This is a genomic window from Floricoccus penangensis (genome assembly GCF_001832885.1).
GTDB classification, from domain to species: Bacteria; Bacillota; Bacilli; order Lactobacillales; family Streptococcaceae; genus Floricoccus; species Floricoccus penangensis.
The window spans coordinates 1-57,671 of record NZ_MKIQ01000028.1 but is presented as its reverse complement, the minus strand read 5'-3'; the positions used below and the strand labels follow the sequence as shown (position 1 = coordinate 57,671).

Here is a 57,671-nt window from a genome sequence, read left to right as displayed (position 1 = left end):
AAATATTTTTTTAAATTTATTTGTAAACGGTTGCAAATGGAAAATAAATAGTTTATAATTTTATTAACAACTTGTATGTACAGGTTAGAAAATTATTTAGGAGACTAAGATGGGAAAATTCGATCAAGAAGCTCGTGACCTACTCGTTGCTATAGGAGGCAAAGAGAACGTTGCAGCTGTAACTCATTGTGCAACTCGCATGCGTTTTGTTTTGAATGATGATTCAAAAGCAGATGTTAAAGCAATTGAAAAAATTCCAGTTGTTAAAGGAACTTTTACAAATGCAGGACAATTTCAAGTAATTATTGGTAATGATGTACCAATTTTTTATAAAGATTTTAGTCAAGTTTCAGGTATTGAAGGAGTTTCTAAGGAAGCAGCGAAAGCCCAAGCCAATAAAAAACAACCAATTATTCAGAGATTAATTGCAACATTGGCTGAAATTTTTACTCCATTATTACCAGCAATTATTGTAGGGGGACTAATTCTTGGTTTCCGTAATCTACTTGAAGGTGTTCCAATTGAAGCATTGGGACAAAAAATTATTGATGGAGTAGCAGCAACAAATGCTGATGGTTCAGCAATCTATAACTCAATAACGGATGTATCACCATTTTGGAATGGGGTAAATTCATTCTTATGGCTACCAGCAGAAGCGATTTTCCACTTCTTACCAGTTGGAGTTGTTTGGAGTGTTGTTCGTAAATTTGGTGGAACTGAGATTCTTGGTATCATATTAGGTATCACATTGGTAAGTCCGCAATTATTAAATGCCTATGCAGTTAATGCTGCACGTGCAGATGGTAGTATAAAAGAATGGGTTTGGAACTTCGGTTCATTCCAAATTGAAAAAATTGGTTACCAAGCTCAGATAATACCTGCAATATTCACTGGTTTGCTATTTGTTTTCTTAGAGAAACAGTTACGGAAAGTAATACCAGAAGCCATTGCAATGATTTTTGTTCCATTTTTCTCATTACTACCAGCTATTATCGCAGCACATACAATTATTGGTCCAATCGGTTGGAAAATCGGTCAAGGGCTTTCAACAATCGTTAACGCAGGACTTACAAGTTCAGTAAACTGGCTATTTGGTTTAGTATTTGGTGCACTATATGCCCCATTAGTAATTACTGGATTGCACCATACTTTACTTGCTATCGACTACCAATTGATTGCAGACCTTGGGTATACAAACCTATGGCCTATGATCTGTCTATCAAATATTGCTCAAGGTGCAGCAGTTGCAGGGGTTATCCTTTTACACAAACGTACAATGAAGAACCGCAAGGATGATCTTGAACGTGAAGAACAAATTTCAATTCCATCTCTCATCTCTGCTTGGCTAGGTGTTACAGAGCCAGCAATGTTTGGTATTAACCTTAAATATTTGTACCCATTTGTAGCAGGAATGATTGGTTCAGGTCTTGCAGGTATGTTCTCAATTTTAACTGGTGTTCGAGCTAACTCTGTTGGGGTTGGAGGACTTCCAGGAATCCTTGCTATTCAACCAAAATCATGGATGAATTTCTTTATTGCAATGGTCATTGCTGTTGTAGTTCCGTTATTCATGATATTCGTACTTCGTAAAATTCCAGCACTTAACAAAGTTGATGGTGTTGTTGAAGAAATCGATAGCAATATTGCGCGTGAAGAAGAAACAATCTCTACTATCCGTCAAACTGATGTATATCCACAAGAAACATCACTAGAAGTTAAGGTTCCATTATCTGGTAAATTACTTCCAATTACTGATACTCCTGACCCAATGTTTGCTGAACGCTTAATTGGCGATGGTGCATTAATCGATCCAGATGAAGGTGTACTAGTTGCTCCATTTGACGGAGTTGTACAAATGATTTTCCCAACTAATCATGCTATTGGTCTTATATCTAAAGAAGGTGTTGAATTATTAATTCATATTGGATTAGATACAGTAAAACTTGATGGTAAACATTTCCAAGGTTTTGTTAAAGAAGGTCAAGAAGTTAAGACAGGTGATGAGTTAATTCGTTTTGATGTTAAAGCTATTAAAGAAGCTGGGTATGTAACAATGACACCAATCATTGTTACTAATCAAGATGACTTCCAAGTAGACAATGTTAAAACAAGTGGAAAAGCAATTTTAGGTGAAGAACTCTTCACTGCAACATCTATAAAATAAAAAAATAGGGCTGAATCTAGCCCTACTTTTGTATTTAAGAGAAAGGAAATATAATGACGTTTAAAGACAAAGTAATTTATCAAATTTATCCGAAGTCGTATTTAGATACAACAGGTTCAGGTGTTGGTGATTTACAGGGTATCATCCAAAAACTAGATTATCTTCAAGACTTAGGTGTAGACATGCTTTGGCTCAATCCAATCTATCCGAGCCCTCAGTATGACAATGGTTACGACATAGCAGATTATGTAGCCATTAATCCAGATTTTGGAACAATGGATGATTTTGAAGAGTTGGTAGCAGAAGCTAAGAAAAGAAATATAGATATAATGCTTGATATGGTACTTAACCACGTATCAACTCACCATGAGTGGTTTAAAAAGGCACTTGCAGGAGATAAATACTATCAAGATTTCTTTATTTTAAGAGATGAACCTACAGACTGGGTTAGTAAATTTGGTGGGAATGCCTGGGCACCTTTCGGTGATACGGGAAAATACTATTTACATTTGTTTGATATTACACAAGCCGATCTTAATTGGCGTAATCCCAATGTACGAAAAGAATTGTATGATGTAGTTAATTTCTGGCGTGCAAAAGGTGTGCATGGATTCCGTTTTGATGTAATTAATTTAATTGGTAAAGACCAAGCATTAAAAAATAATTCAAATAATGATGGTAAACCAGAATATACTGATAAGCCAATTACTCATGAATATTTACGTGATCTAAATCTGACAACATTTGGTCAGGACCCAGAAAGTATTACTGTTGGTGAAATGTCTTCAACAACTATTGAAAACTGTATACTATATACTCGTCCAGATCGTCATGAATTATCTATGGCATTTAACTTCCATCATCTTAAAGTTGACTATGAAAATGGACAAAAGTGGACTACAAAATCATTTGACTTTGAAGAGCTGAAAAATCTTTTCCATACATGGGGAGAAGAGATGTCAGAAGGAGATGGTTGGAACGCACTATTTTGGAATAATCATGACCAACCTCGTGCACTTAATCGTTTTGTTGATGTAAAAAACTTCCGAGTTAAAGGTGCAACTATGCTTGCGGCAGCAATTCATTTAAGTCGTGGGACTCCTTATATCTACATGGGAGAAGAGATTGGAATGATTGACCCTGATTTTGATTCAATGGAAGATTATGTTGATGTTGAATCAATCAATGCATATCGTATTATGACTGAAGAAGATGGAAAATCAGCTACAGATGCCTTCAAGACAATTCAAGCCAAATCACGTGATAATTCTCGTACACCTATGCAATGGGATGAAACAGCAAATGCAGGTTTCTCAACTGGGACACCGTGGTTAGCAACTGGAAATCATGTTGATATCAATGTTGAGGCTGATAAAGAAGGCGAAATTCTTAACTTCTATAAGGATTTAATCAAGTTGAGAAAAGATAAAGCGATTATCTCTGAAGGAACTTATAAGGCCGCCTTAAAAGATAGTCCTAATGTATATGCCTTCATTAGAGAATATGGAGATAAAAAATTATTTGTTGCAAATTCATTTGCAAATGAAGAAGTTGAGATTGAGTTACCAGAAGAATTTGTAGGTGGAGAAATCTTAACTAACAATTATGATGAATATGAAGCAGGAAAACTTGCTCCCTATCAATCAATTGCTATTTTCAGTAAATAAAAAAATATTAATCACATTAAGTAATGCAACTTAGTGTGATTTTCTATGAAAAATATGTTATTATAAAGTGATAAATTTTGTACAGGAGAGTGTAATGGTAGAGCCAAAATATAAACGTGTTGTATTGAAACTTAGTGGAGAAGCATTAGCTGGTGAACAAGGATTTGGAATTAACCCAATCGTTGTAAAAGGAATTGCTCAAGAATTAAAAGAAGTTCATGACTTAGGTGTTGAAATTGCTATTGTTGTTGGTGGCGGAAATATCTGGCGAGGCCAAACTGGGGCTAGCCTTGGTATGGAACGTGCTCAAGCTGACTATATGGGGATGCTTGCAACAATCATGAATGCTTTAGCGCTTCAAGACACACTTGAAAATGAAGGTGTACCAACTCGAGTTCAGTCTTCAATCGATATGCGTCAAATCGCTGAGCCATATATCCGTCGTCGTGCCGAACGTCACTTGGAAAAAAATCGTGTTGTAATCTTTGCTGGTGGAACTGGTAACCCATACTTTTCAACAGATACAACAAGTGCGCTACGTGCTGCTGAAATTAATGCGGATGTAATCTTAATGGCTAAAAATGGTGTTGATGGTGTTTACAACGCAGATCCAAATAAAGATGAAAATGCAACTAAATTTGAGCACCTAACTCATATGGATGTAATCTCTAAAGGATTACAAGTTATGGATTCAACAGCAAGTACTTTATCTATGGATAATGATATTCCTTTAGTAGTATTTAATTTAAACGAAGAAGGAAATATTCGTCGCGCAGTTCTTGGTGAAAATATCGGAACAACTGTAGATTAAAATATATTAGTTAATATAGCTTTGAATAAAAAAAGCTAATTGACTTATTGATTCTAATTAAAAATAAATAATAAAATTTAACAGGAGAAATTTAATAAAAATGTCAAATGAAATTTTAACAACTGCTAAAGAAAGAATGGAGCAATCAGAAGCTAGTTTACTTCGTGAATTTGGAAGTATTCGTGCTGGTCGTGCAAATGCAAGTCTTTTAGATCGTATTCAAGTTGAATATTATGGAGCACCAACTCCATTAAATCAATTAGCTTCAATTTCAATTCCAGAAGCACGTGTACTTATCGTTACACCTTTTGACAAATCTTCAATCAAAGATGTAGAACATGCAATCAATGCATCTGATCTAGGTATTACTCCTCAATCAGATGGTACTATGATTCGTTTAGTTATTCCACAACTTACTGAAGAACGTCGTAAAGACTTAGCTAAAGAAGTTAAAAAAGTTGCTGAAGGTGCTAAGGTTGCAGTTCGTAACATTCGCCGTGATGCAATGGATACTGCTAAGAGACAAGAAAAAAATAAAGAAATCACTGAAGATGAACTTCGCGGATTAGAAAAAGATATTCAAAATCTTACTGATAAATCTGTTGAAAAAATCGATAAATTAACAAAAGATAAAGAAACAGAATTACTAGACGTATAGTCGAAATTAATTGAGAAGGCTGGGGCTTGCCCAGTCTTTTTTCCACAAAGGAGGAATGCTAATGAATGAATTACTAGCAACTCAGGTAACAGCAATTGTTACTGGAGAGAATGAACAAAGTTACTTTTTGCAAAAAAATGGACAAACTATATTACTCGATAAGTCAGAAGGTGAACATGGAATAGGTGATGCTGTTAAGGTCTTTATCTATACTGATAAGAAACAAAAACCAAAAGCTACAACAGTATTGCCAACTGCTAGTCGTGAGAATTACGGTTGGGGTACTGTTACTGACGTACGAAAAGACCTTGGTGTATTCGTAAATATTGGCTTACCTGATAAGGATGTAGTTATTTCATTAGATAATTTGCCAGAGTTAAAAAATCTATGGCCAAAAGTTGATGATAAATTATATGTTAAACTTGACGTAGATGCTAAAGATAGAATTTGGGCAACACTTGCTGATAATGAAGTATTTAGAGGAGTCGCAGGTAGAGCATATAACAATATGCAAGACCAGGACTTAAAAGCGATTGTTTATCGTTTGAAACTATCAGGTACATTTGTTTATCTTCCAGAGAATAATATGCTTGGTTTTATTCACCCATCAGAACGTTTCTCAGAGCCCCGTTTAGGTGAAGAACTAAATGTACGAGTTATTGGTTATCGTGACGTAGATAAGGCTTTAAACCTCAGTATTAAACCTCGTTCGCATGAGATGTTAGATAACGATGGACAAATGATTTTAGCTTACCTTGAAGGTGCTGGAGGATTCATGTCTCTAAATGATAAAAGTTCACCTGATGATATCAAGGCAACTTTTGGAATCAGTAAAGGTCAATTCAAGAAGGCACTAGGTGGTCTTATGAAGGCTAAAAAAATAAAACAAGATGAGTTTGGAACTGAACTAATTGCTAATCAACCAACTTCAGCTGAGTAATTATTAAAAGTTTTTGTTATTATATATCCATGCTTTAAATTTATAGGAGGAATATAGTATTATGAAAGAACGTGCAATATTTGCTGGTGGTTGCTTCTGGTGTATGGTTCAACCTTTTGAAGAACAAGATGGTATTATTAGTGTACTTTCAGGCTACACTGGAGGTACTACTGCCAATCCAACTTATGAAGATGTATTGACACATAAGACTGGGCATACTGAAGCAGTAGAAATAATTTTTGATAACGAAATTATTGACTATAAGGACTTAGTAGAACTATATTGGCAACAAACTGATCCAACTGATGCTTTTGGACAATTTCAAGATCGCGGTGATAACTACCGTCCGGTTATTTTCTATGAAAATGAGAGACAAAAAGAAATTGCAGAAGAAAGTAAGAAAGAATTACAAGAGTCTGGTCGTTTTGATAAACCAATTGTAACAACAATTGAGCCTGCTCAAACTTTCTATCCTGCTGAAGAATATCATCAAGCTTTTTATAAAAAAGATCCTTTACGATATGCCCTATCTAGTGGTCTAAGACATGATTTCTTAAAACAAAAATGGGGGTAATTAATGGGGAAAAGTTTTTATCAATTTTTGATGGCAAAAAAAGTTCACAAGGAAGTAGATGATGTCACAAAACTTGCGAACTTAGTTTTTAACGATATTGCATTTCCAAGACAGTCATCTAATTTTGAGGAAGTGAGCAATTATCTGGAGACCCATGCTGAATTTTCATTTAATTTAAGTAAATTTGATGAAATTTGGCAAGAGTATATAGAAAGTTAACAAAAAAACAGTTGGGGGACTGTTTTTTTGTTATATTTATAGCAATATTTTCTGACTAATGTATTCGTCAAAGTCATTACCATGGCTTATAATGAGAGAAGTCATTTGGTATTTTTGTAAGTATATATTTAATTGATAAATAAATTTTTGAGCAAGTTCTCGGTTAAGAGCACTTGTTGGTTCGTCAAGAATAATAAACTGTGGCTTGCGAATAAGTATACGCGCAAGTTCAATTCTTTGCTTTTGTCCACCACTAATATTATTTCCATTTTCTGACAAAATGAAATCTTCTCCCTTGTCCTCAATAAGTTCATCAAGCTGGCATACTTTTATAATTTCCTTAAGCTCATTGTCAGTGAAATTATCATCTAGTAAAATATTTTCCCTTATTGTTCCTTGAAAGATAAACGCATCTTGCTGAGATTTTAATATTTTTGAATAATAGTCTTGTTTATTGAATGAGAAAATTGAAGAATTATTCCATTCAATTTGTCCCGAGAAGCGCTTTTCATAAACATCAGTCATTAATAAATTTGCGAGTGTTGATTTTCCAACTCCGCTTTTTCCTTTGACTAAGATACTTTCTCCTTTTTTAATAATAAAATTTATATTTTTAAGTATTGGTTGATCATTTATAAAGGAAAAATAATCACTTGAAAAGTTAAGTTGTTTAAAATCATCGGGGGCTGTAGTTGAATCTATATTTTGTTCTTGATAATCATAAAATTCTTTGACCCTATTTTGCATTTTTATAGCAGTTTTTCTTTTATTTATGGAATCAGATATGACTCGAATTGGCGTATCAAGTTGACCAGTAAGACTGTAGACTGCCATAATTGATCCAACGGTCATTGTTCCATTAGCAACGTAAAGGCTAGCCATAATAACTGCAATGATTGGTAATATAAAAGCGATGATAATAGAAGTACCAACATACATGGCAAAATAAAAAGATATTTTCTTGTTGACTGGGATTTTTTCATTATCGATTCTTTTACTAATTTTATTAGAGAAAAAGTCTTCTTTTTTTAACTGCTTTATGTCATTTATACCCTGTAAACTCTCAAGTATATCTTGATTAAGTTGACCAGTAAGTTCCTGGTCTTTTACACTATATTGAGTCATTTTCTTACCCATTTTATTAACAATATAAAAACAAAAAAGTGACAGGAAAAGAATCACAAGAGCAATTGATAGGTTATAGTGAATCATCATAATAAAAGTACATATAAAGGTAGATAGTTGTACAAGAAAAAGTATAATACCTTGACCATTCCACTCACTTATTTTAGAACTATCATTCATTATTCTAGAAGATATATCACCATTTTTAACGCTGTTAAAATATATTTTTTCCTTATGAAGTATACTTGTGTAGAGAAATTTTATTAGTGAAAAATTTTCCATTTGAAATAATAGTCTCAGAAAATATTGAGACAGGAAAGTAACTGCTATATAGATAGTTAGAGAAAATAAAACCAATTTTAGATTTCCAAATAGTTTATCTTTATCTTGATTAACAAGAGCATCGATAATTATTTGTATTTGATAGATAAGATAGAGATTGAGAAGGGAGCGAGATACAACTGTGATAAAACTAATAAACTGAATTTTTTTAAGGTCTTTATAGGTCGTACGAATTTTACGGTCAAAACATTCCATGTTATACCTCTCTTTATTAAAAAATGATGAGTGAATAAAAAATAGCCTATTCCTTCATTATATACTTAAGTCTGAAAAAGTAACGTCTGTTTTTTCATTTTTTTTTGTGCTATAATATATGTAAAGAAAGATATATAGGGATACTTGCAAATATGCAAGTTTTTTTATTTTGGAGGGTATTATGAAATTAAAATTATATGATGATAGTGATTTTTTTAAAGTCAGTGATTATTTTTTAAAAGATGCATATTATACTGCCCATCCAATAGATACAATAAAAATATCTGTAGATAATAGAAAATATCACCCAGTTTTGTCTTTAGATAGTGATGATAACTTGGTATGCTTCTTTGTTTTAGACGAAGGTAGTGATAAATTTAAGTATACTGAAGAGAACGATTCACTTTTGCTTAGAGCTTTTTCAACAGACAGCAAATATTTGAGAAAAGGGTACGCGACTAAAACAATTGAATCACTTGCTGAATTTGTTAAGAAAGAGTTTCCTGAAGTTAAACAAGTAGTACTAGGTGTCAATGAAAAAAATCTCTCAGCAATAAGTCTTTATCTAAAAACAGAATTCAAAGACTCAGGTGTCAAATACCTTGGTAAAAAAGGATATCAGAAGGTCCTGTTAAAAGATGTAAATTGAGGTATTGAAATGAAATTAGTATTAACATCGGCACAGTTTCTAAATAATCAACTTTCCGTAAATGTTAAAAACTTGCAAGAAATATCTTCAAAGTACCATAATAAAAATATCGATTTTATATGTTTTGGTGAAGCATATCTTCAAGGCTTTGATGGACTTACTTGGAATATTAATGAGGATATAAATCGAGCCATATCAATAGAAGACAAGGTTATCACTGATTTACAAGAATATTCTAAGATATATAGTATTGGTCACGCTTTTGGATATATTGAAAAAGATAGTGGTAAACTTTATAGTTCATATATTGTAATTGATAAGAATGGAGAAATTTTGGCTAATTATCGCAGAATTTCGCAAAGCTGGAAAGTGCAAGAAGCATATCCAACTGTTTATTTACATAATTCATCAAAAACTGTCTTCTTTAATTACGAAGGTAAAAAAATTGGTTTGGGACTATGTGGAGATTTTTGGGAACATCCAGGAATATACGCAGATCTTGAAGCAGATTTGTATATTTGGCCAGTATTCATTGATTACACGAAAAAAGAGTGGGAAGAGGATGCTCAAAAAGAGTATGCTGATCAAACATTATTAGTAGGAAAAAATGTTGCAATTATTAATTCAGCTCATCTAAATCAAGATTACGGTGGGTCAACATATTTTGTAGATGGAAATATTGAAGCATATTCACCAATGGAATCCTATGAAGATTTAATAATTGAATTTAAATAAATGAAACCTCCCACGGGTTTCATTTTGTTGTTTAAGGGAAATATTTCTAATATAATTACTTATAGAAATATATTAGAAGTTATAGTCATCAATCAAAATAAGAAAGAAGTTAATTAAATGAAAGATTTTAAATGGGCAACTTTAGGTACAGGAATTATTGCAAATCAATTGGCACAAGCATTGGAAGCGCGTGGTCAAAAAATATATTCAGTTGCTAATAGGACACATTCAAAAGGTATTGAATTTGCTGAAAAGTATGGTATTGAAAAAGTTTACGATAATATTGATGATGTATTTGAGGATGAAAATGTAGATATTATTTATATTTCAACACCACATAACACCCACATTGAATATTTGAGAAAGGCTTTAAAGGCAGGGAAACATGTTCTTTGTGAAAAATCAATTACCCTTAATTCAGATGAATTGGACGAAGCAATAGAATTAGCACGTGAAAACAATCTTATTCTGGCAGAGGCCATGACTATTTTCCATATGCCTATCTACAAAGAGTTAAACAAGATAATTGAATCAGGGTCATTAGGTAAACTTAGACTTATTCAAATGAACTTTGGAAGCTTTAAAGAATACGATATGACGAATAGGTTCTTTAACCGCAATCTTGCAGGTGGTGCCCTCCTTGATATCGGAGTATATGCATTATCATTCGTTCGTTGGTTCATGACATCTAAACCAAATGAAATTTTATCCCAAGTCAAATATGCAGAAACTGGGGTGGATGAGCAAGCTAGCATTTTATTGAAAAATGATGAAGAGGAGATGGCGACTGTTATTTTGTCTCTTCATGCAAAACAACCAAAACGTGCAACTATCTCTTTTGAAAAAGGATATGTTGAAATGTATGAATACCCTCGTGGTCAAGAAGCTGTCATCACTTATGTGGTTGACGATAGTAAGGAAATAATCAAAGCAGGTGATACGGAAAAAGCTTTGCAGTACGAAGTGGCTGATATGGAGGAAGCTGTGGCAGGTATCGAAAATAATATGCATCTTGATTATACAAAGGACGTGATGGATATAATGACAAAATTAAGAAATGACTGGGGAATGGTATATCCAGAAGAGGAAAAATAAAAAAATATGGTACAATGAAAAAAATACTGAAGTTGGTAACCATATGGATAAGTTGAGAATTAACCTTTAATTTTTAGATTAAAATTAAAGGAGAAGAAAATGATCGAATATAAGACGAGTGAAAATCTTGATACAAAACTGGTGTTGGATCTCTATGAAAATGTAGGTTGGATTTTATATACTAGATATCCAGAAAAACTAATGCAGGCATTGGAGCAATCACTTTTCATTCTTGAAGCTTGGGAAAATGAAAGACTAATTGGTTTAGTGCGAGTGGTAGGGGATAGTCTTACAATAATATATATTCAAGACTTATTGGTTTTAGAAGACTATCAGGGCCAAGGAATAGGTAGTCAGCTATTATTGAAAATTTTTGAGAAATATTCTAATGTTAGACAAAAAGTATTATTGACTGATGATACTATCAAAACGAGAAAATTCTATGAAAAACTTGGTATGCATTCAACAGATGATGGCTATACATTAGGTTTTTACAAGAGTAATTAGTAAAAAAATACAACTTATCTTTAAAAAAAGATAAGTTGTATTTTTTTATTGACCTTGGTCGATTAAATTCATAAATGATTGTGCATTATTCCCATAAGCGACACGTACTCTATTAAGAGTATAGAGTCCATTACTTGCACTTGCTAATCCAGGATTAGTAGTAATGCCTAATTTATAACCTGCATTTTTTGCAAGCTCAGGAGTAGAGTCGTTATACCTACCTGAAGGATAGCAGATTACACTTGTATCTTGTTTTAGTAACTCATCTAATCCTTTTTTTGAAGCTTCTAATTGATATTTAGCAGTATCAGGAGTCGCATATTGCAGATCAATATGATCCATTGTATGACTTTCAAGTGAAATAAGCTTATCCTTATTAATTTCTTGAAGCATATCATCAGTCATTTTATCAACACCATCTTTCATATTGAAAATGATGTTAATTGTTGCTTTCATATTTAATTTATCAAGTATTGGTTTGGCATTTTTCATATTGTCAACATAGCCATCATCTAATGTTACCCATACAATTTTTTCTGCCGGTTTTTCATTTTTTGTTAATACTCTATAAGCTTCCTCAGGGCTTAAAGTATAGTAACCAGCATCATGTAAAGATTTCATCTGTTCTTCAAATTCCTTTTGTGGTACAAAAAGTGTATTGCCATCAACAACTTCTGAAATATGATGGTACATTAAGATTGGAAACTTAATCTCATCATCATATTTTTTCCAAGTATCTTTATCTGTCTCTTTTTTCTTTTCTTTCTTATCTTTATTTTGCTGTTCTTTTGCTTCAAAAAAATTATTATCTGATGTTTGTTTATTTGAACTATAAAAAAACCTATATGCCAGAACGGCTATGAGCACAATAGATAAAACTGCAACCATAATTTTTAATATTTTCTCTTTATTCATATTGATATTATATCATTAAATAAATTCAAATGACTAATCAATTTTTGTAATTAATGGTAGAATATAAAAATATAAAGGTGAAGTAAATGAAAAATATTCTAATAAAATTTGTGAAATTTTATCAGAGAAGAATCTCTCCCTTAACACCAGCATCATGTCGCTATCACCCGACATGTTCAAACTACATGATTGATGCGATTAAAATTCATGGTGCATTTCTTGGGACAATAATGGGAGTAGCCCGAATTCTAAGATGTAATCCTTTTGTTAAAGGTGGGGTTGATTATGTACCTGCTAAATTTTCCCTTAGAAGGAATCCTGATAGAATTTACATTGAAAAAAAATAGTCTCATGTCTAAACATGAGACTATTTTTTAATTGAAATAAATTTGTGATTAAAACTCATCAGATGGAAGCATAAAACCACTTAGAATAGTTGCAATACCTTCAGATATTAGGAAAATTCCTACAAACCAAATAAATGAAGCTGCTGAAATACCCCAATTAAGAAGCATTGAAACGCCAGCAAAGATACCGAAGATACCTACTAAGACTAAGAGAATACGACTTAAACCACTGATTCCAAATCCTGAAAAGGCAAGACTTAAATTGGAAACAGAGAGGAAAATAATCCAAAAAGCAAACATAAGTGCTATTGTTCCAGCAGCTGTATCAGGTGAAAATAAGAAAATTAAACCGACAATTGCATTAAGAAACATATCAAGAATTTCTCTACTACGCAGCTCTTTAAATCTAGTTGTAAATGCAATATATCCAGCAATTATAGCATTTATAATACTAAATACTCCAACAATGATAATAATTGCTTCGAGTGAGTGAGCTGGGTGCACTAATGCAATAATTCCAAGAATAGCCATTACAATACCTGCAATGATTAATCCCCATTTTTCTTTTTTAAACATGATAATCTCCTTTAAATATTACTTTAGAAATATTTTTGTAACATTTCTTACAAAGTTAGAATAATATAAATTATTTTGTGTGTCAAAAATATGGTTTCTATTTTTATTTTATTGAATAAATAAAAAAAACCGCCAAATTAATGACGGTACAAACATAAAAAGTGTACAAAATTGATTATATCACAAATAATATTTTGTTAAAGAAAAAACTTATTATTTATAAAAAAAAACAAATAAAAACACAAAAAAATAATAACCTTTATTCTCATTATTACATATTGTGAAAAATATGGAAATTTTGTAACAAATATGTTATAATATTCGCAAACTAAATGGGATATTTAACTAAAGGTGTGTGAACGATGAGTAGAATGATGCCTGCTTACATTAGAGCAGAAGGAATAGAGTTATACGAACAAAATCAGATAGCGGATGTCTCAGTTGGAAAGATGATCCTATCTGCTAATGTTGCGGGTCAAAATGTAGCATATGATTTGGATGGTGAAAATGATTTTTGTAGTTGTGATTTTTTTGCAACTAAGAAGTATTGTCAACATATTGCTGCGATTGAAGAATATTTAAAGCAAGATAAAAAAGCAGATGATTCAAATCAAATTTTAGAAACAGCTGAAAAAACACAAAAACTCAATAAAGAGCTTCTTTTTGGTACGCAATTTTTGAAGAATATAAATGAAAGTGATGATGACTATGAAGATAGTTTGAGTCTTGAAGTAGAAGCATTTGAGACCTCTGCATCAAGTCAATTTTTCTATCACGGTGATTCAATCGCACTTACAATAAAGATAAAAGCAGCTAAAGCAAGTCGTTCATATGTAGTGAAAGATATACCTTTGTTTCTTAATGTAATTCAAAGAGGTGATATTTATCAGCTTGGTCGAGATTACCTAGTAAGACTTAATTTAGAAAACTTTGACGAAAGCTCACAGGATTTTATTAGATTATTAATCGAACTTTCTCCAAGTGATCTTCTAATGGAAAGCGACATGTATCAAAAAAATGGTCGTTTTCTTGTGCTTTCTTACAGCATGCTTGAATCTGTACTTGATTCTGCGTATCTTTTATCTGACTTCAGGATATCAGTTGCATCATCAGACCTTAATTTCTTTTCTTTTATAGATCTTGATAAAGACGCAGGATTATTTAAGTTTAAGGTTACACCAGGTGACAATAGTATAAGTTTAAGAATTGATAAAAAAGATTATAAGGAATTTTATTCAGGTAAGGTTCTTTATTATGAAAACTTCTTTTATAAACTAACAATTGAACAAGCAAAACTCATAAATCAATTAAAAAAACTTTATGAAGATTTTGAGTTTCAAGAAAATCCAGTGATTAATTTTGATTATAGTGATAAAGATGAGTTATCTTTAGGTCTTGAAAAGTTTGAGTCTATTGGTAGTGTGGAAGCTAACAAATCATTCAGAATTAGAAAATTTGAGCCAAAGTTCTATTTTGATTTAACAAATAGACTGGAATTATCATTAGTCTTTGACTATGGAAATTTTGAAGTTTCTTCAATTCAAGAGTTAGAAACATTAGATTTTTCAAGGGATCTTTTGAAAGAGAAAAAAATCTTCACTTGTATGGCAAACACTGGCTTTCCAAAAGGTTTTGAGTCATCGCAGCCAATTCCTTTAAATGAAGACCTGTACAATTTCTTTACTAAAACTGTTCCAAAATTTGAAAGGTTAGGTACGGTTGAATTTTCGCCTGCCTTAAAAAATATTAGAGTTGAAGCGAGTGAAGAGCTTGAAATCACGACAAGTGGTAATCTACTGGACATTCGATTTGATTTACCAGATATTGATGATTCTGAACTTGAAAAAGTTATAAAGAAACTACAAGCAAACGAGGATCACTACATTACTAAGTCAGGGAAAGTGTTACTTTTTGACAAAAAGAATTTTCAGCCCATTAGAAATGTTTTAAATGAGTTAGGGGACAGTATTCAGACTGAAGATGGGCGACTTACCTTACCTTCATATAGAACTTTCCAAATTGCTAAAATTTTTGAAAATGTTGAATCAGTTAAGTATTCAGATGAATTTAAAAATCTTTACACAGATTTAACACATCCAGAAGAGTTTCCACTTGAAATTCCTGACAATATAAATGCTAGTTTACGTAATTATCAGATTGATGGAGTTAAGTGGATGAAGATGCTTACCAGTCATCATATGGGTGGTATTTTAGCCGACGATATGGGATTAGGTAAAACACTACAAGCTATCACTTATTTGACATCAAGCATGCAAGATGGTGATAAGACACTAATAGTAGCACCATCGAGTTTGATTTATAACTGGGAAAGTGAGTTCCATAAATTTTCACCCGATATGGAAGTAGTGGTAGTTGAAGGAACTAAAAAATACCGTCAAGACATCATTAGTGAAGATCATCAAGTTTACATCACGAGCTATGGATCATTTCTTAAGGATTTAGATGATTATCAAGAAAAAAACCTAAAATTCTTACTTATGGATGAAGCACAAACGGTAAAAAATGCTCAAAGTAAGACAAATAAGGCGCTTTCTCGTTTGAAAGTTGAAACAGTCTTCGCCTTGAGTGGCACTCCGATAGAGAATCGTTTAGAAGAGATGTGGGCACTATTTAATATTGTTATGCCAGGGTTGTTTGGAAATAAGAAAAAGTTTACTAAATCAACACCTGAAAGTATTTCAAGAGCCATTAAACCATTTGTAATGAGACGTAAAAAAGATGATGTATTGAAAGAACTACCAGACAAACTTGAAATGATTCATTATAGTGAATTAGCTGATGACCAAAAAGTTATTTACATGGCTCAACTCCAATCAATGCAAGATAAAATCAGGTTGATGAATAAAGAAGAGTTTAATCGTAGTAAGATTGAAATCTTATCAGGAATCACTAGACTGCGTCAGATTTGTGATACCCCAGCGTTATTTATGCCAGATTATACAGGCAAGAGTGGTAAACTTGAAGTACTTACAAATCTTCTTGAACAAATTAAGGAAAGTGGACATCGTCCATTGATTTTCTCTCAGTTTACTAAGATGTTTGGTTTCATTGAAGAGGAGATGGAGAAAGTAGGTCTTTCAAGTTATAAACTAACAGGTTCAACGCCGGCTAAAGAGCGTTTAGATATGGTTAAAGCCTTTAATGCGGGAAGCCGTGATGCTTTCTTAATTTCCTTGAAGGCAGGAGGAATGGGACTCAATCTGACAAGTGCTGATGTTGTTATACTTGTAGACCTTTGGTGGAATCCATCAGTGGAGGAACAGGCAATCTCAAGAGCACATAGAATGGGACAAAAGAGTACAGTTGAAGTTATTAGACTTATTACTCGTGGTACTATTGAAGAAAAAATTAAAGAAATTCAAAGCAAAAAACAAGATTTAGTAACAACGGTATTAGATGGCGGTCTATCAAATCGTAACATCACTGAAGATGAAATTATGGAAATTCTCGGCTTATAACTTTAAAAGCAGTTATATTTAGGTTATAATTAAAAAATAAATGAAGGACGTGTTAGTTATGACAGAAAAAATTAGAAAAGTTCAGTTTCCATACATCGGTGATGATGAGCCTTTGGAGATTGATGATAAAGTACTCTACACAAATGATGATATATTAACCAAAATTCCTTCTGGAAAAGTAGAATATAAGTATTCAAATTCAAGAACAACAAATATTAGAAAAGTACCTACATCTTCTACAAAGACAGGTCAAAATTTCTATGGGACAAAAGATGTTTTTAAACAAACTGAAAACCCAAGAAGAAATGATTCTACAAAAAAAGAGAGCTCTTTACCGAAAGAGCCAAAGACTGAAATTAGGAAAATAAAATATGTAGCCCCAGAACGACCAAAGGGCTATGTGTATCCGACTGAAAGACAAGAGACGGTTTCGCCTAAAAAGGAACTTAAGCAACATCCACTTGGTGAAAGAAAAGCACAACAGGATGATACGCTCATTACTGTGGGCAAAAAGTTTGAGTCAAAAAGTGATTCAGAAGATGGTAGAAAATTAACTAGAACAAGAAAAGATTTTGATACGCTTGCTCAGGAATCAATTTCTGCTCAAGAAAGAAAAAATAAATTGGCAAATGCTGATAAAGCACAAGATGACTATTTTGAAAAAAAGAGACAGTTACTATCAATGCCAGAAAATAATGAGTAAAAGTAATTAAAAAGAAGGAAGAAAAATGTCAAAAAAATATCATTTTATTGGAATTAAAGGTGCAGGAATGAGTGCACTCGCATTGTTATTAAACCAAATGGGAGAAGAAGTTCAAGGAAGTGACAGTACTGACTACTACTTTACTCAACGTGGATTAGAACTTGTTAATATTCCAATATTACCTTTTGATGAAAAAAACATCACTGCTGACGTGGAGTTAATAGCAGGAAATGCATTTCATGCGTCTAATAATATTGAAATTGCTTATGCTGAGAAAAATGGTTTTAGATATAAACGCTACCATGAGTTTTTAGGAGAGTTTATGAAACGCTTCACAAGTATCGGAGTTGCAGGGGCTCATGGTAAGACAAGTACAACTGGACTTCTCTCTCATGTTCTTGACTTTGCGACTAACGCTAGTTACTTAATTGGTGATGGTACTGGAAAAGGTGATGCTGAAAGCGAATATTTTGTTTTTGAGAGTGATGAATATGAACGTCATTTCATGCCTTACCATCCTGAATATTCTATTATAACTAACGTTGATTTTGATCATCCAGACTATTTTACTGACGTTGAAGATGTGTATTCTGCCTTCTATGACTATGCAAATCAAGTTACTAAAGGTGTATTCGCATACGGAGAAGATGAACATTTAAGAAGACTTGAAACTAAAGCTCCACTTTATTTCTACGGTTTTGAAGACAATGATGATTATATTGCAAAAAATGTTGAGAGAACGACCGATGGATCAACTTTTGATGCATACTTCCATGATGAAAAACTTGGAACATTTAAAGTTCCGACTTTCGGTAAACATAATGTTCTGAATGCTCTTGCTGTTGTTGGAGTTGCTCATCAAATTGGATTTGATCTTGAGGACATTAAAGAGCATATGCTTACATTCCCAGGAGTAAAACGACGCTTTACAGAAAAGAAAATTAATGATGTTGTGATTATTGATGACTTTGCTCATCATCCAACAGAAATTGCAGCCACAATTGATGCAGCTAGACAAAAATATCCTGAAAGAGAAATTGTAGCAGTTTTCCAACCACATACATTTACAAGAACTATAGCTTTAATTGATGAATTTGCAGAAAGCTTAAATCTTGCTGATGCAGTTTATCTTGCTGAAATTTATGGTTCTGCTCGAGAAATTGATCATGGTGATGTGAAAATTTCAGATTTAGCTGAAAAAATTGAAAAACCTGCTCAAGTTATAACTGTTGATAATGTATCTCCGCTTTTAGACCATGCAAATGCAGTATATGTATTTATGGGTGCTGGAGATATTCAAAAATATGAATATGCCTTTGAAAAATTATTAGCACAATTAACTAATAATGTTCAATAATAAAAAAAGGTTCGCAAGATAGCGAACTTTTTTTATAAATTATAATAAAGGAATTAAATATTAAAAATACATCATAAGACTTATGAAAATGAAAAGTATTTTTGATAAAATTAAAGTATGAAAATCAGATTATTTATTATTACAGAGTTGATTTTGTTAGTATCAGCTTTGGTAAATCTATTGAAGGAGCCAGGATTTGTAATATGTTTAGCTCTTGCAATAGTAGTTGGCATGCTTTTATCTAAATGTCGCTGGTTTGTATTAAAAATGATTATGGCGATATTGTCACTCATAATGGCGGTATTTATTCTTGGTAACTTTTATATTTGGGCTGCAATAGTATTGGCAGTAGTAGCAGTTGTTATCTTTGTTAAAGTACCTCAAAAAGATCAAAATTTCGACATTATTGATACATATTATGATGAGAGTGAAGGAGTTGTTTTTGATAAGCAAAAGTTAAACTTTTCAGCTGCGTCTGCAGAAGAATACTATCGCTTTGATGATATAAATATAATAAAGTCAATAAGTGATGATGTTATTGATTTAGAGCACACAAATTTTAGAAAATTGGATAACGTTGTGATGATTAGAAAATTTGCTGGAAATACAAAAATTATTGTGCCAAATAATATGGCTGTATCTGTTGATTATTCGAGTATGAAAGGTCAAGCAAATTTCTTTGGTGAAAAAACTGTTTCAAATCGTGAACGTGTAAAATACTATTCTCATGATTTTTCTGAGGAGATTCCTCATTTGAGAATTTATGTAGATGTTGTTTATGGTGATTTAACGGTGATTAAACTATGAAAGAATCAGTATTTAAAACATTTTTCTATAGTTTCTTTACTAGTCTAATTTCAATTTTATTGGTGGTTTACACTTTATCCACAACTTCACATCAATTTTATGAAAACTTGACTTCTCATTGGCGATCATTGTGGATTATTTTTGCTGTAAGTGCCTTATTAGCTTTATCTTTTACAGTGTTTAACTATTTAGAGAATTGGCGAATTGAAAGACATTTTTCAAGAGACATCTCTAAAGCAATGAAGGGTTTAAAAGTTGAAAATCCCGATATTAACTCAGTAAGTCAAAGGATTCAAGAATTAACTAAACAATTACAAGATGCAACTAGGGAAGATACAGTTAAGCAAGTTGAAATTGTAACTGAAGAAAGAAAAAGAATTTCAAGAGAATTACATGACTCGGTTAGTCAGCAGCTTTTTGCGGCGACTATGATATTGTCAGGAGTAGTTGGAAATAAAAAGCTTTCAAGCGAACAAATGACTACACAAGTTAATTTGGTTCTAAAGATTCTACATGAAGCACAAAATGAAATGCGTGCTTTATTGCTTCATTTGCGTCCTGTAGAATTAAACGGTAAATCACTAATTGAAGGAATTGGTGGACTTGTTGATGAGCTGCAAGCTAAAATTTCAGGTAAAATATCTTGGGTGTATGATAACGATATAAATTTATCACGTACTGTTGAAGATAATATTTTTAGAATCATGCAAGAGCTTTTAAGCAACGCTCTTAGGCATTCTAAAGCAAGTAACATTAATATTTCCTTATTAAATTCGGGAAATAATGTTATATTAAAGGTAGAGGATGATGGGGTAGGGTTTGATACAAATCAGACGAAATCAGCCAGTTATGGATTGAAAAATATAAGAGAGAGGTCAGTGCTTCTTGGAGGAGATGCAAAGATTATAAGTGCACCTAATCAAGGTACAAGCATAGAGATAAGGATTCCTAAAAATGAGTATTAAGGTAGTTATTGTTGACGATCATGAAATGGTGCGTTTGGGACTGTCGAGTTTCCTGAACATTCAAGATGATATTGAAGTTGTTGCAGAAGCTTCAGATGGTAATATTGGAGTTGAGTATGCGAGAGAATATAATCCTGATGTGATTTTGATGGATTTGGTGATGAATGAAATGGGTGGAATTGAAGCTAGCCAAGAAATTTTAGCAGAAAATCCAGATGCAAAGATACTTATTTTAACTAGTTTTTTAGATGATGAAAAAGTCTTTCCAGCACTGGCTGCAGGAGCAAAAGGGTACATTTTAAAAACTTCACAAGCTGATGAAATCGCTGATTCTATCAGAAAAATATATAAGGGTGAAGATGTTTTAAGTGACAGTGTCCGTCAAAAAATACAAGAAAGAAATAATCGTGCTCCTGAATTACATGATGATTTAACGGCTCGTGAAATGGAAGTTTTAAGAGAACTAAGTAAGGGATTGAGTAATCAAGAAATTGCAGATGACTTATTTATAAGCTTAAAAACAGTAAAAACACATGTTTCAAATATTCTTTCAAAACTCGAGGTAGATGATAGAACACAGGCTGTTATCTATGCTTTACAACATAATATTGTTGAGCACTAGTTCTTTATTTTATGTAAAAATTTTTCTATAATGAAATAAGACATAAATTTTTAGAGAAGGTGCAGTTGTGAACTTAGAAGAATTAATTGGGAAGGCAAAAGATATTAAAATTGTATTTTTTGATATTGACGATACCTTACGTGTCAAAACTACAGGGTATATGCCTGAATCGATAAAAGAAGTTTTTTCAAAATTAAAAGAAAAAGGCATACTTACTGGAATTGCATCTGGTCGATGTTACTTTGGAGTAATTCCAGAAATTAAAGAATTAGAACCTGATTATTTTGTAACAATAAACGGTGCACATGTTCAGGATCGAAATCATAATATTATCTATAAAAATCCTTTACCTACTGAAATGGTAGAAGAGATAATTTCATGGGCGAATGATGAAAAAATTAACTATTCATTTGTTGCAAATGAGAATGTAATCGTTAATGGTTGGGATAAATTAGCTGAAGATGCTATTGGTCCAATTTACGGAAGATTAGCTGAAGATAAGGATTATTATAAAAAAGATGATATTTATCAGATGCTAACAATTACAGAACGTGATGTTGATGATACTTTACCTGAAAACTTGAAGGATAAAATTCGTCTGGTTAGATGGCATGAATACAGTAGTGATATTGTTCGCTTTTCCGGCAGTAAAGCTTATGGTGTTTCAAAAGTTTTAGAAAAGTTAGGTTTAACAGAAGATAATTTATTAGTCTTTGGTGATGAACTTAATGATCGTGAAATATTTGATTATGCTGGACTTTCTGTTGCTATGGGAGTATCACATCCTGAGATTAAAGAAAAAGCCAGTTTAATTACTGATACTGTTGAACAAGATGGAATTTACAAGGCTTTAGAAAAGCTAGAAATTATTTAGAAAGAAGATTTTATTAAAATGACAAATTCAAATTACCCACAAGCTGATTTAAAAAACGCAAGTGGACAAATCGCAATTATTAAAACAAACCATGGAGATTTAAAAGTTAAGCTTTTTAATGAATTAGCTCCTAGAACAGTAAAAAACTTTGTTGAGTTAGCTAGTGATGGCTACTATGATGGTGTTATTTTCCATCGTATTATTCCAGATTTCATGATTCAAGGTGGAGACCCAACTGGTACTGGTATGGGTGGAGAAAGTATCTATGGAAGTAAATTTGAAGATGAATTTTCAAATCAAGTCTTCAATATTCGTGGTGCTTTAAGTATGGCAAATGCTGGTCCAAATACAAATGGTAGTCAATTCTTTATTGTTCAAAATGAAAGTATTCCTTATACAAAAGATGTTCTTGTAAATGGTGGATGGCCTGAAGAAATTGCTGAACTATATGCTGGTGGAGGTACTCCTCATTTAGATGGACGTCATACTGTATTTGGTCATTTATATGATGAAGCTTCATATAAAGTTTTAGATGAAATTGCAAATGTTCCTACTGGCTTCCAAGATAAACCAGTTGATGATGTTGTAATTGAATCAATTGAATTAGTTGATGATAAAGATGGCGAATTTATTGATAGTTCAGATTTAAAAAAAAACTAAAAATTGGTGATGTTGTTGATGTAACTGTTACAGGTGTCCAAAATTATGGTGCATTTGTTAAGTTTAATGATGATTGTCATGGATTAATCCACATTTCGGAAATTAAGTCGGGTTATACCAAGAATATAATGGAAACCGTAGAAGTTGGTCAAAAAGCAAAAGCGCAAATTATTGATATTGATGAATATACTGGAAAAATCAGTCTTTCATTGAGAACGCTTGAAGATAAACCGCAAACTCATGTAACAAGAAGAAAAAGAAGATATAAATCAAAGAAAAATCAAATAGGTTTTGAAAGTCTTGCCAATCAGCTAGATAAGTGGGTTGAGGAGAATACTGAATATCTTAAAAGCCAATCAAAAAAAGGATAGTATAAGTTGTACTATTTAAATTACGCTCGGAGGATGTATATTGAAAAGTGAACAAACAAGACAAAGGATTGTGAATATTGTTACGGTTGTGGCTTTTCTTTCTTCCTTTGCATTAGCATTTTATTTATATAAACTTGGTATTTTTAACGATGATAACGTGTTAAAATCTACGGTTGAGGCCCATCCAGTCTTTGGCCCTCTTTTGATGATAGGTTTACAAATCATACAAGTAGTAGTTCCGGTCGTACCAGCAGGTATCCTATGTGCTTCTGCAGTATTAATCTTTGGTCCAATATGGGGCTTTATATATAACTATATCGGAATTGTATTAGGAAGTCTTATTCTTTTTCATATGGGAAGGCAATATGGGAAACCATTTGTAATGACTTTTGTTCCTGAAAAAACTTATAATAAATATCTTAGTAAGGTTGATAAAGGTAAAAAATTTGACTGGTTTTTCTTTTGGATGATTTTTGCACCTGTTGCGCCAGACGATGCCCTTGTATTAATTGCAAGTCAGACGAGAATGACTTATAAATTTTTTACCTTCTCAATTGTTATAGGTAAAATTTTTGGTGTTGGACTTTATAGTGTCGCTTGGACTTTCGGATTAGAATGGTTGAAAAAATTTCTTTAAAGGCTAGTTAGCCTTTTTATTTATGAAATAAATAGTGTATAATATTGTAACTGAAAGGATTTTGTTCTATGAAAAAATATAAAAGATCTTTAGATAGTAGACTAGATTATCCACTTATTTTACCAGTTCTACTTTTATTATTGATAGGTCTTGGCTCAATTTATATAGCGGTAAGCCACGACTATCCCCTCCAAGTGGGACGAACCATGTTGACACAATGTGTTTGGGCAATACTTGGAATAATATTTGCATTTATTGTTATGCACTTCAATTCAAAATATTTATGGAAACTAACACCTATATTTTATATATTAGGTATTTTATTAATGATTCTTCCACTAGTATTTTATGATAATCAGTTAGTTGCAGCGACAGGTGCAAAAAACTGGGTATCATATAACGGGAAAACATTCTTTCAACCATCAGAATTAATGAAAATTTCTTATATATTAATGATGGCAAAAGTGGTTACCTCTTATCAATCAGTTCAAAAAGCTACGGATTTAGCTGATGATTTTAAATTAATATTTAAGTTGTTTTTGGTAACATTACCGGTGATAGTTCTTTTAAAACTGCAAAATGACTTTGGTACTCTTTTAGTATTTATGGCAATTTTTGCAGGAATAGTCTTTGTTTCAGGTGTTTCTTGGAAAATAATCATTCCTATAGCATTAACAACTTTAATTGTAGGTGGTGGTATATTGTTTCTTACAACTGTTGATTGGGGAAGGAATTTTCTCATGTCAGTTGGTATTGAAAAATATCAAATTCAAAGAATAGATGCTTGGTTCCATCCCTTTGAAAATGCTCAAAATGTAACCTTTCAACAGGCACAAGGTCAGATTTCTGTAGGTATCGGGGGCCTAACAGGTTATGGATTCGATGTTGCAACTTTACCTGTTCCAGTTCGAGAAAGTGATATGATCTTTACGGTAATAGCAGAAAATTTTGGTTTTATCGGTAGTACATGTTTGATTTTAATTTATTTCTTTTTGATTTATCGAATGATAATGGCAACTTATAATTCAAATAATCAATTCTACATTTATATTTCAACTGGGATAATCATGATGATTCTTTTCCATGTATTTGAAAATATTGGAGCTACAATTGGTGTTTTACCTCTTACAGGTATTCCGTTACCTTTTATCTCTCAAGGTGGTTCAAGTTTAATTGGTAATTTGATAGGTGTTGGTTTAGTATTATCAATGAAATACAATCAACTAGAAGTAGATGACATTGATTTTCCAAACGAAAATGGGAAAGTCATTTACAGAAGAAGTTCTAATTAAAATTCACAAAGTTATATAACACAACCTGTGTTATATAACTTTTTTGTTTGATAACATATTCTCAAACTTTTAAAAAAGTAGTATTATATATCTATAAACAAAGGAAACGTTTTCAATAAAGGAAACGAAGAGGAGAAAAAGATGTCAACAGTTGTTAATTTGTTTTGTTCAGCGGGTATGAGTACTTCAATGTTTGCAAAAAAAATGCAAGAAGAAGCTAATTCTCGTGGTCTTGATTATGTTGTAACAGCATACGGACTTGCTGAAGTTGATGAAAAGGGTTCAGAAGCTGATGTAATTATGATTGGCCCTCAAGCTCGTTATATTGTAACAGAAGTTACAAATAAATTCCCTGATACTCCAGTAAAAGATATTCCAATGCAAATGTATGGACTTATGCAAGGTGATAAAGGTCTAGATTTAGCAATTGAACTATTAAACAGTAAATAGTTTAAATTTTATTTAAAAAGAATATAATGTAGTTGACTGACTATTATCTTATAGCCTAGCCTAAATCATAGAAAAGAGAAAAATAATATGTCAAAAGTAGCACTAGTAACAGGAGCAGCACAAGGTATTGGATTTGCAATTGCAGAACGTCTATTAAAAGATGGTTTCAAAGTAGCATTAGTTGATTATAATGAAGAAGTAGCAAAAGAAGCAGCGAAAAAATTAGCTGGTAAAGGCGAAACAATTTCAATTAAAGCAGATGTTTCTAAACGTGATGAAGTTTTTGCGGCAGTGAATGAAACTGTTGAAAAGCTTGGTGGCTTTGATGTAATTGTTAATAATGCAGGTGTAGGTCCTACAACACCAATTGATACTATTACTCCAGAACAATTTGAACAAGTTTATGGAATTAACGTTGGTGGAGTTCTTTGGGGAACACAAGCAGCAGTTGAAGCTTTCAAAAAATTAGGTCACGGTGGAAAAATTATTAATGCTACATCACAAGCAGGTGTGGTTGGTAATCCAAATCTTTCACTATACAGTGGTACAAAATTTGCAGTTCGTGGGATTACACAAGTTACTGCACGTGATTTAGCTGATGATGGTATTACTGTAAATGCGTTTGCACCTGGTATAGTTCGTACTCCTATGATGATGAATATTGCTCATGAAGTAGGTAAAAATGCTGGTAAAGATGATGAATGGGGTATGCAACAATTTGCAAAAGACATTACATTAAAACGCTTATCAGAAGCTGAAGATGTTGCAAATGTTGTTTCTTTCTTAGCTGGAAGCGATTCTGATTACATTACTGGTCAAACAATCATCGTTGATGGTGGAATGCAATTCCATTAAGATATTATTTGACAAACTAAAAGTTATTTGTTAAATTGTGTTTAACAAATATCGGAGGTGGGCAATGAAAAATTAATTCAAATTTAAAAAACTTAATTGATAATGTTTATAAATTTTGGATTGGTTTTTCGTTGCTTTTTTGTCGTCTTTTTAAGAATACAAATATTTGAAAGTTTATGCTTTTGAATGAGCACCTAATAATATTGATTAAAAAAATATAGGAATATATCGGATATATTTTTGTATACTTTAGTCATAAGAGTAGAAGGTAAGGTTTTACTATCTTGATACCGCCAATCCCTGAATTAATGAGGAGGTACGTATGATAGAGATAAAAAACCTTACTTTTTCTTATGCAGAAAATAATATATTTGAAGATATAAATTGTCGAATTGATAATTCTTGGCACCTTGCTTTAGTTGGTCGTAATGGTCGAGGCAAAACTACCTTACTTAATTTATTAAGAGGAAAATATGAATATTCAGGTAGAATAAAATCACCTCGACAATTCGTTTATTTCCCACAAAATGTTTTGAGTAAAAGCCAGTTGACTTACTATGTTTTACAAGAATTGATGGACTTTGAAGATTGGGAGTTGAAAAGAGAACTCAATCAATTAAGTTTTCCAGAAGATGGTCTTTGGAGGCCATTTGATAGTCTCTCAGGAGGGGAACAGACTAAAGCGCTACTTTCCCTCTTGTTCTTAGATGACAGCAGTTTTCCACTGATTGATGAGCCTACAAACCATTTGGACAAGGAGAGCCGCTCAAAGGTTGCGGAATATCTTAAGAAAAAGAGACAGGGCTACATAGTCGTTAGTCATGATCGTGCATTTTTAGATCAGGTATCGGATCATGTTTTAGCTATTGAAAAAAATCAATTGATAGCTTATCAAGGGAACTTTTCTACATATGAGCAGGAAAAGAAGATGAGAGATGAGTTTGAACTTGCACAAAATGAGAAATTGGTAGGGGAAATAAGTCGCCTCAAAAAGACTTCACGAGATAAAGAGGACTGGTCTAAAAGGCGTGAGGGAGATATTCATGGTAATCCCAATATCAAAGGAAGTGGTGGAACAGGTCATGATGGGAAGATAACTGCACGAGCTGCGCGTGTTATGAAAAAAGCTAAAGTTCTTGAAAGACGAATGAATAGTGAAATTGAAGATAAGGAAAAGCTTCTTAAAAATTTGGAGTTTATTGATAGTCTTTCAATGAATTATACTCAGTCAAGAAAAGAAAAGCTGTTAACTATTCAAGATATGACTGTGTCCTTTGATGAAGGAAAACCACTTTTTAAACCAGTATCATTTGAAGTTGATAGAGGTCAAGTTACTGCAATTGCAGGGCCAAATGGCATTGGTAAATCCCAATTACTTGATAGGTTACACACTTATGCTGAAAGCAAAAACTTGAAAATATCTTGTGTAAGACAGATTTATGATGATAATACAGGATATATAAAGGATTGGGCTAATGAGCAAAAACTTGACTATCAAGACTTGCTTAATAATTTAAAGAAGCTTGGTATGGAAAGAGATGTTTTCAAGCAGAAGATTGAAGATATGTCTATGGGCCAACAAAAGAAAGTCGAACTTGCTAGAAGTTTGTCAACACCGGCTGAACTTTATATTTGGGATGAACCGTTGAACTATCTTGATGTCTTTAATCATAAGCAAATTGAGGATTTAATTTCAAATATTAAGCCAACAATGTTGATTGTGGAGCATGATAAGTATTTTATAGATAAGATTGCTGATCAAAAAATAGAGTTACAAAAAACCGATAATTAGACACTTAAACTACTTAACAAATATATTTATTATGTTATAATTATCACATGAAATATGACGATTATATATGGGATTTAGGTGGTACGCTTCTCGATAACTATGAAAGTTCAGCACAAGCCTTTGAAGAATCCTTGAAAAAATTTAATATTGAAGTTAGCCATCTTGATATTTATAATGCTCTTAAGCACTCTACTGACTATGCCATTCAAAAATTTGCTTCAAATATACCAAATTTCTTGAAAATATATAAGGAAGTAGAGAGAGAATATCTTGCACAACCTGTATTATTTGCTGATGCTAAAAGAGTATTAAGTGAAATAGTTGATAATGGTGGTAGGAACTTTATGATTAGCCACAGAGATAATCATGTATTAGAAATTCTCGATGCAACTGATATTCACAAATATTTTACAGAAGTAGTTACTAGTGATAATGGCTTTGCAAGAAAACCTGATCCACAATCTGTTGATTACTTAATTAATAAATATCAAATGTCAAATGCAGTTATGATTGGTGACAGACTACTTGATATTAAAGCAGGTATCAATGCAGGAATTTCAACCATTTATTTTTCAAATGATGAATATCTTTTGCAAGCAGACCAAAATATCAAATCATTATCAGAAATCCTTGATTTATAAGGGTTTCTTTTTTATACCACTCTGTGAAAAGTAAAGATTTTTCGACAAAAATATGGTATAATAAGGCTAATGCAAATATGACAGGAGTAAGATAGATTGGCTGAAGATATAAAAACATTTAATGAAGAAGCTAACGAATATGACGCGAGTCAAATTCAAGTTTTAGAGGGTCTTGAAGCTGTAAGAATGCGTCCTGGGATGTATATTGGCTCAACAAGTAAGGAAGGATTACACCATTTAGTATGGGAGATCGTTGATAACTCGATTGACGAGGCATTAGCTGGTTTTGCAACGCATATTGAAGTTACAATTGAAGAAGATAATTCAATTACTGTTGTTGATGATGGTCGTGGTATACCAGTTGATATTCAAGAGAAAACAGGACGACCAGCCGTTGAGACTGTATTTACAATCCTTCATGCTGGAGGAAAATTTGGCGGTGGCGGATATAAAGTATCTGGAGGACTTCACGGTGTAGGTTCATCAGTAGTTAATGCTTTATCAACTCAATTAGATGTTACTGTTTATAAAAATGAAAAAATGTATTTCCAAGAGTACAAACGTGGTCTTGTTATTGATGATTTAAAAATCATTGGTGATACTGAACTTCATGGTACAAAGGTGCATTTTACACCAGATCCAGAGATTTTTACTGAGACTACTAACTTTGAATTTGAAAAACTTGCTACACGCGTCAGAGAGCTAGCTTTCTTGAATCGTGGCTTGAGAATTTCAATCACAGATAAACGTGGTAAAGAGGATAAGACATTAACATATCACTATGAAGGTGGTATCCAGTCTTATGTATCTTTTATCAATGAAAATAAGACAACTCTTTTTGATACACCAATCTTTACCGAAGGTGAGATGGAAGATATTAACGTAGAAGTCGCTATGCAATACACTGCTGATTACCATTCAACAGTTTTAAGTTTTGCTAATAATATTAATACTCATGAGGGTGGTACTCATGAACAAGGGTTCAGAACAGCTCTAACTCGTGTTGTTAATGATTATGCACGTAAAAACAAAATCATCAAAGAGAACGAAGAAAATTTAACTGGTGATGACATCCGTGAAGGATTGACTGCTGTTATTTCTATTAAGCACCCTAATCCACAGTTTGAGGGACAAACTAAAACTAAGCTTGGAAACAGTGAAGTTTCACGTATTGTAAATCGATTATTTAGTGATGCTTTCGAAAGATTCCTAATGGAGAATCCTCCTGTAGCTCGTAAAATTGTTGACAAAGGAATATTAGCTAGTAAGGCTCGTATTGCGGCAAAAAGAGCTCGTGAAGTTACCAGGAAAAAATCAGGTCTTGAAATCTCTAATCTTCCTGGAAAACTAGCTGATTGTTCATCTAATAATCCTTTGGAAACTGAGTTGTTCATAGTCGAAGGAGATTCAGCCGGAGGTTCAGCTAAATCAGGTAGAAATCGTGAGTTTCAAGCTATTTTACCAATTCGTGGTAAAATATTAAACGTTGAAAAAGCAAGTATGGATAAAATTCTTGCCAATGAAGAAATCCGTTCTTTATTTACTGCTATGGGTACAGGATTTGGTGCAGACTTTGATGTTTCAAAAGCACGCTACCATAAACTGGTAATTATGACTGATGCCGATGTTGATGGTGCTCATATTAGAACTTTGTTATTAACTCTCTTCTATAGATATATGAGACCAATTGTTGAGGCAGGCTATGTGTATATTGCACAGCCTCCAATTTATGGTGTGAAACTCGGTAAAGAAATTGTGTATATCCTTCCAGGTGCTAATCAAGAAGAAGAGTTGCAACGCGTGGTTCAAGAAATGTCAAATGGACGTTCTAAACCTATTGTCCAACGATACAAAGGTCTTGGAGAAATGGATGACCATCAACTTTGGGATACAACAATGGATCCAGAACATCGTATAATGGCACGTGTAACTGTTGATGATGCTGCTGAAGCAGACATGGTATTTGATATGCTAATGGGAGATCGTGTGGAGCCTCGTCGAGACTTCATCGAAGCAAATGCTCAGTACAGTACAATTGATATTTAATCATAGTAATATTTTTTCAAATATAATTTATTAAAAATCTGCAGTTCAGCTTTCATCCAGTGGAGTGCTACATATTACTTTAACAGCTCATAAGAGCTGTTTTTTTATATTCTAAGTGTATATTTATAATTTTAAAAAAATAAAAAAGTCCATTCGGACTTTTTTATTTTGGCTGTTCGCTAGAACTCGATGAGGAGCTGCCTGAACTATTCTCTTCATCTTTCTTTAGTTCGGGATGAAGATCTTTGTAGCTGAAGTTTTTAAATTTATCAACGGTCGATGTATTATTATTTTTACTGTAAATACTAGTTGATTTATCACCAAGTTCCTTTTCAATTTGAGTTGCTTTTTTATAGCCGTGGTTATAAGTATAACTATCAGGATCAACAGGCTTAAGGCCATCTTTATCATAAAACCTTAATAAATCTCCACGGGTTAATTTGTCGCTAATATTTAACTGTTCCTCAGTTTTTTCGTTGTAAGAATCGACTAAAGCTTTTGTTTCAGGAGTTGGATTAGTAATTTCTTCTCCAGTATCGGTCCTATAAATACGATCATTGTATACGGTATAGTCTTTTGCGACATAATTACCATTATTTCTAAAGGCAACTAGATTATCATGTTTTGGACTAAGCATATCTTGCCCAAGTTGAAGGAATTTACTTGAATCGATACCAAGTAGGTGTAACATTGTTGGTAGATTATCAACTTCACCTCCAAATGTGTGGTTTACGTATCCCTTGTCTTGTCCAGGTAAAACAATCATATAAGGTACTCTTTGAAGCATTGCATTATCGTAAGAGCTCCATGTTTCTTTTTGTTTACCAAGTAATGGAGCTAAATCAGGATTTCTAGAATTTGAAATACCATAGTGATCACCATATAGAACAATCATTGAATTCTGATAAACACCAGTTGCTTTCAAGTAGTCAAAGAATTCCTTAACTGCTTGATCAAGATAGTTTGCAGTAGCAAAGTATCCATTTATTGTATCATCATCTGTTTTAGCAATTGGGAAACCTTCATCATCATTCTTAAATTGAGTATATGGATAGTGGTTACTTACAGTTATGAATTTAGCGTAGAAAGGTTGTTGGATATGTTCTAGATACTCAATTGACTGATTAAAGAAATACTTATCATGTAATCCGTATTGGAACGAATTATCCTTATTAACATCATAATATGATTGGTCAAAGAAGTAATCATAACCTAGGTGTTTATATGTTTCATTACGATTCCAAAATGTTCCTGCATTTCCATGGAATACTGCACTTGTATAACCACCTTTTTGATCTAATATTGAAGGTGCAGCTTTAAAAGTGTTTTTACCTCCATTTTGAACAAATAGTGAACCTTGAGTTAAACCAAAGAATGAATTTTCCATTAATGTTTCAGCATCTGATGTTTTACCTGCCTTTACTTGGTGGAAAAAATTATCAAAGGCAAATGTTTCTTTGCTGTGGAAAAGAGAATTTAGGAAAGGTGTAACTTCGTGATCAACACCTTTTTCATCTTTTAATTTATAGTCAATCAAGAATTGTTGGAAGCTTTCTAAATGTATATAAATTACATTTCTACCTTTAGCTATTCCATAATATTTAGGATCAGGTTCAGCATAATGTTTTTGGACATAATTTTCAACAGTACTCAAATCTTCAGGAGTCGCAACATTTCTAACTTGATTTATTTTATACGTATTAATAGAATCGTTAACAATAAATGGTTGTAAACCTAAATATCTAACTATATAAGTATTTGAAAATCCACGAGTTAATAATTCTGGTCTATCAACTTCAGCTAGGAACAGGTTAATTGAGAAGAGCAGTACAGATAAACTAGTAATTGCAAAACTTGCTTTTTTTCTGAAAGGACGTGGGTCCATGGTAATTACTTTTTTCTTAAATAAAAATGCAAGAATAGGAATATCAATTATATAAATTAAATCCCAGGGTTTAAATAAGTTTATAGCTGCTTCTCCAAGCCCTGCAGATACCTTACTTGACCCTTTGATCGTATTAAGAGTCATGAAATCGGAAAATTCACGGAAGTAAACTGAATTCGCAAAGACCCAAAGCGATAGGGCAATAAAAATTATCCATTCCAAAGTATAAAACACTTTTTTATTCTTGAAATAAAGTGGAAGTCCCAAAAGCAGGAGTGCTGTAGGAATTGGATTGAAGATTGCCAGTAAAGTTTGGTATATATTTTCTATGTCAAGATCAAAGTCGACAAAATAAGCAAACATTGTTTTTGCCCATACTAGTATCAATAATAGTATGACAAAACCAAGTCGTGTGCTTACTATATTTTTAATTTTTTTTATCAAAATAAACACCTAAATTCTATATAAATATTGCTATCAACATGATAAATTGCCCCATAATAGGCGATTATCTTATTTTACTATTTTAGGTTATAAAAAGCAAAAAACTGGTTGATAGGATTTCTTAAACATAGTATAAAAAATTTCATAAATAAATCTTAAACGTAACTTAAGTAAATATACATTTGTAATGATTATTAATCACTAAATATTCAAAAAATACATAGTAGCTATTTGTTTTATGTTATAATTAGTGGTGACTAACTTGATGAATATAAATATATGATATTGAGCTAGGAGTTAAGGAGTAAAACCTCATATGATAAATTTACAAATAACACAAAAATTTCATCAAAAAATTAAATCTGGAGTGGATTTAATTGATGAAAAAGATATCAATACTATACCTGAGGATGGCTATGCTAGACTTGCTTGTAATGGAGATTTTGTAGCTATTTCCTATTTTTCACCCCAAAATAAAGGTATTGGTTGGATTGTAAATCGAGAAGACAGAGAGATTAATCAAAATTTTTGGGTTAATCTGTTCTCGCTTGCAAAGGAAAAAAGAAGTTCATATTTCAAAAGTCCTCTTACTAATGCATTTCGTGTCTTTAACCAAGATGGAGATGGATTTGGTGGACTGACGGTTGACTTATATAATGAATATGCTCTGTTTTCTTGGTACAACCCTTTTATTCTAAGCCAAAAAGAAATTATAGTTGAAGCATTTCAGACTGCTTATCCTGAAATTTTAGGGGCTTATGAAAAGATACGTTTCAAACCATCTGATTATGAGTCAGCTCATTTATTTGGAGAAAAAAAAGAGGAAAAATTTACGATTCTTGAAAATGGTATTAATTACTCAGTCTTCTTAAACGATGGGCTTATGACTGGTATCTTTTTAGATCAACATGAAGTTCGTGATTCTTTAATTGATGGATTAGCCCTCGGGAAAAATGTTTTAAATACTTTTTCATATACAGCAGCTTTTTCAGTTGCGGCCGCAGCAGGAGGTTCAATGTCAACAGTTAGTGTTGACCTTGCAAAAAGAAGTCGTGAGTTATCAACAGATAATTTTGATGCCAATGGATTTGACCTTGAAGCCAATAAATTTGTTGTCATGGATATCTTTGAATACTTTAAATATGCAGATAGACATGACCTGAAATTTGACCTTATAATTTTGGACCCACCAAGCTTTGCTCGGAACAAAAAGCAAACCTTTTCTGTAGCCAAAGATTATCATAAATTGATATCGGATTCCTTAAGTATTTTAAGTGAAAATGGAACGATAATTGCTAGTACAAATGCACAAAACCTAAGTCCTGCTAAATTTGAAGAACAAATTAAAAAAGGATTTGGACCTAAGAAGTATAAGATAAAAGAAAAGTTTTCTCTACCTGCTGATTTTGCGGTAAATATCCATGATAGGCAAAGTAATTATTTGAAAGTATATATAATTGAGGTATTAAAATGACGGAGATTGTAGTATCCATAAATCCCAAGTCCGCAGACGATGTTAGAAGCATCCAATTGCAGGCACTTGAAGGAGCTGATGTTATTGAATGGCGTGCAGACTACTTAAGTAATGCGGCAGAAATTTTTGAAGTAGCTCCAGTTGTTTTTGAAAAATTTACTGGATTAAATTTACTTTTTACCTTGAGGACAAAACGTGAAGGTGGGGAAATGGAAGTTAGTGATGAAGAATATATAGATGTTCTTAAAGGAATCACAGTTTATTCGCCTACTTTTTTAGATATCGAATACTTTTCATATCCGCATGCTTTAGAAGCCTTAAAAGATTTTAAGGATAAAATTGTTTTAAGTCATCATAATTTTTCAGAAATTCCATTGGATTTGTCAACAAAGTTAAAGGAAATGATTGAACAAAATGTTTATCTAGTTAAGTTTTCTGGTATGCCTCGTTCAGAACGTAATGTCTTAGAGCTTATGTATCTTACAAATGATATAACTGACCGTTTCCCTCATGCTAGGATTGCTACAATGGCTATGGGAAGTTTAGGGAAACTCTCAAGAATTGCAGGTCGCTGGACTAAAAGTGCTTGGACATTTGCTTCACTCGGTCGTGAAACAGCTCCTGGTCAATTACCACTTCCTGAATTAAGAAGAATTTTAGACCAACTAGATAGTTAGAAGGCAAATATGAATATTAATGGTTATACAAGATTGGCAGCAGTAGTTGCTAATCCTATAAAGCATAGTAATTCACCCTTTATTCATAATATGGCTTTTGAAATGACAGAGGTGAATGGTGTTTATTTGGCCTTTGAAATCGAAAATAATAATCTTGCTCAAATAATTGAAAATATAAAAACAATGGACATGTATGGGATTAACCTATCCATGCCTTTTAAAAAAGAAGCAGTAAAATATGTTGATGAATTGACTCCCGTTGCGGAGCTAATTGGAGCCATAAATACTATTGCTCTTAAAGAAGATGGCAGTTTGCTTGGACATTCAACAGATGGAAGTGGATTTTTTAACAGTTTAGAAAATTATCAGGTAGAAGATCAAACTATTTCCATTCTTGGTGGTGGTGGAGCTGCACTTGCGATAATTGCTGAGGCATGTGTACAAAAAGCTAATAAAGTTTTTGTCTTTAATCGTAAGTCGGCGAATTACCCTATTCTACAAGAAAAATTAAATAAGATATCAAAAGCTAGTGGAGTAGAAATTATTTTACAAGACTTAGCTGATGAAGAAAAAATACAAGATTCAGTAAATGAATCAAATCTTCTTATAAATGCTACAAGCATAGGTATGAAGGATAAATCAATGCCCGTTGATGCTAATTTGAGACTCTCAGGAGGTATTGTTGTTGCTGATATAATTTATCAACCAGCAGAAACTGAATTTTTAAAATGGGCAAAGTCTCAAAATGTAAGAACAATAAATGGTTTAGGTATGCTAGTCTATCAAGCTGCTGAAAGCTTTGAACTTTGGACTGAGAAAAAAATGCCTGCACAAACAATAAAAGAGGCTTTAGAAAGGAAGATTTATGAAACTAGAAGTTGATTTAAAAACACATCCATATGAAATTGTAATCGAACGTGGTTCTTTTAATCATTTGGGTGAATGGGTCAAGAGTTTATGGAAACCCCAACAAATCGTTATTATTACTGATAATAGAGTTGCTGAATTATATGCTGAAAGTGCAAAAAATCAGTTGATTGAGGCAGGTTTTGAAGTTGATGTCTTCCGCTTTCTTGAAGGTGAACAAAGTAAAAATCTTACAACAGTAAGTAAAGTATATGATTTCCTTGCTAACCGTGGAATGACCCGTTCAGATGGAATTATTGCCCTTGGTGGTGGAGTTGTCGGAGATTTAGCAGGTTTTGTAGCTAGTACATATATGCGTGGAATTCATTTCTTACAAGTTCCTACAACATTGTTAGCGCAAGTTGATTCTTCAGTTGGAGGAAAGACAGGGGTTAACACAAGTAAGGCTAAAAATCTTGTTGGTGCATTCGCTCAGCCTGACGGTGTTCTTATTGATCCAGATGTTCTTAATACACTAGATGATCGTCGCATTCGTGAAGGGATTGCTGAAATTGTTAAATCGGCATTGATTGCAGACGCTGATTTGTGGCAAGAACTTGGTAAGATGACTGATGAGCACGATCTTTTAGAAAATCATGCTGAAGAAGTAATATTAGCTACCTGTAATGTAAAGCGCAAGGTTGTAGTTGAAGATGAGTTTGATAATGGTCAACGCTTAATTCTCAATTTTGGACATACAATCGGACATGCTATCGAAGCTACTGCAGGTTATGGAATCGTGACCCACGGTGAAGGCGTAGCCCTTGGTATGTCTCAAATGAGTAAGATCGCCGAAGAAAAAGGTCTCATGCCTGCCGGTATCACACAAGAAATTACAGATATGCTTGAAAAGTTCCACCTTCCTATTGATCGTGAAAAGTGGGATGAAGAAGTATTATATCAAGCCCTCACCCTTGACAAAAAGGCACGCGGTAGTAAAATTAAAACAATCATCGTTCCAGAAATTGGACAAGCATCAATTAATGTAATTGAATTAACTGAGATGAAAGATTATTTGAAAAAATAGTCAATAAATTAGACAAGAGTGAAAAGGTTTTTTTAAATCTTTTCACACTTTTATTAATCAGAAAATTACAAAATTTTTCTGAGAAATCAAAGAAGTGGAGAATTATATGAGATACTTTACAGCTGGGGAATCCCATGGACCAGAGTTAACAGCAATTATTGAAGGACTTCCAGCAGGACTTAACCTGACCGATGAAGATATAAATAAAGAGCTGAAAAAACGCCAAGGTGGATATGGCCGTGGCGGACGTATGAAAATTGAAAGTGACCGCGTTCGTTTCACTAGTGGTATCCGTCATGGTAAAACTCTTGGAAGCCCACTTACAATGGTCGTGGAAAATAAGGATTTCAAAAATTGGAATGAAATAATGGCTCCTTATGATGTTGATGAAAAAATCAAGGAGAGAAGAAGAGTAACTAAACCTCGTCCAGGTCATGCAGACCTTGTAGGAGGAATGAAATATAAATTTGATGATCTTCGTAATGTCTTAGAACGTTCATCAGCTCGTGAAACTACAATGCGAGTTGCAATTGGAGCGGTTGCTAAGAAAATTTTATCGGAACTTGGAGTGAATCTAGCAGGACATATCGTAAACTTTGGTGGGATTGAAGTTGAAATTCCTGAAAAACTTACCGTAAGTCAAATCATTTCTGAGACTGAAAAGTCTCAAGTTAAGATTGTAAATCCTAATTTTGAAGATGAAATCAAATCTTACATTGACGAAATCAAGGAGAATGGCGACACAATTGGCGGTATAATTGAAGTCCGTGCTGAAAATCTTCCAGCAGGTCTTGGTTCATACGTTCATTGGGACCGCAAACTTGATGGAAAAATCGCTCAAGCAGTTGTATCAATCAATGCCTTTAAAGGTGTTGAATTTGGTTTAGGTTTTGAAACAGGTCGTCGTCCTGGAAGTCAAGTGATGGATGAAATTACTTGGTCAGAGGAAGATGGATACTCACGTTCAACTGATAAACTAGGTGGTTTTGAAGGTGGTATGACTAATGGTGAAGATATCATTGTTCGTGGTGTCATGAAACCAATTCCTACTCTTTACAAGCCTTTGATGAGTGTTGATATTGAAACTCATGAGGCGTACAAGGCTCAAGTTGAAAGAAGTGACCCTACGGCAGTTCCAGCAGCAGCACTTGTTATGGAAAATGTAGTAGCAACAGTTCTTGCAAACGAAATTTTAGATAAATTCCCAAGTGATACATTCGTTGAATTAAAAGAAGCCTTTGATAAATACAAGGCTGATTTGAAAGAATTCTAATATGACTAAAAAAGTTTTACTAGTGGGTCTTGGCTTGATTGGTGGTAGTTTAGCTCTAGCAATTAAAGAAGAACACCCAGAGTATGAAATTTCTGCTATCGATAGAAATGAAAAGTCACTTGAGACAGCATTAGAATTAGGGATAATTGATAAGACTTTATTAAATGATAATCTTATTAATCATGCTTCTGATTTTGACTACATTATTCTTGCCCTGCCTGTTCAGTATTCAATCGATTTTCTGGAAGAACTTAGTGGATATGAGCTAAAAGAAGGTCTTTTGCTAACAGATGCCTCATCGACAAAGGTTGAGATAGTGGAAAGAGCCGAGGAACTATTTAAGGATAAGAATGTAAGGTTCGTCGGTGGTCATCCTATGGCTGGTAGTCACAAGTCTGGCGTTCTGGCTGCAAATATCAATCTTTTTGAGAATGCTTATTATGTGCTAACGCCTTCAAGTATTTCAAGCCCTGAGGATTTGCTAGAAGCTAAGGAACTTTTAAAGGGTACAAGAGCTCAGTTTATCGAACTTGATGCGCATGAACATGATAAGGTTACTAGTCAACTTAGTCATTTCCCGCATATTCTTGCTGCTCTTTTAGTGGAACAGGCAAGTGACTATGCTAAAATTCATCCAGCAACTGGCTTTTTAGCAGCGGGAGGTTTCCGTGATATGACCCGTATTGCTTCAAGTGATGCTAATATGTGGACAGATATCATCATGACCAACCGAAAACAGCTTGTGGATAGATTGGATGATTTTACTGAATACATTCAAGGGATAAAACAAGAGATTATCGATGGAGATAGCCAAAAAATTTATAGCTTTTTTGATGACGCGCGTGAAAAAAGAGATTCGATGCAAATTCATAACGGAGCAATTCCAAGTTTCTATGATTTGTATGTCAATGTACCAGATAAGGTTGGGGTAATCCACGAGATATTGGGCTACCTAACTGAAGCTGGTATTTCAATCATTAACATTAGGATTATTGAAAACAGGGAAGAAATTATGGGTGGACTTAAACTTTCTTTTAGAAGTGGTAAGGACCAACATGATGCTCAGGAAATAATAGAGAAAAAGACAGGATACAAAGTTTATGAAGCTTAATATAAATAGCAAGGGACTTAATGGAACGATAAAGGTTCCTGGAGATAAATCAATATCACATAGGTCAATTATCTTTGGCTCTATTGCCCATGGACAAACCATTGTTCACGATATTTTACGTTCTGATGATGTACTTTCAACTATTGGAGTATTCAAAGATTTAGGTGTAAATATTGAAGATGACGGACAAACCATTAAGGTTGAAGGTAAGGGTTTTGAAGGTTTGAAAAAGCCTTTAAATGACCTAGATATGGGAAATTCTGGTACAAGTATTCGACTTATATCAGGTGTTTTAGCTGGTAATGATTTTGAGGTTAAGATGTTTGGTGATTCTTCACTATCAAAACGTCCTATGGACAGAGTTACTTTACCTTTAAGTCAAATGGGAGTGGATATTCATGGACAAAGCGAGAAAGCTTACCCACCGCTTACTGAGATTGGCTCTAAAAATCTTCAACCAATTGAATATAAATTACCAGTCGCAAGTGCACAGGTGAAATCAGCTTTGATTTTTGCTGCGCTTCAGGCGCAAGGTACATCAACTATCATTGAGAAGAAAATTACCCGTAACCACACTGAAGATATGATTGTTCAGTTTGGCGGAAAGATTGATGTTGATGGTAAAACTATAAAAGTTGAAGGTGGACAAAAGTTACAAGGACAGGAAATAACTGTTCCAGGTGATATTTCGAGTGCCGCATTTTTCCTTGTAGCAGGACTTACTGTGCCTAATAGTAAGATTGTGCTAGAAAATGTGGGAATTAATCCGACAAGAACTGGAATAATTGACGTTATTGAAGCTATGAATGGAAAAATCAAAGTTATTAACAATGAAGGTGACGCTAATCTTTCTGCCACAATTAAGGTTGAGACTAGTGATTTGGTAGCTACAGAAATTTCTGGTGACATTATTCCTCGTTTGATTGATGAACTTCCAATCATCGCCCTTCTTGCAACTCAAGCAAAAGGAAAAACTGTCATCAAGGATGCTTCTGAACTTAAGGTCAAAGAAACAAACCGCATTGACGCTGTGGCTAAAGAGCTCACTAAGCTTGGTGCTAATATTGAGCCAACCGAAGATGGCATGATTATAACTGGTCCAACAAAACTTAAGGGTGATGCAAATCTTGAAAGCTATCATGACCATCGAATCGGTATGATGGGAGCAGTAGCAGCCCTTCTTGTGGAAAACGGTACAGTCGAGCTTGAAGGAGCAGATGCAATTCCGGTCTCTTATCCACAATTCTTTGACCATCTTGAAAAACTTGAGGATAAATAGATGGCAGTGATCCTTTTAGGCTTCATGGCTAGTGGAAAATCAACTGTGGGGAAAAGACTTGCAGCTCATCTTGACTTACCTTTTATTGATTTAGATAAGGAAGTTGAGTCAGCTATTGCTATGCCCATATCAGATTTTTTTGCTAAATATGGTCAAGAAGCATTTAGACAGGTTGAGACAGAAACTCTGGCTAAACTCATTGATAGACAAGCGGTAATTTCTACTGGTGGTGGGGTTATCGAATCACCTGACAATAAATTATTACTCAAAAATAATCCCTTAAATATTTTTCTATCAGCTGATTTTAATCAGCTCTATCAGAGAATTGAAAGGGATAAGGAAAATATCAGACCATTATTTATTAACAATTCTAAGGAAGATTTACAGAGAATATTTGAAAGAAGACTTCCTCTTTACCTTGAATTAGCACATTCAGAAGTAAATGTGGACAAAACTGTTGATAAGATAATTGATGAGATTGTTGAATATTATCAGGCTTTAGGAATTGAGGAGGAAGAATGAAAGTTGGATTTTTAGGACCAATAGGGTCATTTACTTATACAGCCAGTCTGACTGCCTTTCCTCAAGCTGATTTAGTTCCTGTGGAAAGTATTACTGACCTGATAAAAGCTTACGAAAAGGGGCTTGTCGACTATGCTGTGGTACCAGTTGAAAATTCGATAGAGGGTAGTGTGCACCAGACTGTTGACTATCTTTTTCATCAAGGGAATATTACTGCTGTGGCAGAGCTTGTACTTCCAATCAAGCAACAACTGATGGCTACTGGTTTGAATAAAGAAATTGAACGTGTTTACTCTCATCCGCAGGCTTTAGCGCAAAGCAAGAAGTTTTTAGATGAAAACTATCCACATGCTGCCCTTGAAATAACTGAAAGTACAGCCTACGCCGCAAGATATGTGGCTGAAAACCCAGATGATAATATTGCTGCCATTGCGCCAAGTTTATCGGCTGAAACTTATGGTCTTGATATTATCGCAAATGATATTCAAGAAATTGAAGACAACAACACGCGCTTTTGGGTTTTGGGAACAAAAGTACCAAACCTAACTTTGACAAGCAAAGAAAAAAAGGTTTCAATAGCTTTGACCCTTGCCGACAATCAACCAGGAGCACTTTATCAAGCACTTAAAATTTTTGCTGAACGTAAACTTGATTTGACTAAGATTGAATCAAGACCACTTAAAACAGTACTTGGTGAGTATTTCTTCCTACTTGACTTTCTTGATAATGGAGGTGACCTTTCGTCAATATTCACAGATATAGAAGCAAATGGTACAACCGTTAAATTATTTGGAACATATGAAGTTTATTATCTTTGAGACTTTTTAACATAACCTTACATTTCTGTAAGATTTCTTGACTAACCTGTAAGTTTTCAGGTTAGTTTTTTTTATATAATGATATATGTAAGGTTGAGTTGTGAATAACCAATTTCAATCAAAGTAGATAGAAAGAGAAATATATACAAATGAAAAAATTTATTATTACACTAGTTTCCATTTTTGTTTTAGTTATTGGAGGAGGTATCTTCTGGTATAAGTCATCTTATGGCGGTCATACTTACTACGTTCAAATTACAGAAGAGGGTGAGAGAAAGACTGATAAGGACTCTCGCGGAAATGTTTATGGACATTATGAATACAAATTAGATGGTAAAGATAAAGATGGTAAAAAGCAAAATATGACTTTTGGAAATCTTGAAGATAGACCAATGAAACGTGATGCATGGATTAAAGTTACTTATAATAAAGTAAAAGGTGTGACATCTTGGGAGGAAGTAGAGCCAAGTAAAGTACCTGATAAAGCCAAATAAAAGTATAATAAATAAAGATTAAGAAAGAGGAAAATTATGTTATTAGAAGTTAGTCATTTACAAAAAATATTTAAAACTCGTTTTTCAAAAGAAGAAACTATTGCCCTTAGAGATGTAAACTTTACGGTTGAAGAAGGTGAATATATCGCAATTATGGGTGAGTCAGGTTCTGGGAAAACTACTTTGTTAAATATTCTAGCAACCCTTGAAAAACCAAGTAATGGTTATGTTGCTCTTAATGGGGAAGATATTACTAAGATTAAGGAACAAAACTTAGCAGAGTTTAGACGTCAACATTTAGGATTTGTATTCCAAGATTTTAACTTGCTTGATACTTTATCAGTACGTGATAACATCTTCTTACCACTTGTTTTATCAAGAGCTAAGGTAAGTGATATGGAAGAAAGACTAAATATTTTAGCTCCTAAACTTAACATATCTGATTTATTGAACAAACAACCTTTCGAATTATCAGGTGGGCAAAAACAACGTGTTGCAATTGCGCGTGCTTTGATTACAAGTCCAGAACTTGTACTTGCGGATGAACCTACAGCAGCTCTTGACTTTAAAAATTCAGAAGACCTATTAGACTTATTTGAAGAGATTAATGATGAAGGTCAAACTATCGTTATGGTTACTCACTCAAGTCTTGCTGCAAGCCATGCTAAAAGAGTTCTATTTATTAAAGATGGACAAATTTTCCACCAACTTTATCGTTCAGGAAAAACATCTACTGAATTTAATAAGGAGATTAACCTTACAATGAGCGCGCTTCTAGGAGGTGAGTAAATGTTTTATTTAAAACTTGCCATAAATAATATTAGAAAATCATTTTCTAATTTTGCACCATTTATCCTAGCTTCAACAGTAATGTTTGTAATGGACTTAATTATTGCATCGATTTTATTTAGTCCATCACTTGCAAAAATGAAACATGGAGCAACTACCACTGGAACTTTAATGGGAATGGGACTATTCATTATTTCAGCTTTTGCAGTCATAATCTTGGTTTATAGTTATCGTTTTCTGATTAAGCAAAGGACAAAAGAATTTGGGCTCTATGAAATTTTAGGGCTTTCCAAATCACAAATTGCTCGAGTTTCTATTGATGAATTATTAATTCTTTTTCTTGCTACTGTTCTTATTGGAACAATAGTTGGTACTATTCTTGCTAAATTCCTATATTTGATTTTAGCAACATTAATCGGAAGTGATTACTTTGGTCTTGATTTTTCATTAATAGCCGTTGGAGTAGTAACGTTTGTATTTCTTGCTATCTATTTCTTACTTATTCTTATTTCAAGTATTACCATCCAAAGAAATTCTTCACTTTCTCTTCTAAAAGAGGAAAGCCGTGGGGAAAAAGAACCAAAAGCAAACTTTGTTTTTGCATTATTAAGCCTTGTTCTTATTGGTGCTGGATACTATATGGCAGTAACTGTTCAAAATCCTATTGAAGCATTAACAAAATTCTTCATTGCAGTAATTTTAGTAATTATTGGTACTTACCTTTTCTACTTAAGCTTTACTATTTGGCTCTTGAAACGTCAAAAAGCTAACAAAAAATATTATTATCAACCAAAACATTTCATCACAGTAAGCTCAATGCTTTATCGTATGAAGCAAAATGCAGTGGGTCTTGCTAATATCACAGTACTTGTTGCCATGACTTTTGTAACCCTAGCTATTACGGTTGCTCTACATACTGGTGTAAAGGATGTTACAAACCAAGCTTTCCCGGATAATACAACGGTTTCGACAACACTTTATGGAATTACTAGGGATAAAGCTGAATCAGTAATCGCTACTACAAGCATGAATCCTAAAATTGATATTGATTACAGCAATGCTAACACAATTGCGACGATTGCTCCTGAAGATTCTGAAATCAAGATGGATAGTCAATCAAGCAATCAAATGGGTAAAAATTATGCCAATGTTAAAATTCTTAATCGAGAAGATCTAGTTAAGATTGGAAATGATTCTCTTGCAAATATTTCTGGTAATGAAGTGATTGTTGGTTCATTTAACGGAAAAACAACTGCCAAGACTGTTAATTGGATGGGTCAAAAACTTGTGGTTAAGGATATAATTACAAATCTTAAAAATGTAAATAATGAGATTTCGGGAATGAAGTCTTTCTATATCATTTTTCCTAATCAAGCTACAATGGAAAAATATATCAACGATTACAATTCTGTGGATAAGGCAGAGGATAATGGGTCTGCCTTCAATATGTCAATTTCAACAAATGTATATTTAAAACTCGATGAAAAACAAATTGATGAGTTCAAGGATCAACTTGATGCCAAAGTTTCAAAAATGGTTTCTAATAAAGAATTATCTGAAAGTACATATGTAAATACAATGTCCCGTAAGGAAATGCAATCTGTAATGAATGAGTTCACAGGAAGCTTCTTATTTATCGGATTTACTATGGGTCTGACATTTATCTTAGGTGCTGGCTTAATCATCTACTATAAACAAGTATCAGAAGGTGCACAAGACAAGCGTAATTATAAGATTCTACAAGAAGTTGGGCTTTCTAAGAAAGAAGTTGCTCAAACTATTAAGAGTCAAGTTATGATGGTATTCTTTATGCCAATAGCATTAGCAGTAATACATTTTTCCTTTGCCTACCTAATGATTAAGAAGTTATTGGAAATATTTGGAGTGACAAATGGTGGTTTAATCCTAGGTGTCAGCGCAGCTACTATCTTAGGTGTTGCGGCAATATATTTCCTAATTTATAAATTAACTTCAAGAGTATACTACAATATTGTTGAGAGACCTTAATATGGTTTGAAAATTAGTCCATCAGTTGATGGGCTTTTTTCTTTCTTACTAAATTGTAAGAATAGGTGTTAATAGTGTAAGAAATATGAGCTTTGGGAGTTGTATACTTTTATTAATGAATTAATTAAGGAGACAAAGAATGTTTTACCTAAAACTCGCAATAAATAATGTTAGAAAATCATTTTCTAATTTTGCACCATTTATTTTGGCATCAACAGTAATGTTTGTAATGGATTTAATACTTGCTTCAATTGTTTTTAGTCCGTCAATTGATAAATTAAAACAAGGAGCTGGCACTACAAAAGTTTTTATGGCAATTGGATTTTTCATCATATCTCTATTTGCTGTAGTAATTTTAGTTTATAGTTACCGATTCTTACTCAAGCAAAGAACTAAAGAATTTGGTCTTTATGAGATTCTTGGACTATCAAAATCGCAGATTGCTCGTATATCATTTTATGAGTTAATAATCTTATTACTCGCTACAATAGCAATAGGCACAGTAGTAGGATTTGCCTTATCTAAATTTCTATATTTAATACTTGTGAAGTTAATAGGTGGTAATTATTTTGGTCTTGAATTTTCACTTCAGCCAATTCTCGTAGTTTCAATCTTTTTCTTAATAATTTTTATTCTACTCATAATCATGAGCAATAACACCATAAGAAGAAACTCATCTTTAAGTCTTCTTAAAGAAGAAAGTCAAGGTGAACGAGAACCGAAAGCTAATATTATTTTTGCTATTTTAAGTGTTCTCTTGCTTGGTCTTGGTTATTACATTGCAGTGACTGTCCAAAACCCTATTGATGCTTTGACAAAATTCTTCCTAGCAGTAGCTTTAGTAATAGTTGGTACTTATCTTTTTTACATCAGCTTTACTATTTGGCTCTTAAAGCACCAAAAAGCTAACAAAAAATATTATTATCAACCAAAGCACTTTATCACTATAAGCTCAATGCTCTATCGGATGAAGCAAAATGCAGTGGGTCTTGCTAATATTACCGTCTTGGTCTCAATGACTTTTGTAACCCTTGCAGTAACTGTAGCCCTCCACACGGGTGTCAAGGATGTTATCAAGCAAACCTTCCCGGATAACACTACAGTCTCAGCCACACTCTCAGGTGTTTCTAAAGAAAAGGCTGAGTCGCTTATTTTTGATACAGCAGCAAATCCTAAAATCGACATAATTTACAGTTCAGCAAATAAAATTGCAAGAATTAATCCTTCTGATGAGGAAATTAAGATTGAACGCTCAGATGCTAAGGACTTTAAAATGGATTATTCTGGGGTCAAAATTCTTAACCGAGAAGACCTAGTTAAGATTGGGAATGATTCTCTTGCTGATATTTCTGGTGATGAAGTGATAATTGGTTCACCAAATGGGAAAACCTCTGCCAAGTCTGTAAATTGGATGGGGCAAAAACTTGTGGTTAAGGATGTAATAAAAGACCTGAAAAACGTAACTAATGAACTTTCGGGAATTAAAATTTTCTATATTATTTTTCCTAATAAAACTGAAATGGAAAAATATGTTAGCATATATAATCAAGCAGGGAAAAAGGATGGAAATCAATCTAATTCTGATATGACAATCAATACGAACGCCTACTTTAATCTTGATGATATGGAACTTGAAAATTTCAGTAAGCAGCTTGATGAAAATCTTTCTCTTTCAATAAAAAATAATGAAGTTTCAAATAGTGCATATGAAAATACAGTTTCAAAAGCAGAAATGACTTCAGTAATGAAGGAATTTACTGGAAGCTTCCTCTTTATTGGCTTCACTATGGGGTTAACATTTATTTTGGGTGCTGGTTTAATTATCTATTACAAGCAAGTCTCAGAAGGTGCACAAGATAAACGTAGTTATAAAATTCTACAAGAAGTTGGACTATCTAAAAATGAAGTAGCACAAACAATCAAGAGCCAAGTTATGATGGTATTCTTTATGCCAATAATGATGGCAGTAGTCCACTTCGCCTTTGCCTTCATCCTGATAAAAAAATTACTTCTGATATTTAGTATTTCTAATGGTGGACAAATTTTTATAGTTAGTGTTTTAACAATTTTTGTCATAACTGGAATTTACTTCTTGATTTATAAGCTTACTTCAAAGGTTTATTATAATATTGTTGAGAGATAGGGAATCAATATTTCATGATTGAAATTATTATCTCAGTAACTTAAATTTATCCAGCTTCCGATGTCCATGAAACTAGAACAAGCTCAGCTTGTAAGTTTCAATGGCACTTCGCCTTTGCCTTCATCCTGATAAAAAAATTACTTCTGATATTTAGTATTTCTAATGGTGGACAAATTTTTATAGTTAGTGTTTTAACAATTTTAGTCATAACTGGAATTTACTTCTTTATTTATAAGCTTACTTCAAAGGTTTATTATAATATTGTTGAGCGTTGATGACTTCAAAAACAAGTTAATATAAAAAGAGTTCTTATTCGTTTTCAGAATAAGAACTCTTTTTATATAAGTCTAAGTAGTGCGAGAGAAACCATACCGACTAAAACAATTACAAGAAGATTTTTAGTAATGGCAGCGCTTAGTACTGTGGGTGCTGACGCAATAAGATACTCATAATTTATATCTGGAAGGTGTCCAGTATTTGAAATGAAAAGATGACTGAACCAAAGTGCTGACATAATGACAATCGGTACAAATGATAAAAATTCATTGACTGTTTTTGGTAAATTAAACTTTTTCAAAAGAATAAAGGGGAGAACTCGAGAAAGCCATGTAACTACTGCACAGCCGATTATTGTAAGTATTACGTAATTAAAAGAAAGCATTTTTGACAAGTACCCCGATTCCACATGTTATTAGTGTTACTACAATTATTAATAAATTTATTGGTAGGAATATAAGTCCGAGATAGGTCAAAGCTAAAGTGATTGCAATAACGATTAACTGTAAAGCTTTATCTAACCCTTTGTCATATAAAACCTGTAAGTATAAAAGTCCTATGAACATAGCAACTAATGCAAAATCTAAGCCAAATTTTTTAGGATCACTAATAAAGTTTCCAAGAATCGCTCCTAAAATGCTCGAAATAACCCAGGTTAAGTAGGCTACAGTATTAGAAGCATTTAGCCAAGAAAATGACAACTTATCATTTGTAAAATTAAGCTTGTTTACAGCTAATCCAAAACTTTCATCAGTTAAGAGACTTCCGAGTAGAATATTTTTTCCAAGTGACTCGTCTTTGAAATATGGTGCCAGAGTCATGCTCATTAAAATCATTCTTGAATTTACAAGAAATGTTGACAAGATGATGGGAAGGATTGGACTCGCAGCAGCAAGCATACTAACTGTAATAAATTGAGCTGAACCAGCATAGACTAAGAGTGACATTAGGCCAACAAGTGCTGTTGAAAGACCTGCTGACTTGCCGATTACACCAAATGCCATGGCAATACCAATGAAGCCAAATACTGTGGGAAGTGTATCTTTAATACCTGTTTTATAATCCAAATTATTATTCATTTCTATGTAATAACTCCATTTCCAATACATCGTTTACTTTGTAAAAATTTATTTGATAATTGAACATTAAAAAATTATAATTAAGTGTATATGTATTTTTGTTCAATATATTGAACTTATCGTTTATTATATTTGAAATTAAAAAAATGTCAATGGTTTAGGGGAAAAAGTTTTGGATATTAATAAAGTAATTGGAGAAAATCTGAATAGAATTAGAAAAGAAAAAAAAATGTCTATGGCTAGACTTTCTGAACTTTCAGGAATAAGTAAAGGAATGCTTTCTCAAATTGAGAATGGTGAAACAAATCCTACCATAAATACTATTTGGAAGATTTGTAGTGGTCTTGATATTCCTTATACTGCATTATTTGAGGAAGAAGAAGCTGAAACAGTAACAATCATAAAGAAGGATCAGGTATCCCTTCAAAATTTAGATGATAATGCCTCGCTTTATTTATATTATGGTGATACAAACCAAAGAACTTTTGAGCTCTTTCAGATGGAAATCAAGGCTGGTCAAAAACATAAATCGGTAGGGCATTCTTTGAAATCTGAAGAATATATAATGGTCTTGGAAGGTAATTTGAAAATGGTTATCGATGGTAAGGAATATGATTTAGCAGCCGATGATGCAATTTCTTTTGATGCCAACCAAGAACATACTTACATAAATACTGGTAGTGATTTACTCAAATTTGTTTTAATTATTTATTATAAGTAGGTAAAAAATGAGAATTTATTTACAACCAATCCAGATGGGTGTCCTAATATTTTTTGCAGTCGCCTTTCTTATGATTCTGCCATACTTTATCATTCAGTATCGCAAGCGTGGAAGTGTGAGTACATGGCGACTTTTGGTTACATTTTCCTTCGTTTTATATATAATTTGTGCTTATGCCATGACTATCTTCCCTCTACCCAGTCGAGAAGAAGTAGAGCATATGACAGGACCTGTTCAAAATCTCAAGCCTTTTGAATTTGTAAGATATTTCAAAGAATATAGTCCCTTCGTGCTATCAGACAAATCAACATGGCTTCCAGCACTTAAGCATTGGACCTTTATCCAACCATTTTTCAATTTCCTTTTGACGTTGCCCTTCGGTGTTTACATGTCATATCTTTTCAAGAAAAAATTTAGCACAACACTGATATATAGCTTCCTTCTGACCCTATCATTTGAGCTCATTCAACGGTCAGCTCTCTTTGGTCTATATCCTAGACCATATCGCCTCTTTGATGTTGATGATCTTATGATAAATACAGCAGGTGCATTATTCGGTTATGGCTTGGGACAAATACTTAAGAATTTTTTACCAGACTTAGATAAAGTTCAGATAAAGTCATCTCAAGTATCATTTACAAGAAGATTAACTGGAATTGTAGTTGATCTTATATTACTTTCAATAATCACACCATTTGTAAGCCAATTTTATATAGGACCACTGATTGTATTTCTAATTCCGTCTATTATTTTTAAAAGAACGCTTGGACAATTTCTGGTTAAAATATATATAGAACCGGAAAATAGACTTTTGATTACTCTAAGAATGATTTTAATGGCTATTAATTTTATTCCTTTTATAATTGCAGGAAGATTACTTGATTTAACAGGTACTGCACCAGAAAGTGAACTATCAGGAATTTACATTGGACTAATGATTTGTGCAGCATTAATCTTGATAGAAGGACTTGATTTTCTTTTAGCAATCTTTAATAAAACAAAAAGACTGTGGTATGAGCGACTTAGCCATACTAGATTAGTAGGTAAATAATATGAAAAAAATTTTTATTGTTGAAGACGATGAATCAATCGTTAATAGCTTAAAAACAGCACTTAGCCAAGAATTTTCAGTTGCTAGTGTGCAAAATTTTAGAAGTGTAAGTCAAGAAATCTCAGAGTTTGAGCCAGATTTGGTTTTAATGGATATAACCTTGCCTTATTTCAATGGTTTTTATTGGACGACAGAAGTACGCAAAAAAAGCAAAGTACCAATCATTTTTATATCAAGTGCGACTGATGAGATGAATGCCATCATGGCAATGAATATGGGAGCAGATGATTTCATTTCAAAACCATTTTCTCTTGAAATACTTAAGGCAAAAATCAATGCTTTATTAAGAAGAACATCTGATTTTTCAAATTCTTCCTTGCAGTTTGGTGATTTTTCTCTTTCATTTGATGGTCAAGTGACAGGAACAAATGGAAATGTCCATTTAACCGCTACAGAAAACCGCATAATTCGAGCTTTATTTGAACAAGCTGGAACAGTATTAACTAAAGAAGCACTTCTTGCTAAACTTTGGGAGGGTGATGATTTCTTTGATGCAAATGCTTTGCAGGTTAATATTGCAAGACTTAGAAAAAAATTAGCAGAAATCGGATTTGAACATATCCACACAGTGCGTGGAGTCGGGTATGTATTAAAATGAAACAATATTTAAAAGAAAAATTTTTCCTAATTTGGACTTTGGCTCTTGTATTCGTTATTTACCTCTTAACATTTTCACTTTGGCATTTGAAACTTGAACCGCTGATAAATGCTACTCTATTAGGTGTGCTAATTGTCTTATTTTTCCTTTTTTTCGATTATCGAAAATGGTCTAATGATAGAAGAAAACTAACTCTCCTTGAAGATGAGCTGAAAAATGTTACTGAAAGGCTAGAAGCTGTAGTTCTTTTTGATAAAAATTTAACTGATATTGTAAGGATTTGGAGTCATCAGATGAAAGTTCCACTTGCATCAATCGATCTCATGGTTCAAACTAACGATGTAGATAACACTGTACTTAAAAACCAAGTATTTCAAGTTGATAATTACTTAAATATTTTGCTTGAATACCTTCGTTTAAACAATATTTCTACAGACTATCGTTTTGACAAATTTGATGCAAAAGATGTGGTCACTAGTCTAGTTAAAAAGTACGCTAGTCAGTTTATCGCCAAGGATTTAACTGTTGAAATTACGGGAAATTGGATTCTTGTGACTGACAAGAGATGGTTTTCAGTTGCTCTTGAACAAATTATCAACAATGCTGTAAAATATACAAATAGTGGAAGTGTAAAATTCATTTTAGAAGATAAATCTTTAACTATTGAAGACACAGGGATTGGTATTTTATCAGAAGATATTCCAAGACTTTTTGAACATGGCTTTACAGGCTACAATGGCCGCCTTGAGAAAAAATCAACAGGACTAGGACTTTATCTTTCAAAAACAATCTTAGATAAATTAGACTTTCAAATAACAGTAGAGTCGCAAGTTGATAAGGGAACTAAAGTTAGGATAAATAAAAAATAAATCGAAAAAGAAAGACTAATAGCTTTCTTTTTTTTTTACAGCTAGATTATGACAATATCTTTTACTTATGATAATCTATATTCAAGTTATGTTTTGATAAATTTTTGATTAGTGATTAGTATTTTTAATGGAGGATTAAAATGGTACTAACGCTTCTAAGAAGTTTTGGGGATTCTAAGATTATCATTATACCCAATAAAATGGTTAAAAAGTTAAATCTTCATATTGGTGATAGAGTTCGTATTAGAATTGAAAATAATGAATTATTTTTATCTAGACGAACTTCAGAAAGGAAAATCCTCACAGCAGTTGAACTTTTTGAGGATTATGAAGAAGAATATTTTGATTCTCAAGTTTTCACTTTTAAATCTGGAGGGAGAGAAGAATGGTAAAAAAAATATCTCAAGGGGATATTATAAAAATCAATCTTAATCCCAAAGAAGGTCATGAAGAGATGGGTTATCGTCCCTATATATGTTTAAGTAATAATCTGATTTCAAAGTATTCAAATGTTGCAGTTTTTGCAGCAATAAGTAATACCAAAAGAAAATATCCCTATTATATTTCATTGAAAAATCATAATACGATTACCAAGGGAAGTGTGTTACTTGATCAAATTGTAACTATTGATTTTAATTATAGAAAGCATGATTATATTGAAAGTGTCAATGAAATACTTTTAGAAGAATTGCTTTCAAAAGCTAGAACCGTATTTGATGAAATATAAAAAAATGAAAGCCAGATGACTTTCATTTTTCTTTTTGTCCTAACATATTTTTGAATTTAAAAAGATAGAGTAGAACAAGTAGTACTAGCACCACACAAAAGATAATAATTATATTTTTAATATCTCCATGGAGTAAAGCATCACCATCATATGCTAATAATATACTTTTTGGTGCTGAACCTATAACTAAGATAAGTATTACTTCTTTTAGTGATAAATCCAAAAGTGTAACGGTGTAATTTATGGCAAATTTTGGAATTATGGGCATCATATAAGCAAGACTTAGCTCAATTATTGGATGCTTACTATTTTTTAAAGCCTGAATAATTTTAAATGATTTAGCATTTGGAACTAAATGATTCACCTTATCAAAAATATATATGAAGAAAAGACTTCTAATTACTGCCCCCAAAATTGCAAATATACTAGTAAGAAATGCTCCGTAGGATAAGGCAGTAAATACCACTAGTACTGAGTATGGAACAAATGGTGTACATATTAGAAGAAGAAGTACAACTGCTGAAAGAGGTCCATGTGAGCGAAGCTCCTCTATGACAATCTTCCTGTCAATGCTTGAATCAAATATCATTAGTATATCTTGATAATAATTCTCATAAAGATAATAGAAAAGACAGGCAACAACGATTATTGCACACACAATAATTAATTTCTTTTTGAAACTTATATTTTTCATTTGTTGTACCTTTCTAAATCTTTTTCTACCCATTTTAGCACAAAAAAATAAAATAAAGAAAAGTGATGTCCAAATTCAAAAAACTAACTGCTTAATTTAACAGTTAGTTTTTTTGTTTTATTGTTTCCAAGTATCGTCAATTTCAATTGTTGCTTTTTTAATTAACTTTTCTCGGTCGCTTGCTGGACTAGATAAAATTTCTGTCATACTTGCATTTACTTGGGCATATGCAGCATCGGAATTTTTTGTATCTTTTGTGACTATTAAATTCTTAGTAGTCTCATTAATTACAGCAGGTACTTTTGATTCCTTAGAGTCTTGATATTTGTCTGAATTAAGCACCTCTTCAACAGTGGGCATATAGCCTGTTTTCTGACTCCAATAAAGTTGAACTTCTGGTTTAGAAAGATATTTCATGAAGAGAAAGGCTGCTGTTTTTTGCTCATCGCTTGCACTTGCAAAGGTATAAATATCTGTACCTTGTTGGATGTTGTGAACTGAGGGACGTGCTGCAACATTGTATTGGAACTTGCTAGCTGAATCCTTTTTAACAAAACTTTCACGAGAAATGCTTCCGATGAACATGGCAACTTTTTCGTTTACAAATGGGATTGTCATTGATTTATCAGAGCCTGCAATAGTAAAGTAACCTTGGTCAACTCCATCAGCGTAGAAATCGATTACCTGACGAGATTCTTTGCTATCAAATTTAGTATCTTCTGAGAAGGTAATTCCTTGGTCTTTTAAGCCAATTGTGTGATAGACAGAAAATGAATCAAAGCCTGCACCTTTTATTTGGCCATTGCTTTTTTCATAAATTACTTTTGAAACCTCACGGAGTTCATCTATCGTTTTTGGTATATTAAGGTTATATTCTTTCAATAAATCAGCATTGTAATAGAGAACTTCAGTTGATTTATTAAAAGGAATACCATATTGAATGCCTTCAATTTTGGCACCATCTAAAAACGACTGTTTGATTTTAGGTTGATTACCCCAACCAATAGTGTCATTTTCAAAGTAAGATTTTAAATTTTCTAGTTGGCCATCAACTGCTAAACTATAAATCCAGCCAGGATATGCTTGAGAGATAGTAGGGAAATTTTTTGGATTTTGAGCAGTTGTATTAATTTTTGCATGCAGTGCTGAATAATCACCCTGATTCTGTAGATTAACCTTGATATTAGGGTTTTCCTCCATGAAATCCTCTGTAATCTTAGTCAATGCTTCTTCAAGAGGACCATTCATAGCATGCCAAAAAGTAATTTCAGTATTACCAGTTAATTTAGTTATTATATCGGGCTTTGTATCATTTGCATTTACATTATCATTTTCTTTAGAACAAGCAGAAAGAGATAAAATAGAGAAGAAAGAAAAAATAAGTACATAAAGTCTTTTTAGTTTCATAAAACCACCCTTAAAAATTTATTTGATTTTTTCACAATATCACATATTATTATACATTATTTTTATGATTCTAGGACTAAAAAATATACTTATTTTTATTATTAATTCTTATTATTTTTTATAATACTCAATTTACTCTAGAGTAGAAGGTCGTATCATCAACCCATTTATTTGAATTATAGTTAAAGTTTTCAACATCGAACATTTCCATAGTATTATCATCTTTGAAAATGAATTTTGTATTGAAGAATACATCTGTAATTCCTTGACCAGCATTCGTAAGAATTACATTTTGACCATCATTAACAGCAGAAGAAGCATTAATCATCCAACTTCCAACCATCTGACCTTCTATCGAGGCAGAAAGGTTATTTCCATCCTGAGAAAGCTTGATTATCATATTTGCCCCACCATCTGACGGTTTCCAAGTTCCATCCAGTGATTTGATTCTCGCTACTGCATCAGCATCGCCTTTATTAAGTGCTTCTTCCATAGTCATGTCTTTATATTTAGAATTATTCACATAAGATTTTTGCCTATCAAAAGATTCAGAAGCAGATTCGGTATTTTGGGATTTTTCTACTCTAGTTGCTGCACCATCATAAAGGGATTTATTTGCAATATATTCATCATAAAGCTTTGCTTTAGAAACAGGGGTTGTATCTACTGGAGCATCGGCATATGTATTTGAACTTTCTCTTACAACACCATCAACTGGAATTACTGAGTTGTTATCTACCTTTAGTTTGTAAAAAGGATGGCCGACTCCCATGTTGGAAGTTGCATAAATGTAAGTGAATTCTCCCTCTGGAGTATAATAAAGGGTCAATCCTTCAAGGCCACTCTTAATCCTTTCGTCAACTGTTGTACCAATCATAAGGTATTTAAGATTATCAGATAAAGTATTAAAGTTGTCAATTTTTCCTTGCTCTTCTTGTTTGGCTTTGTCTTCACTTGATAAAGTTGAAGAGGAAATAGTTGATTCCTTTATAGCACTGTTTGAAGATTTATCTTCTTTTTTGGTTTCTACTTTACTATTAGTTGTTTTACTAGTTGAAGTATTTTCTTTGTTTCCAGAGCATGCTGACAATGCTAAAAGTGAAAGAATACTTGCTGAAATAATAAATGATTTTTTCATATAACTCCTATTTTTTATGATTTTCTAAAATTTCAAGAACTCTGTTATGAACTTTTTCAGTATTCCAATGTCCATTAGACATACTGTAATGAGGTAAGTAGTAAATATGATGCTTACCAATTTGGGAATGTCGTACCCCATTTTCTTTTTTAGACTCTTTATAGTTCTCAAATGCTTCATATGTTGAAATTCCAAGTGCAATTATGGTGGCATCAGAGTCGATATTTGCAATTTCAATTCTTTCAAGGAAGTCGTCTACATCTTCATCTGTTATTTCGATTTCACTTCCTTTACTTGAAATTTTTCTGCTTAAGTCTGTCATGTATGCTCCCCATAATTCGGTGTCATAAATTGCCGCTGCAAGTCTATAAGTACCACTATTTTTTATGCCATGAAAGTTCAAATACTTTACATTTTTATTATGTGTATCAATAGTGTCACCAGGATTCATGCCAACGATTACAAAATCGTGTCTTTTTTCTTTTTCGATTTCTTCTGCTGGAACATCAGCAGTTTTATAAACATTAGCAAATTCTTTAGTCAGTGTATTAAAATTTTTTTCTTCTATAAGCTGTTCTATATTTTCTGGTAAAGTCCATACAGCATAGCTTTCAAGATCTTTGGAATCAGAGTACTTATATTCTTTATTTGACATTTTTTCTCCTTTTTACAAAAAACTTTCAACCCATGAACCACAGGCCACAAGATTGAAAGTTTCTCTTTTCTATTAAAACGACTTATTTTTTCTTTTTCTATTTAAAACGACTTATCTTTTCTTTTTCAAAAATTTTTTATTTACGTGTTATTTATTTTTTTTACGATTTAAGAATGTTGCACCAGCAATGCTTGTAAGCCCTAGAGCAACTAATACACTTGTAATGAATGAATTTTCACCAGTTTTTGGTAGCTCCTTAGTTTCATCAGATTTTGCTGTTGCTTTAGAATTTGTATTGACTTTAGTATTGTTACCTTTTGCTCCATCTTTATTAGCAGATTCTTTAGGCTTAGCAGATTCTTGAGGCTTAGCAGATTCTTGAGGCTTAGCAGATTCTTGAGGTTTAGCAGACTCTTGAGGCTTAGCAGACTCTTGAGGTTTAGCAGATTCTTGAGGCTTAGCAGACTCTTGAGGCTT

General features: G+C 32.9%; 58 protein-coding genes. 47 read left to right on the top strand and 11 right to left on the bottom strand.

Annotated features, from left to right (window positions below; all coding sequences use genetic code 11):
- Window positions 1-109 precede the first annotated feature (109 nt).
- The 7 genes from treP to BG262_RS06840 all read left to right on the top strand — a co-directional run bounded on the left by treP (window position 110) and on the right by BG262_RS06840 (window position 7,033).
- Window positions 110-2,164, top strand: coding sequence for a PTS system trehalose-specific EIIBC component (treP, locus tag BG262_RS06870; RefSeq protein ID WP_070788153.1), 2,055 nt, complete (start codon window positions 110-112; stop codon window positions 2,162-2,164).
- Between the two features lie 53 nt (window positions 2,165-2,217).
- Window positions 2,218-3,831 (top strand): alpha,alpha-phosphotrehalase, encoded by a 1,614-nt coding sequence (treC, locus tag BG262_RS06865; protein WP_070788152.1) that lies wholly within the window; start codon window positions 2,218-2,220, stop codon window positions 3,829-3,831.
- 94 nt (window positions 3,832-3,925) lie between these two features.
- Window positions 3,926-4,642, top strand: coding sequence for a UMP kinase (gene pyrH, locus BG262_RS06860; protein ID WP_070788151.1), 717 nt, complete (start codon window positions 3,926-3,928; stop codon window positions 4,640-4,642).
- 100 nt (window positions 4,643-4,742) lie between these two features.
- Window positions 4,743-5,300 (top strand): ribosome recycling factor, encoded by a 558-nt coding sequence (gene frr / locus BG262_RS06855; protein ID WP_070788150.1) that lies wholly within the window; start codon window positions 4,743-4,745, stop codon window positions 5,298-5,300.
- A gap of 61 nt (window positions 5,301-5,361) precedes the next feature.
- Window positions 5,362-6,240: a CvfB family protein gene (locus tag BG262_RS06850; protein ID WP_070788149.1), complete on the top strand. Its 879-nt coding sequence runs from the start codon at window positions 5,362-5,364 to the stop codon at window positions 6,238-6,240.
- Between the two features lie 61 nt (window positions 6,241-6,301).
- Entirely contained in the window at window positions 6,302-6,814 is a 513-nt protein-coding gene (msrA, locus tag BG262_RS06845; protein ID WP_070788148.1) for a peptide-methionine (S)-S-oxide reductase MsrA, read from the top strand.
- Between the two features lie 3 nt (window positions 6,815-6,817).
- Window positions 6,818-7,033, top strand: coding sequence for a YozE family protein (locus BG262_RS06840; RefSeq protein ID WP_070788147.1), 216 nt, complete (start codon window positions 6,818-6,820; stop codon window positions 7,031-7,033).
- 36 nt (window positions 7,034-7,069) lie between these two features.
- Here the strand turns inward: BG262_RS06840 and BG262_RS06835 are convergent, their stop codons facing one another.
- Window positions 7,070-8,695, bottom strand: a complete 1,626-nt coding sequence (locus tag BG262_RS06835) for an ABC transporter transmembrane domain-containing protein (protein ID WP_070788146.1) — start codon at window positions 8,693-8,695, stop codon at window positions 7,070-7,072.
- A 181-nt stretch (window positions 8,696-8,876) separates the two neighbouring features.
- Between BG262_RS06835 and BG262_RS06830 the strand changes: the two genes are divergently transcribed.
- The 4 genes from BG262_RS06830 to BG262_RS06815 all read left to right on the top strand — a co-directional run bounded on the left by BG262_RS06830 (window position 8,877) and on the right by BG262_RS06815 (window position 11,681).
- The gene (locus BG262_RS06830; RefSeq protein ID WP_070788145.1) at window positions 8,877-9,344 is read left to right on the top strand and encodes a GNAT family N-acetyltransferase; all 468 of its coding nucleotides are present in this window, start codon (window positions 8,877-8,879) and stop codon (window positions 9,342-9,344) included.
- A 9-nt stretch (window positions 9,345-9,353) separates the two neighbouring features.
- On the top strand, window positions 9,354-10,079 hold the full coding sequence (locus BG262_RS06825; RefSeq protein ID WP_070788144.1) for a carbon-nitrogen hydrolase family protein: 726 nt from the start codon (window positions 9,354-9,356) through the stop codon (window positions 10,077-10,079).
- A 117-nt stretch (window positions 10,080-10,196) separates the two neighbouring features.
- The gene (locus BG262_RS06820; protein WP_070788143.1) at window positions 10,197-11,174 is read left to right on the top strand and encodes a Gfo/Idh/MocA family protein; all 978 of its coding nucleotides are present in this window, start codon (window positions 10,197-10,199) and stop codon (window positions 11,172-11,174) included.
- A gap of 99 nt (window positions 11,175-11,273) precedes the next feature.
- Window positions 11,274-11,681 (top strand): GNAT family N-acetyltransferase, encoded by a 408-nt coding sequence (locus BG262_RS06815; RefSeq protein ID WP_070788142.1) that lies wholly within the window; start codon window positions 11,274-11,276, stop codon window positions 11,679-11,681.
- 45 nt (window positions 11,682-11,726) lie between these two features.
- Here BG262_RS06815 and BG262_RS06810 read toward each other — a convergent pair whose 3' ends face one another.
- A complete protein-coding gene (locus BG262_RS06810) occupies window positions 11,727-12,596 on the bottom strand; it encodes a polysaccharide deacetylase family protein (protein ID WP_083312934.1) in 870 nt (289 codons plus the stop codon).
- Between the two features lie 86 nt (window positions 12,597-12,682).
- On the opposite strand from BG262_RS06810, the gene yidD reads away from it, so the two are divergent.
- A complete protein-coding gene (gene yidD / locus BG262_RS06805) occupies window positions 12,683-12,943 on the top strand; it encodes a membrane protein insertion efficiency factor YidD (RefSeq protein WP_070788140.1) in 261 nt (86 codons plus the stop codon).
- Between the two features lie 48 nt (window positions 12,944-12,991).
- Here the strand turns inward: yidD and BG262_RS06800 are convergent, their stop codons facing one another.
- On the bottom strand, window positions 12,992-13,519 hold the full coding sequence (locus BG262_RS06800) for an HdeD family acid-resistance protein (protein ID WP_070788139.1): 528 nt from the start codon (window positions 13,517-13,519) through the stop codon (window positions 12,992-12,994).
- A 362-nt stretch (window positions 13,520-13,881) separates the two neighbouring features.
- Between BG262_RS06800 and BG262_RS06795 the strand changes: the two genes are divergently transcribed.
- The 16 genes from BG262_RS06795 (at window position 13,882) to gyrB (ending at window position 31,070) form a co-directional block, all read left to right on the top strand.
- Entirely contained in the window at window positions 13,882-16,998 is a 3,117-nt protein-coding gene (locus BG262_RS06795) for a DEAD/DEAH box helicase (protein WP_070788138.1), read from the top strand.
- A 58-nt stretch (window positions 16,999-17,056) separates the two neighbouring features.
- Complete coding sequence (locus BG262_RS06790) at window positions 17,057-17,701, top strand: hypothetical protein (protein WP_070788137.1); 645 nt, start codon at window positions 17,057-17,059, stop codon at window positions 17,699-17,701.
- A gap of 25 nt (window positions 17,702-17,726) precedes the next feature.
- Window positions 17,727-19,058, top strand: a complete 1,332-nt coding sequence (gene murC / locus BG262_RS06785; RefSeq protein WP_070788136.1) for a UDP-N-acetylmuramate--L-alanine ligase — start codon at window positions 17,727-17,729, stop codon at window positions 19,056-19,058.
- Between the two features lie 117 nt (window positions 19,059-19,175).
- Complete coding sequence (gene liaF / locus BG262_RS06780) at window positions 19,176-19,865, top strand: cell wall-active antibiotics response protein LiaF (protein WP_070788135.1); 690 nt, start codon at window positions 19,176-19,178, stop codon at window positions 19,863-19,865.
- A gap of 239 nt (window positions 19,866-20,104) precedes the next feature.
- On the top strand, window positions 20,105-20,830 hold the full coding sequence (locus tag BG262_RS06775; RefSeq protein WP_158006657.1) for a sensor histidine kinase: 726 nt from the start codon (window positions 20,105-20,107) through the stop codon (window positions 20,828-20,830).
- Window positions 20,820-21,452 (top strand): response regulator transcription factor, encoded by a 633-nt coding sequence (locus BG262_RS06770; RefSeq protein ID WP_070788133.1) that lies wholly within the window; start codon window positions 20,820-20,822, stop codon window positions 21,450-21,452. The genes BG262_RS06775 and BG262_RS06770 overlap by 11 nt, the downstream gene beginning before the upstream one ends.
- A gap of 67 nt (window positions 21,453-21,519) precedes the next feature.
- The gene (locus BG262_RS10930; protein ID WP_070788132.1) at window positions 21,520-22,326 is read left to right on the top strand and encodes a Cof-type HAD-IIB family hydrolase; all 807 of its coding nucleotides are present in this window, start codon (window positions 21,520-21,522) and stop codon (window positions 22,324-22,326) included.
- 18 nt (window positions 22,327-22,344) lie between these two features.
- A complete protein-coding gene (locus tag BG262_RS10925; protein WP_070788131.1) occupies window positions 22,345-22,986 on the top strand; it encodes a peptidylprolyl isomerase in 642 nt (213 codons plus the stop codon).
- Window positions 22,987-22,988: 2 nt separating this feature from the next.
- Window positions 22,989-23,357 carry a CvfD/Ygs/GSP13 family RNA-binding post-transcriptional regulator gene (locus tag BG262_RS06755; protein ID WP_070788130.1) on the top strand — a complete coding sequence of 123 codons (369 nt, stop codon included), beginning with the start codon at window positions 22,989-22,991 and terminating at the stop codon, window positions 23,355-23,357.
- Window positions 23,358-23,397: 40 nt separating this feature from the next.
- The gene (locus tag BG262_RS06750) at window positions 23,398-23,994 is read left to right on the top strand and encodes a TVP38/TMEM64 family protein (protein WP_233278838.1); all 597 of its coding nucleotides are present in this window, start codon (window positions 23,398-23,400) and stop codon (window positions 23,992-23,994) included.
- 68 nt (window positions 23,995-24,062) lie between these two features.
- On the top strand, window positions 24,063-25,286 hold the full coding sequence (locus BG262_RS06745) for an FtsW/RodA/SpoVE family cell cycle protein (RefSeq protein ID WP_070788128.1): 1,224 nt from the start codon (window positions 24,063-24,065) through the stop codon (window positions 25,284-25,286).
- Between the two features lie 141 nt (window positions 25,287-25,427).
- Window positions 25,428-25,736, top strand: coding sequence for a PTS sugar transporter subunit IIB (locus BG262_RS06740; RefSeq protein WP_070788127.1), 309 nt, complete (start codon window positions 25,428-25,430; stop codon window positions 25,734-25,736).
- 87 nt (window positions 25,737-25,823) lie between these two features.
- Window positions 25,824-26,591, top strand: coding sequence for a (S)-acetoin forming diacetyl reductase (locus tag BG262_RS06735; RefSeq protein WP_070788126.1), 768 nt, complete (start codon window positions 25,824-25,826; stop codon window positions 26,589-26,591).
- A gap of 322 nt (window positions 26,592-26,913) precedes the next feature.
- Window positions 26,914-28,383, top strand: a complete 1,470-nt coding sequence (gene abc-f / locus BG262_RS06730; RefSeq protein ID WP_070788125.1) for a ribosomal protection-like ABC-F family protein — start codon at window positions 26,914-26,916, stop codon at window positions 28,381-28,383.
- 47 nt (window positions 28,384-28,430) lie between these two features.
- Window positions 28,431-29,024 (top strand): HAD-IA family hydrolase, encoded by a 594-nt coding sequence (locus BG262_RS06725; protein ID WP_070788124.1) that lies wholly within the window; start codon window positions 28,431-28,433, stop codon window positions 29,022-29,024.
- Between the two features lie 96 nt (window positions 29,025-29,120).
- Window positions 29,121-31,070, top strand: coding sequence for a DNA topoisomerase (ATP-hydrolyzing) subunit B (gene gyrB / locus BG262_RS06720; protein ID WP_070788123.1), 1,950 nt, complete (start codon window positions 29,121-29,123; stop codon window positions 31,068-31,070).
- Window positions 31,071-31,233: 163 nt separating this feature from the next.
- On the opposite strand, the gene BG262_RS06715 is transcribed toward gyrB, so the two are convergent.
- On the bottom strand, window positions 31,234-33,396 hold the full coding sequence (locus BG262_RS06715; RefSeq protein WP_070788437.1) for an LTA synthase family protein: 2,163 nt from the start codon (window positions 33,394-33,396) through the stop codon (window positions 31,234-31,236).
- Window positions 33,397-33,715: 319 nt separating this feature from the next.
- Between BG262_RS06715 and BG262_RS06710 the strand changes: the two genes are divergently transcribed.
- From BG262_RS06710 to BG262_RS06650, 13 genes are all read left to right on the top strand, one after another.
- Window positions 33,716-34,873, top strand: coding sequence for a class I SAM-dependent rRNA methyltransferase (locus BG262_RS06710; protein WP_070788122.1), 1,158 nt, complete (start codon window positions 33,716-33,718; stop codon window positions 34,871-34,873).
- On the top strand, window positions 34,870-35,550 hold the full coding sequence (aroD, locus tag BG262_RS06705) for a type I 3-dehydroquinate dehydratase (RefSeq protein ID WP_070788121.1): 681 nt from the start codon (window positions 34,870-34,872) through the stop codon (window positions 35,548-35,550). The genes BG262_RS06710 and aroD overlap by 4 nt, the downstream gene beginning before the upstream one ends.
- 9 nt (window positions 35,551-35,559) lie before the next feature.
- A complete protein-coding gene (gene aroE / locus BG262_RS06700) occupies window positions 35,560-36,432 on the top strand; it encodes a shikimate dehydrogenase (RefSeq protein WP_070788120.1) in 873 nt (290 codons plus the stop codon).
- Window positions 36,416-37,483: a 3-dehydroquinate synthase gene (aroB, locus tag BG262_RS06695; RefSeq protein ID WP_070788119.1), complete on the top strand. Its 1,068-nt coding sequence runs from the start codon at window positions 36,416-36,418 to the stop codon at window positions 37,481-37,483. The genes aroE and aroB overlap by 17 nt, the downstream gene beginning before the upstream one ends.
- A gap of 106 nt (window positions 37,484-37,589) precedes the next feature.
- Window positions 37,590-38,756, top strand: a complete 1,167-nt coding sequence (gene aroC, locus BG262_RS06690; RefSeq protein ID WP_070788118.1) for a chorismate synthase — start codon at window positions 37,590-37,592, stop codon at window positions 38,754-38,756.
- Between the two features lies 1 nt (window position 38,757).
- Complete coding sequence (locus BG262_RS06685; protein ID WP_070788117.1) at window positions 38,758-39,867, top strand: prephenate dehydrogenase; 1,110 nt, start codon at window positions 38,758-38,760, stop codon at window positions 39,865-39,867.
- Entirely contained in the window at window positions 39,857-41,146 is a 1,290-nt protein-coding gene (gene aroA / locus BG262_RS06680; protein ID WP_070788116.1) for a 3-phosphoshikimate 1-carboxyvinyltransferase, read from the top strand. Before BG262_RS06685 ends, aroA begins: the two co-directional genes overlap by 11 nt.
- Window positions 41,147-41,668, top strand: coding sequence for a shikimate kinase (locus BG262_RS06675; RefSeq protein WP_070788115.1), 522 nt, complete (start codon window positions 41,147-41,149; stop codon window positions 41,666-41,668).
- A complete protein-coding gene (pheA, locus tag BG262_RS06670) occupies window positions 41,665-42,486 on the top strand; it encodes a prephenate dehydratase (protein ID WP_070788114.1) in 822 nt (273 codons plus the stop codon). Before BG262_RS06675 ends, pheA begins: the two co-directional genes overlap by 4 nt.
- Before the next feature lie 149 nt (window positions 42,487-42,635).
- Window positions 42,636-42,980 (top strand): YxeA family protein, encoded by a 345-nt coding sequence (locus BG262_RS06665; RefSeq protein ID WP_070788113.1) that lies wholly within the window; start codon window positions 42,636-42,638, stop codon window positions 42,978-42,980.
- Between the two features lie 36 nt (window positions 42,981-43,016).
- Window positions 43,017-43,769, top strand: coding sequence for an ABC transporter ATP-binding protein (locus tag BG262_RS06660; RefSeq protein WP_070788112.1), 753 nt, complete (start codon window positions 43,017-43,019; stop codon window positions 43,767-43,769).
- On the top strand, window positions 43,770-45,776 hold the full coding sequence (locus BG262_RS06655) for an FtsX-like permease family protein (RefSeq protein WP_070788111.1): 2,007 nt from the start codon (window positions 43,770-43,772) through the stop codon (window positions 45,774-45,776).
- 139 nt (window positions 45,777-45,915) lie between these two features.
- The gene (locus BG262_RS06650; RefSeq protein ID WP_070788110.1) at window positions 45,916-47,919 is read left to right on the top strand and encodes an FtsX-like permease family protein; all 2,004 of its coding nucleotides are present in this window, start codon (window positions 45,916-45,918) and stop codon (window positions 47,917-47,919) included.
- A gap of 337 nt (window positions 47,920-48,256) precedes the next feature.
- Here the strand turns inward: BG262_RS06650 and BG262_RS06645 are convergent, their stop codons facing one another.
- Together BG262_RS06645 and BG262_RS06640 are read right to left on the bottom strand one after the other, a co-directional pair.
- Window positions 48,257-48,580, bottom strand: coding sequence for an AzlD domain-containing protein (locus BG262_RS06645; protein ID WP_070788109.1), 324 nt, complete (start codon window positions 48,578-48,580; stop codon window positions 48,257-48,259).
- Entirely contained in the window at window positions 48,567-49,274 is a 708-nt protein-coding gene (locus tag BG262_RS06640; RefSeq protein WP_070788108.1) for an AzlC family ABC transporter permease, read from the bottom strand. The genes BG262_RS06645 and BG262_RS06640 overlap by 14 nt, the downstream gene beginning before the upstream one ends.
- A gap of 172 nt (window positions 49,275-49,446) precedes the next feature.
- On the opposite strand from BG262_RS06640, the gene BG262_RS06635 reads away from it, so the two are divergent.
- From BG262_RS06635 to BG262_RS06610, 6 genes are all read left to right on the top strand, one after another.
- Window positions 49,447-49,995, top strand: coding sequence for a helix-turn-helix domain-containing protein (locus BG262_RS06635; RefSeq protein ID WP_070788107.1), 549 nt, complete (start codon window positions 49,447-49,449; stop codon window positions 49,993-49,995).
- A 7-nt stretch (window positions 49,996-50,002) separates the two neighbouring features.
- Window positions 50,003-51,046: a VanZ family protein gene (locus BG262_RS06630; RefSeq protein ID WP_070788106.1), complete on the top strand. Its 1,044-nt coding sequence runs from the start codon at window positions 50,003-50,005 to the stop codon at window positions 51,044-51,046.
- Window position 51,047: 1 nt separating this feature from the next.
- On the top strand, window positions 51,048-51,704 hold the full coding sequence (locus BG262_RS06625) for a response regulator transcription factor (RefSeq protein WP_070788105.1): 657 nt from the start codon (window positions 51,048-51,050) through the stop codon (window positions 51,702-51,704).
- The gene (locus BG262_RS06620) at window positions 51,701-52,573 is read left to right on the top strand and encodes a sensor histidine kinase (RefSeq protein WP_070788104.1); all 873 of its coding nucleotides are present in this window, start codon (window positions 51,701-51,703) and stop codon (window positions 52,571-52,573) included. Before BG262_RS06625 ends, BG262_RS06620 begins: the two co-directional genes overlap by 4 nt.
- A 140-nt stretch (window positions 52,574-52,713) precedes the next feature.
- Entirely contained in the window at window positions 52,714-52,965 is a 252-nt protein-coding gene (locus tag BG262_RS06615) for an AbrB/MazE/SpoVT family DNA-binding domain-containing protein (protein WP_070788103.1), read from the top strand.
- The gene (locus BG262_RS06610; protein ID WP_070788102.1) at window positions 52,959-53,300 is read left to right on the top strand and encodes a type II toxin-antitoxin system PemK/MazF family toxin; all 342 of its coding nucleotides are present in this window, start codon (window positions 52,959-52,961) and stop codon (window positions 53,298-53,300) included. The genes BG262_RS06615 and BG262_RS06610 overlap by 7 nt, the downstream gene beginning before the upstream one ends.
- 22 nt (window positions 53,301-53,322) lie before the next feature.
- Here BG262_RS06610 and BG262_RS06605 read toward each other — a convergent pair whose 3' ends face one another.
- The 5 genes from BG262_RS06605 to BG262_RS06585 form a co-directional block, all read right to left on the bottom strand.
- Window positions 53,323-53,994 carry a VTT domain-containing protein gene (locus BG262_RS06605; RefSeq protein ID WP_158006656.1) on the bottom strand — a complete coding sequence of 224 codons (672 nt, stop codon included), beginning with the start codon at window positions 53,992-53,994 and terminating at the stop codon, window positions 53,323-53,325.
- A 117-nt stretch (window positions 53,995-54,111) separates the two neighbouring features.
- Complete coding sequence (locus BG262_RS06600; RefSeq protein ID WP_070788100.1) at window positions 54,112-55,401, bottom strand: extracellular solute-binding protein; 1,290 nt, start codon at window positions 55,399-55,401, stop codon at window positions 54,112-54,114.
- Between the two features lie 127 nt (window positions 55,402-55,528).
- On the bottom strand, window positions 55,529-56,539 hold the full coding sequence (locus BG262_RS06595) for a hypothetical protein (protein ID WP_070788099.1): 1,011 nt from the start codon (window positions 56,537-56,539) through the stop codon (window positions 55,529-55,531).
- A gap of 7 nt (window positions 56,540-56,546) precedes the next feature.
- Window positions 56,547-57,194 carry a hypothetical protein gene (locus tag BG262_RS06590; protein WP_070788098.1) on the bottom strand — a complete coding sequence of 216 codons (648 nt, stop codon included), beginning with the start codon at window positions 57,192-57,194 and terminating at the stop codon, window positions 56,547-56,549.
- Between the two features lie 147 nt (window positions 57,195-57,341).
- On the bottom strand, window positions 57,342-57,671 hold a 330-nt coding region (locus tag BG262_RS06585), incomplete at its 5' end, for an LPXTG cell wall anchor domain-containing protein (protein WP_143602663.1).

What these genes read in the sequence shown, in the direction of transcription:
- BG262_RS06820 (WP_070788143.1), top strand. Translation starts at nt 10,197, where the DNA reads ATGAAAGATTTTAAATGGGCAACTTTAGGTACAGGAATTATTGCAAAT.
- BG262_RS06835 (WP_070788146.1), bottom strand. Translation starts at nt 8,695, where the DNA reads ATGGAATGTTTTGACCGTAAAATTCGTACGACCTATAAAGACCTTAAA.
- BG262_RS06610 (WP_070788102.1), top strand. Translation starts at nt 52,959, where the DNA reads ATGGTAAAAAAAATATCTCAAGGGGATATTATAAAAATCAATCTTAAT.
- BG262_RS06775 (WP_158006657.1), top strand. Translation starts at nt 20,105, where the DNA reads ATGAAGGGTTTAAAAGTTGAAAATCCCGATATTAACTCAGTAAGTCAA.
- BG262_RS06630 (WP_070788106.1), top strand. Translation starts at nt 50,003, where the DNA reads ATGAGAATTTATTTACAACCAATCCAGATGGGTGTCCTAATATTTTTT.
- BG262_RS06810 (WP_083312934.1), bottom strand. Translation starts at nt 12,596, where the DNA reads ATGAATAAAGAGAAAATATTAAAAATTATGGTTGCAGTTTTATCTATT.
- BG262_RS06605 (WP_158006656.1), bottom strand. Translation starts at nt 53,994, where the DNA reads ATGAAAAATATAAGTTTCAAAAAGAAATTAATTATTGTGTGTGCAATA.
- aroC (WP_070788118.1), top strand. Translation starts at nt 37,590, where the DNA reads ATGAGATACTTTACAGCTGGGGAATCCCATGGACCAGAGTTAACAGCA.
- BG262_RS06815 (WP_070788142.1), top strand. Translation starts at nt 11,274, where the DNA reads ATGATCGAATATAAGACGAGTGAAAATCTTGATACAAAACTGGTGTTG.
- BG262_RS06800 (WP_070788139.1), bottom strand. Translation starts at nt 13,519, where the DNA reads ATGTTTAAAAAAGAAAAATGGGGATTAATCATTGCAGGTATTGTAATG.
- yidD (WP_070788140.1), top strand. Translation starts at nt 12,683, where the DNA reads ATGAAAAATATTCTAATAAAATTTGTGAAATTTTATCAGAGAAGAATC.
- BG262_RS06655 (WP_070788111.1), top strand. Translation starts at nt 43,770, where the DNA reads ATGTTTTATTTAAAACTTGCCATAAATAATATTAGAAAATCATTTTCT.
- BG262_RS06850 (WP_070788149.1), top strand. Translation starts at nt 5,362, where the DNA reads ATGAATGAATTACTAGCAACTCAGGTAACAGCAATTGTTACTGGAGAG.
- BG262_RS06710 (WP_070788122.1), top strand. Translation starts at nt 33,716, where the DNA reads ATGATAAATTTACAAATAACACAAAAATTTCATCAAAAAATTAAATCT.
- abc-f (WP_070788125.1), top strand. Translation starts at nt 26,914, where the DNA reads ATGATAGAGATAAAAAACCTTACTTTTTCTTATGCAGAAAATAATATA.
- BG262_RS06740 (WP_070788127.1), top strand. Translation starts at nt 25,428, where the DNA reads ATGTCAACAGTTGTTAATTTGTTTTGTTCAGCGGGTATGAGTACTTCA.
- BG262_RS06615 (WP_070788103.1), top strand. Translation starts at nt 52,714, where the DNA reads ATGGTACTAACGCTTCTAAGAAGTTTTGGGGATTCTAAGATTATCATT.
- treC (WP_070788152.1), top strand. Translation starts at nt 2,218, where the DNA reads ATGACGTTTAAAGACAAAGTAATTTATCAAATTTATCCGAAGTCGTAT.
- BG262_RS06725 (WP_070788124.1), top strand. Translation starts at nt 28,431, where the DNA reads ATGAAATATGACGATTATATATGGGATTTAGGTGGTACGCTTCTCGAT.
- BG262_RS06625 (WP_070788105.1), top strand. Translation starts at nt 51,048, where the DNA reads ATGAAAAAAATTTTTATTGTTGAAGACGATGAATCAATCGTTAATAGC.
- frr (WP_070788150.1), top strand. Translation starts at nt 4,743, where the DNA reads ATGTCAAATGAAATTTTAACAACTGCTAAAGAAAGAATGGAGCAATCA.
- aroB (WP_070788119.1), top strand. Translation starts at nt 36,416, where the DNA reads ATGAAACTAGAAGTTGATTTAAAAACACATCCATATGAAATTGTAATC.
- aroD (WP_070788121.1), top strand. Translation starts at nt 34,870, where the DNA reads ATGACGGAGATTGTAGTATCCATAAATCCCAAGTCCGCAGACGATGTT.
- BG262_RS06595 (WP_070788099.1), bottom strand. Translation starts at nt 56,539, where the DNA reads ATGAAAAAATCATTTATTATTTCAGCAAGTATTCTTTCACTTTTAGCA.
- BG262_RS06650 (WP_070788110.1), top strand. Translation starts at nt 45,916, where the DNA reads ATGTTTTACCTAAAACTCGCAATAAATAATGTTAGAAAATCATTTTCT.
- BG262_RS06685 (WP_070788117.1), top strand. Translation starts at nt 38,758, where the DNA reads ATGACTAAAAAAGTTTTACTAGTGGGTCTTGGCTTGATTGGTGGTAGT.
- msrA (WP_070788148.1), top strand. Translation starts at nt 6,302, where the DNA reads ATGAAAGAACGTGCAATATTTGCTGGTGGTTGCTTCTGGTGTATGGTT.
- treP (WP_070788153.1), top strand. Translation starts at nt 110, where the DNA reads ATGGGAAAATTCGATCAAGAAGCTCGTGACCTACTCGTTGCTATAGGA.
- BG262_RS06825 (WP_070788144.1), top strand. Translation starts at nt 9,354, where the DNA reads ATGAAATTAGTATTAACATCGGCACAGTTTCTAAATAATCAACTTTCC.
- BG262_RS06665 (WP_070788113.1), top strand. Translation starts at nt 42,636, where the DNA reads ATGAAAAAATTTATTATTACACTAGTTTCCATTTTTGTTTTAGTTATT.
- BG262_RS06840 (WP_070788147.1), top strand. Translation starts at nt 6,818, where the DNA reads ATGGGGAAAAGTTTTTATCAATTTTTGATGGCAAAAAAAGTTCACAAG.
- aroE (WP_070788120.1), top strand. Translation starts at nt 35,560, where the DNA reads ATGAATATTAATGGTTATACAAGATTGGCAGCAGTAGTTGCTAATCCT.
- BG262_RS06660 (WP_070788112.1), top strand. Translation starts at nt 43,017, where the DNA reads ATGTTATTAGAAGTTAGTCATTTACAAAAAATATTTAAAACTCGTTTT.
- BG262_RS06790 (WP_070788137.1), top strand. Translation starts at nt 17,057, where the DNA reads ATGACAGAAAAAATTAGAAAAGTTCAGTTTCCATACATCGGTGATGAT.
- BG262_RS10925 (WP_070788131.1), top strand. Translation starts at nt 22,345, where the DNA reads ATGACAAATTCAAATTACCCACAAGCTGATTTAAAAAACGCAAGTGGA.
- BG262_RS06620 (WP_070788104.1), top strand. Translation starts at nt 51,701, where the DNA reads ATGAAACAATATTTAAAAGAAAAATTTTTCCTAATTTGGACTTTGGCT.
- BG262_RS06770 (WP_070788133.1), top strand. Translation starts at nt 20,820, where the DNA reads ATGAGTATTAAGGTAGTTATTGTTGACGATCATGAAATGGTGCGTTTG.
- BG262_RS06600 (WP_070788100.1), bottom strand. Translation starts at nt 55,401, where the DNA reads ATGAAACTAAAAAGACTTTATGTACTTATTTTTTCTTTCTTCTCTATT.
- liaF (WP_070788135.1), top strand. Translation starts at nt 19,176, where the DNA reads ATGAAAATCAGATTATTTATTATTACAGAGTTGATTTTGTTAGTATCA.
- BG262_RS06675 (WP_070788115.1), top strand. Translation starts at nt 41,147, where the DNA reads ATGGCAGTGATCCTTTTAGGCTTCATGGCTAGTGGAAAATCAACTGTG.
- BG262_RS06645 (WP_070788109.1), bottom strand. Translation starts at nt 48,580, where the DNA reads ATGCTTTCTTTTAATTACGTAATACTTACAATAATCGGCTGTGCAGTA.
- aroA (WP_070788116.1), top strand. Translation starts at nt 39,857, where the DNA reads ATGAAGCTTAATATAAATAGCAAGGGACTTAATGGAACGATAAAGGTT.
- BG262_RS06590 (WP_070788098.1), bottom strand. Translation starts at nt 57,194, where the DNA reads ATGTCAAATAAAGAATATAAGTACTCTGATTCCAAAGATCTTGAAAGC.
- murC (WP_070788136.1), top strand. Translation starts at nt 17,727, where the DNA reads ATGTCAAAAAAATATCATTTTATTGGAATTAAAGGTGCAGGAATGAGT.
- BG262_RS06830 (WP_070788145.1), top strand. Translation starts at nt 8,877, where the DNA reads ATGAAATTAAAATTATATGATGATAGTGATTTTTTTAAAGTCAGTGAT.
- BG262_RS06795 (WP_070788138.1), top strand. Translation starts at nt 13,882, where the DNA reads ATGAGTAGAATGATGCCTGCTTACATTAGAGCAGAAGGAATAGAGTTA.
- BG262_RS06745 (WP_070788128.1), top strand. Translation starts at nt 24,063, where the DNA reads ATGAAAAAATATAAAAGATCTTTAGATAGTAGACTAGATTATCCACTT.
- pyrH (WP_070788151.1), top strand. Translation starts at nt 3,926, where the DNA reads ATGGTAGAGCCAAAATATAAACGTGTTGTATTGAAACTTAGTGGAGAA.
- BG262_RS06640 (WP_070788108.1), bottom strand. Translation starts at nt 49,274, where the DNA reads ATGAATAATAATTTGGATTATAAAACAGGTATTAAAGATACACTTCCC.
- pheA (WP_070788114.1), top strand. Translation starts at nt 41,665, where the DNA reads ATGAAAGTTGGATTTTTAGGACCAATAGGGTCATTTACTTATACAGCC.
- BG262_RS06735 (WP_070788126.1), top strand. Translation starts at nt 25,824, where the DNA reads ATGTCAAAAGTAGCACTAGTAACAGGAGCAGCACAAGGTATTGGATTT.